Genomic DNA, 57,671 nt, shown 5'->3' with positions numbered 1-57,671 from the left:
GGCCAGGGGTTGGCCTTCCGGGCGATCCCCTGGAGCGGGGTGCAGAAGATCAGCCGGGCCTTCTTCTCGGCCAGCGACGTACGCGTCGGACCGAGGATCCGCTCGAAGAGGTGCAGCGTCGAGGTGTGGATCTCCTTGACCATCCCGGCGCCGATGACGACCGTTTCCTCGTGCACGCCGGGCGCCAGCCGGTACAGCTGGTCCTCCAGCAGCGCGAGGCTCTTCGGCACCCGCACCAGCAGCACGTCGATCCGCTCGGGCGGCGGATCCTGGGTCGTGAGGAGCCGGACCGCCGACTCCTCGGCACCGGCCCGCGCCAGATTGGAGCGGGTCGCCTCCCGCGCCAGGTGGGAGTCGGTGATCTGCGTCGGCCGCCGCTCGGACAACGCCGTCGTGAGGGCGCCCCACCGGTCGCCGACGATCACGACCGAACCCGTCAGCGGGGTGCCGCTCTCCGCGAGGTGCCGCAGGAGATACGTGTCAGCGGCGTCCCAGGCGCGCAGCCGGTCGCGGGGGTCCTCTGGAAAGCGGGCGAGTTCGTACTCGCCCCACGGTGTCGTCATCCGGTCGTTCATGGTGGGTCAAGGCTAAGCGACTCCGGCCGCCCGGGTGCGCGAGGATGGGGGCATGTCGAAGGACGCGGAGTTGTTCCGGCGCGGCAGGACGGAGATCGCACCCGGCGCCGTGCACCTTCCGGACTGGCTGGACGCAGCACGCCAGCGGCAGCTCCTCGAGGCATGCCGCGGCTGGGCCCGCCCGCCCGCGGGCCTGCGCACAGTCCGTACCCCCGGCGGCGGCACGATGACCGCGCGGCAGGTCTGTCTCGGCTGGCACTGGTACCCGTACGGCTACGCGCGGACGGTGACCGACGGTGACGGGTCGCCGGTGAAGGCCTTCCCCGACCGGCTCGGCCGGCTGGCCCGTGAAGCGGTCACGGACGCACTCGGCGCCGACGCACTGGACCCGGATCCGGCCGCCGCGTACGACATCGCGCTGATCAACTTCTACGACGCCGAAGCCCGCATGGGCATGCACCGCGACAGCGACGAATCGTGCGGCGCCCCGGTCGTGTCGCTGAGCCTGGGCGACACCTGTGTCTTCCGGTTCGGCAACACGGAGTCCCGTACACGGCCGTACACGGACGTCGAGCTGCGCAGCGGTGACCTGTTCGTGTTCGGAGGACCGTCGCGGCTGGCGTACCACGGGGTCCCGAAGGTGTACGCGGGCACGGCGCCGCCCGAGCTGGGGCTGACCGGACGGCTGAACCTCACGCTCCGGGCGGGCGGCTTCCCACCGGAGCCCGCCCGGTAGCCGCCGACCCCGTCCCGGTCGTGCGCGGGCCGCGTGACCGGACGGTTCCCGCGCGAGCGGATCATGGGAGACTCGCCCTCATGAACGGCAAGGCGGGCCCCCGGACGGCGGGGGATGGCAGCACGCGGACACGGCTCGACCGGGGGCGCGGAGCGCTCGGACCGGCGCTGGAACTTGTGCACACCGGACGCGCGCCGACGCGTGCCGTGCTGACCGCCGAGCTGGGTGTCACCCGGGCGACCGCGGGCGCCGTGGCCGCGGAGCTTGAGGCGCTGGGGCTGATCCGGGTCGACGCGCGGCCCGGGGCCGCCGCCGGTTCCCAGGGGCGGCCCTCGCACCGGCTGGAGGTCGCCGAGGACGGGCCCGTCGCACTGGCCGCGCAGGTGCACGCCGACGGGTTCCGCGCCGCGCTGGTCGGGCTCGGCGGCCGGATCGTCGCGACCGCGCCCGGCTGCGAGACCGTCGACGCCGATCCCGCGAAGGTGCTCGGCTCGGTCGTCGACGCGGGCGCACAACTCCTCCGCGAGACCGGGCGCCGCTGTGTGGGCGCCGGGCTCGCCGTACCCTCGGCCGTCGCCGAACCCGAAGGGCTCGCGCTCAACCCGCTGCACCTGGCCTGGCCCGCCGGCTCGCCCGTCCGCGAGATCTTCGCGGAGCGGGTGCGTGCGGCCGGCATCGAGGGGCCGGCGTTCGCCGCCAACGACGTCAACCTCGCCGCCCTTGCCGAGCACCGGCACGGCGCGGGCCGAGGCGCCCGCGACCTGCTGTGCGTGGCCACCGGACACCGTGGCGTCGGCGGTGCCCTGGTGCTCGACGGCCGTCTGCACACCGGCAGTTCGGGGCTGGCCCTCGAAGTCGGCCATCTCACCGTCAATCCCGAGGGCCGCCCCTGCCACTGCGGAAGCCGCGGCTGTCTCGACGTCGAGGCCGACCCGCTCGCCTTCCTCACCGCGGCGGGCCGGGCCCCGGGACCCGAGGTGTCGCTGCTCCAGCAGTCCAACGAGCTGATCCGCCACGAGAGCGCCGATCCGTCCGTCCGCACGGCCATCGAGGCGCTGATCGACCGTCTGGGCCTCGGCCTGGCGGGGCTCGTCAACATCCTCAACCCGGACCGCATCATCCTCGGCGGACTGCACCGCTCCCTGCTGGACGCCGATCCGGACCGGCTGCGCGCCGTCGTCGCCGACCGCAGCCTGTGGGGACGAAGCGGCGGCGTACCGATCCTCCCCTGCACCCTGGACCACAACAGCCTTGTCGGGGCGGCCGAGTTGGCCTGGCAGCCGGTACTTGACGACCCACTGAAGGCGCTGCCCGTCTGACCCGACACCCCCACCACCCTCACGAGTGCCGGGACCTGTGACCCTCGCGAAGGGCCGAGGGGCCTGTCACGCGCGAAGCGCCGAGGGGCCTTGCGCGCCCACGACGAGCCGACGGGCCCCTCACACCTGCGAAATGCCGTGAGCCATGACGCCCACGAGCGCCAGGCGACGCTGGCGTTCTCGGTGAGGATCCGGTCCACCAGCTCCTTACCCAGGGCGAGTTCGAGCCTCGGCCGGACGCGGCGCAGCAGATACGGCATCCCCGGGCCGCCGTCGACCGAACGGGCCGCCGCGGTGGTCGTGTCGCCGCCGAGCAGCAGCCGGTCGCCGAAATCGGCGTCGGCGAGGGCACGCAGGGCGTCGGGCATGCGCCAGTCGGTACCGTGGTTGGCGCGAGAGGGGCCGTCGAAGGCGAGATAGGCACCCGACGCGGCGGCCTCGCCGTGCACCACGAGGTCCGGGGAACGGTTGAGGTGGCCGAGGATCACCCGGTGCGGCGGCACACCCAACTCCCCGCACGGCAGGTCGAGCACGTCCAGTGCGCCGGTGCCCAGCTCCAGATGCACGGCGATCGGCGCACCGGTGGCGTGGTGGGCCTCGGCCGCCGCGGCCATCGTCCAGTGGGCGTGCGCGTCCAGGGCGTGGAAGCCGCCCGCGACCTTGATCAGCCCGGCCCGGACCCCGGTCGTCCCGATTCCCGTCGTGAGCTCGGCGACGAAGACCCCGGCAAGCCTCCCGCGCAGCTCGCTCAGCGACTGCTCCGTGTAGTGCGCCGCTTGGTGCAGTCCGGTCGCCGCGACGACATGGACCCCGGTGTCGCGGGAGACCAACGGCAGATCCGCCGCCCGCCGGCCGAGGCCGTACGGAGTCCACTGGACCACGCTGCCGCCGCCCTGCGCGCGGAACGCGGCCAGTTCGGCCCGCGCGGCGGACGCGTCGCACAGTTCCTGTCCAGGCAGCCGAGGACTGCCGAAGAAGAGATGGTCGTGCGCGTCGCACACCCCGAGGTCTTCGGGGAGCACATCGCCCAGCACCGTACGGACCAAGGCCACCGCGGTCACGACTCCCGTCCCGGGGCAGGCCGGTCACCCGGCGCCAGCAGCGCGAGCAGTCCCCGGACCCCGGCGTCGAAGGGGGCCGGTGAACCGGAGGCCCGCGCCAGGACGTATCCGCCCTGGACGGTCGCGAGGATCGTCGAGGCGATCTCCTCGCCGTCGAGCGTGGGCGCGAACTGCCCCTGCTCCCGGCCCTCTTCGACCAGGGAGGCCAGCCGCCCGCGCAGCCAGGACAGGGCCTCGTCGACCGGCGCGCGCAGTTCGGCGCTCGCGATCACGTCCGGGCCCGACCGCCGGCGATCGTCCGGGCTCGACCGTTCGCAATCGTTCGGGCAGAACCGTCGCTCGAAGCAGCCCGGGAGCCCACGCGAAGCAGCCCCGGGAGCCCACGCGAAGCAGCCCAGGGAGCCCACGCGAAGCAGCCCGAGGACCCCGCCGTACTCCCCGGGAGGTACGCGCACGGCCGCTGGCCGTACGACGACTCGGACCCCCTGCCGGGGCGAGTCTCGAAGCATCACCAAGAGCTCCCGCGCAGAAGCGTGGTTCCACCGAGGAGATGACTCGAGATGCAGACCCTGGCGAACTGGGACGGCGGCCCCGGCCCGTGGATCCTGTTCTTTCCGCTGATCTGGGCGGCCGTCGTGATCGGCGTCGTGACCGTGCTGCGGCGCACCGCCTGGCGCGGACGCCGTGGCCCCTGGCGGGCGACGGGCGGTTTCGGCCCCGGCGGCTCCCTGCCGGCCGGTGACTCGCCGATCGCCGTGCTCGGTCGCCGCTTCGCCTCCGGAGAGATCGACGAGGACGAGTACTGGCGCCGGCTCTCCGTCCTCGACGAGCAGTTCGGACGTACGGGCAAGGGCGGTGCCGCGTGACCGCCGCGCTCTCCCGCCCGGACGCGGCCCGTGTCGTCGAGGCCGTGAAGGTCTACGGCAGCGGCGACACGGCCGTGCGGGCCCTGGACGGGGTGAGCGTCGGCTTTCCGGCCGGCCGCTTCACCGCGATCATGGGGCCCTCGGGCTCCGGCAAGTCCACCCTCATGCACTGCGCGGCCGGGCTCGACACCCTCAGCTCGGGGGCCGCCTACATCGGCGACACCGAGCTCGGCACCCTCGACGACCGCAGGCTGACCCTGCTGCGCCGCGACCGCGTCGGCTTCGTCTTCCAGGCCTTCAACCTGATTCCGACGCTCACCGTCGCCGAGAACATCGCCCTGCCCATGGACCTCGCCGGGACCAAGGGTTCGCGCGAGTGGACGGACGCCCTCGTCGACGTCGTCGGACTGCGCGACCGGCTCCACCACCGGCCGAGCGAGCTGTCCGGCGGACAGCAGCAACGCGTCGCCGTGGCACGGGCGTTCGCCTCGCAGCCCGACGTCGTCTTCGCCGACGAACCCACCGGCAACCTCGACTCCCGCTCCGGCCAGGAAGTCCTCGGTCTCCTCGGCCGGGCGGTGCGCCGGATGGACCGCACGGTGGTCATGGTCACGCACGACCCGGTCGCCGCCGCGCACGCCGACGAGGTGGTGTTCCTCGCCGACGGACGCCTCGTGGACCGGATGGAGAATCCCACGGCCGACAAGGTCCTCGACCGTATGAAGGCCTTCGACAGCAAGGGCGCGCCCGTATGAACACCGCACTGCGCCTCAGCCTCTCGTCGCTGCGCGGCCACGGACGCCGCTTCGCCGGGACGTTCTTCGCCGTGTTCCTCGGCGTCGCCTTCCTGGCCGGCACCCTCGTCATGGGCGACACCCTGCGCGCCGCGTTCGACACGATGTTCGGCGACGCGGCCAGGGGCACCGACGCCGTCGTCCGCAGCGCCGGGGTCATCACCACGCCGGGGCAGAGCCAGGGCGTCCGCGCGCCTGTCGGCACGGATCTGGTCGCGGCGATCGAGCGGGTTCCCGGTGTCGCGGCCGCGGCGCCCGACATCCAGGGCGCCGGCCAGCTCATCGGCTCCGACGGCAAGCCCGTCGGCGGACAGGGCCCTCCCACCCTCGCCGGCAACTGGATCGCCGACCCCGAGCTCAACGCGTACCGGCTCGCCGAAGGCCGCGCACCGGCCAGGTCCGGCCAGGTCCGGCGAGGTCGTCGTCAACAGGGGAGCCGCCGAGAAGGGCCATCTGAGGATCGGCGACACGACCGTCCTGCGCACGCCCGACCCGGTCCGGGTGACGATCGTGGGCCTCGCGACCTTCGGCGGCGAGGACGGCATGGCCCAGGTGACGTTCACCGGGATGACGCAGGCCGACGCGGAGAGCCATCTGACCGCGAAGCCCGGCGAGGCCGCGAGCATCCGGGTGCGCGCCGGCCCCGGAGTCGGTCAGCACGAGCTCGTCATCGCCCTGACTCCCGTACTCCCCAAGGGAGTCGAGGCGATCACGGGGCAGGAGTCGGCGCAGGAGAACACCGACATGGTCTCCAGCCGGTTCCTGACCCTCTTCACCACGCTCCTGCTCGTCTTCTCCGGCATCGCACTCCTGGTGGCGACCTTCTCGATCCACAACACCTTCGCGATCGTCGTCGCCCAACGCACGCGTGAGAACGCGCTGTTGCGCGCTCTCGGTGCCTCGCGCCGCCAGGTCACCGCCTCGACCCTGGCCGAGGCGATCGTCGTCGCCGTGACCGCCTCGGCCGCGGGGATCGCCGGCGGCATCGGTGTCGCGGCCGGACTTCAGGCACTCTTTCCGGCCATCGGTTTCCCCTTCCCCGACGGCGGCCTGGTGATCAGCGGCTTGTCCATGCTGCTGCCCCCGGCCGTGGGCATCGTCGTCTGTCTCGGTTCAGCCCTGCTGCCCGCCGCCCGCGCGGGACGCACCGCCCCGCTCGCCGCACTGCGGGAGACGGCGGTCGACGAGTCCGGTGCCTCGCGCGCACGGGCGACGGCGGGCGGGGGACTGGCCGCCCTGGCACTAACTGTCACCCTGACCGGTGTCCTGCTGACCCGGTCGCTGTGGCTGGCCGGGCTCGGCGGCGCGCTGGCCCTCGCCGCCTTCGTCGTCCTCGGCCCGGTCGCGTCCTCGGCGGCCGTACGCGTCATCGGCGCGCCTCTCGGCCGGCTGCGCGGTGTCACGGGTTCACTCGCCCGGCGCAACGCGCTGCGCAGCCCCAGGCGGACCGCCGCCACCGCCGGCGCCCTGATGATCGGCGTCGCCGTCGTCTCGCTGTTCACGGTCTTCGGCGCCTCCCTCAAGGCCACGATGGACCGGACGGTCTCGCGTTCCTTCGCCGGTGATGTCGCGGTCAGCACACCGTCGTTCGGCGCGGGCGGCAGCGGACTCAGCCCGGAACTGGCCCCGGCCATCGCGCGCACACCCGAGGTCGAGTACGCCGTCGGACTGGGGAAGGGCGTCGCCGAGGTCGACGGCGAGGGCCGGGCGCTGACGGTCACCGATCCGGTCACGCTCGGCAAGGTCTTCGACCTCGGCCGCGTCCAGGGCTCACTCGGCGGCCTCGGCACCGACGGCATCGCGATCACCCGCGACGAGGCCGCCCGGCAGCACTTGGCGCCCGGCGGCACGGTCCGCCTCGTCTTCACCGACGGGCAGCGGGTGAACTTCACCGTCCGGGCCGTCTACAGCCGTTCGGAACTCGCGGGCGACTACGTCATCACCCGCGCGTCCTGGGCCCCGCACCGCACCCAGGACGCCGACACGCTCGTCGCCGTCTCCTTCAAGGACGGTGTGAGCACGGCCCAGGGCAAGTCCGCGGTGCGGAAGGTCGCAGAGCGGTACGGCAGTCCCGAGGTGCAGACCCGGGAGGAGTACGCGCGGTCCTCGGCGGCCGGCATCGACATGATGCTGACCCTGGTCTACGCGCTGCTCGCCCTCGCGGTGTTCATCGCCCTGCTCGGCATCGCCAACACCCTCACGCTCGCGATCCACGAACGCACACGCGAACTCGGCCTGCTGCGGGCCGTCGGACAGAGCCGGGCGCAGCTGCGCGCCATGGTCCGCTGGGAGTCGGTGCTCGTCGCCGCGTTCGGCACGGCGGGCGGACTCGCCCTCGGTGCCTTCCTCGGCTGGGTGCTGGTAGAGGCCTCCGACGGGGCGTCGGACAGCGCCTTCGCCTTCGCGGTCCCGCCGTTGCGTCTCGCGGTGGTGGCGCTGGTGGGACTCGCCGCCGGGGCGCTCGCGGGACTGCGTCCGGCCCGGCGGGCGGCACGCCTCGACGTGCTGCGGGCCATCGCCACGGAGTGAGCAACCCGGAGCCGTACGACGCCCGTGCGTGAGCGGCGTACGAGAGTGGGGTCACCGCCCGGTTCCGTACGACGCCCATGAGTCAGCGGCGTACGGGAGGGAGGTCACCGCCCGGTCAGCCGGCAACGGCCGACCGGGCGGGAGCGTGTTCCGGCCTGAGGACGTCGACGGTCTGCCGGAGCGTGACCTCGCCTGCGGTCTCGTACGGCGGACGCAGCGAAGCCGCCACCACGGGGGTGGACGCCGGAAGCGTGAACCACACCGACTTGCCCGACTCGCCGTCGGGCCGCACACCCCAGCTCTCGCTCACCGCCGCGACCATGGCGAGGCCGCGTCCGCAGGTGGAACCGGGTCCGGCTTCGCGCACCACGGGAAGCCGGGGGTCGTGGTCGTGCACCGAGACCGTGAGCCGGTCGAGCAGCAGCTCGATCTCCACGGTGCAGACTTTGTCCGGCTGGGCATGCCGGTGCACATTGGACAGCAGCTCGGTCACGCCGAGCGCGGCCCGGTCTATCAAGGGGTCCAGATGCCAGTAGCGCAACTGCGCAGAGACGATTCTGCGGACCTGGCCGATCCGCGACGGCAGAGCTTGGAGCTCCACCGCGCAATGTCTGCTTGGCTGGCTGATCACGGCTGCGACTCCCCGAATTGAGGTCCGGAAGAAGGCGGAGATCGGATCCAGCAGAGTGGCTGAGTGGAACGGCCGCCTGCTGCGATGGCCGGCGGCTGGTTCGCAGCGTTATCGCCGGTAAACCCAGAGTGATGTGACATCAGAGTGACTCAGGGGGCACGGTCCCGCAACTCGCGGTGTTTCAGGATGTGCGGCGGGGCGCGGCCGGCACTTCTCAGCCGCTGCGTCCCGCCGCCTTGCGGACCGCCTCGATGAAGCGGCGCGCCGACGGGGGCCCCGGCCGGCCGGGCGCCGGATCGCGCTCGCCGAGCGTGAGCGAGTACCGCGTGCCGTTGACATCCGCCAACGCCCGGTCCTCGTGGGCGAACCAGGGTTTCGAGGCGCGCACCGCCTGAACCGGCGCGCTGTCGATCTCGCTGCCGTAGCTGGTGAGCAGTTCCAGCCTGCCGTCGCTGATCCGGACCTGTCCGGCCCGGGTGAGCGAACGCAGCCTCTTCCCGATCCGCACGCCCGTGGCCGTGAACTCCGGCTCCGCCATGACGCTCCGCCCCCTTGTGCGCTCCGGCTGTGTTCTGTCGTGACCCAGTGTGCATCCGCGTCGGGGGCGACCGCCCCGCGCGGTGCAGTCTGCCCGCAGGTGGCGCCGAGCACCAGTGCGTATGGCGAGGTGGTCGCGGTGACGGGAGCAAAGGCCGGGATGCGCCCCCCTGGACCTGCATCCGCCGCTTGCCGCATTCGGATTCCGCGCGTCCCCCCAGGGGTGCCTTTGGGTCGCTCAAAGGTGTGTTTATGCAGGTGAGAAGCGTGCGGATGGTGCTTATGATCGAGGCGTCCGACCAGTCGAAGCGGTGTCGGCGCCGCGCGTTAGGAGCCTTCCCGTGAGCACTCCCCAGCCGATCCGGACCGGTGAGACCCTCGATGTCGACCGCAGCGACGCGCAGTACCGGAGCTGGCTCAAAGAGGCCGTCCGCAAGGTCCAGGCCGATGCCAACCGCTCGGCCGACACGCATCTGCTCCGCTTCCCGCTCCCCGAGGAGTGGGGAGTCGATCTGTATCTGAAGGACGAGTCGACCCATCCCACGGGCAGCCTCAAACATCGCCTGGCCCGCTCGCTCTTCCTGTACGGCCTGTGCAACGGCTGGATCCGGCCCGGTCGCCCGGTGATCGAGGCCTCCAGCGGTTCGACGGCCGTGTCCGAGGCCTATTTCGCGGGGCTCGTCGGTGTGCCTTTCATCGCGGTCATGCCCCGCACCACGAGTGCCGAGAAATGCCGGCTGATCGAATTCCACGGCGGGCAGTGCCACTTCGTGGACGACTCACGAAAGATCTACGAGGAGTCCGTCGCACTCGCCGCCGAAACCGGCGGCCACTACATGGATCAGTTCACGTACGCGGAAAGGGCGACGGACTGGCGCGGGAACAACAACATCGCCGAGTCCATTTTCCGTCAACTGGCCCTGGAGCGATTCCCGGAACCCGCGTGGATCGTCGCCACGGCCGGTACCGGCGGCACCTCGGCGACCCTCGCCCGCTACGTCCACTACATGCAGGCGGACACCCGTATCTGCGTCGCCGACCCGGACAACTCCTGTTTCTTCGAGGGGTGGATCACGGCCGATCCCGACGTCACCTGCGACCGCGGCTCGCGCATCGAGGGCATCGGCAGGCCGCGCGTCGAGCCGAGCTTCGTGCCCGGGGCCATCGACCGCATGATGAAGGTGCCGGACGCGGCGAGCGTCGCCGCCGTACGCACCCTGGAGCGGGTCATCGGCCGCAAGGCGGGCGGCTCGACCGGCACCGGCCTGTGGAGCGCGCTGAAGATCGTCGCCGAGATGGTGGCCGAGGGGCGCAGGGGGAGCGTGGTGACGCTGCTGTGCGACCCCGGGGACCGCTATCTCGACAAGTACTACTCGGACGAGTGGCTGGCCGAACAGGGCCTGGACATCGCGCCGTACATGACGGCGCTCAACTCCCTGCTGGAGACGGGCGTCTGGCCGGCCTGACCCGGGTCGGGCGCGGTGAACACCCCTATGTCCGGCCGCCGTTCGGCCAGGGAGGGTCCGACGCGGGCGGCGCCGCGGACGACGCCAGGTGTTCCTGGAGCCGGGCATGCCGGAACTCGTAGGCCGCGCCCGCCTGACGCAGCACTCCGCGCTGGTGCGCCTCCTCCAGGAACGCCATCAGACGCCACGGCAGCCGCCCGTTGCCGCACAGCCACAGACGGGTCACGAGGAGCCAGCCCCAAGCGCTGATGAACACGGAGAAGGGGCCGACGAGCAGCCAGGTCAGGAGGACAAGGCCGAATGAATCGGATTGCCCGGACGTCCGGGCCAGGGTCACCGACGCGAGTACCGCGGCGACGACGCCGAACGTCACCAGAGTGACGCCCCGCGTGATGGCGGTGACCCGGTCGAACCGCAACGTGGCCCGGGGTCCGGCGGCTCGTGCGGTGTCGATCGGCGCGACCATCCACGCGTGAAAGCCGGCCGCCAGTCCGCTGACCAGACCGAGGCCCAGGCCGGCGGTCAGACCCAGACTCAGATAGCTGCCGAAGAGCACGCTCGGTGGCGCCGCGAACAGCCAGTCGTACGAACGGCTGGGTACCTCGGTCTGGAACGCGGAGTCCTCCACGTACGCCCCGCTCGGCAGTTTGACCTGCGGGTTGGTCCGGGAAGCGCGCAGCTCCAGCTCGATGCGACCGTGGAAGGGGGTGCAGCGCACGGAACCCGAGCAGCCTTGGCGCGCTGTCTCGGCGGGGGACGCGTACGTCGTGCCGTCGGCGTGCACCTCGACGATGCCGTCGACCGGCTCGGGTGTTCGCAGATAGCGGTCGTCGTTGGGGCGTACGCCGTGGACCCAGCCGTCCGCCGTGACGACATAGCGAGTGCCGTCCGTGAGGTGGTGCACCACGCCGGCGGGGAAGTCCGCCGACACGGCGGCCCGGGCGCCGGCCACGGTGGCGGTCGTGACACCGAACGCCGCGCCCAGGGCCAGACCGGTCAGGAGACCGGTTCTGAGCCCGCGAACCAGGGCTGTCCGGAAGTGTCCGCGAGCACGCTGTGGACGGGGGGACGACGCCCCGCGGGCGGTGCCGCCCTGCCAGTTGCGCAGTCCCATGGCCACCAGGGCGCCGGCCGCTATCGCGGTCGTGGGCGGCACCCACTGCGGAACGAGGAACAGTTGCGGGAGGGAGAAGCCGATCACCGCGGACATGAACACGACCACAACGGCTCTGACCGACCCCCGCCCACCGAAAGCCGCATAGGAGGGAAGCGGCTCCCCGATGATCCCCAGTACCCCCAGCGCGTTGGCCGTGGTGAGTCCGAACACCATGGCGAACGCGGCCGCCCCGAGCCACGTCGGGCCGACGTTCGCGTTGGGCAGGGAGGTGGTGCAGTCCAGGCTGGTGCTGGCGACCGACCCGACCAGAACCCCCGCCAGCACGGCTGTGACGACCACCCGCGCCGCCCATTCCGCCGTCCGTCGACGGGTCGAGATCCGTGCCCCGAGCACGGTGTAGCCCAGCCCCACTCCGAGAATGAACCCGCACATCATCGCGGGTGCCTTGAGTCCCGCGGCGGGGATCCAGGCCACGCCGAGCACGAGCGCCACGCATCCCAGGAGCAGGATCGGGCCCAGCGTGCGCAGCGGCCACGGCAGCGCGCGGCGCAGCCGCCACCATGCGAGCTGCCGGGTGGTCTGCCGCTGTAGCTGAGCGGCGAGTTCACCCAGCCAGGCGCGGGCCTCCTCGGCGCGTGGGCTGTCCGCGAACGCGGCCGGGACGAAGCTGTCCAGCAGATGCCGTTCCAGGACGTCCGGATCGGCGAACCGGCCGTCGAGCAGTTCGGCGGGGTCCCGGCCGGTGTCGCCGTAGGCGGCCCGCGCCATGGCCACCATCAGCGGTGTGCTGAGGGCGGAGCGAACCGTACGGGCGACGGGATCGTCCGGATGCCGGCGAAACTCCGCGAGAACCGGATCCCAGCGCGTGGCGCGCTCTCCGCCCTCTCCGCGTACGGGTCGGCCGGTGCGCGCCAGATAGGAGCCCACGGTCTCGAACGTCAGAGGCCGCAGTTCGATGACCGCCGCGGCGGTGAACACATCGCTCGTCTCCACCGCCTTCGCGTACGCCTCTGTACGGCACGTCACCAAAACCGGCTCACCCGAGTCGAGTTCCGTGTTGAGCCGCCGCAGAGCCGTTGCCCACGATGCCTGCGGCATCTCGTCCAACCCGTCGAAAACAGGCAGCACCAGCCCGGCTCGCAGCAGCTTGTCGGCCCAGGAGGCCCCCGGATGGGTTGCGGACAGATGGGCGGCCATCCAGTCCCGCAGGCTCTTCTGCTCGGGCTGCCAGCTCGACAGGGGAAAAAGCACCGGGACGCGATCGCCGGGCTGCCATCGGGCGAGCCGGTCCAGGATGAACCCCACGGCCAGCATGGTCTTGCCGCTTCCCGGTTCACCGAGCACCACCAGCCGCCGGGACGGGACGGCTTCCAGGACGCTGGAGATGTCCTCGAGCCGGTCACCTCCCGTCACGACGGGACCGACCTCGCTCGGAGCGTCGACCAGCCACGCTTCGGCGGGCGACCAGCGTACCTCCAGGGGGTAGGGGTCCTGGAGCCGGCGCAGCCGCCACTCCGCCCGCCACTGTTCTTCCACCGCCCCTGACAGCCGCTCGGCCCACTGCTCCAATCGCTCCCGGGAGGGAGCCGAGCCTTCGTTCGCTTCCTCGCCCTGCGGAGCGCTCTTCCACATATTGACCGAGAGTCCGAAGAGGGAGAACCCGAATCCGAGAACGGCGGTCAGGACCGAGGTCTTGCCGAGATCTCCGTTGGAGAACGCCACGCAGAGCACGGTCCCTGTGAGCGCGACCGCACCCAGCCAAATGCCATGCCGCCACCACCGCATCACACGTCCCCGTCACGCCTCGCCGTCCGCGCGAGGAGTCCTGCTATTGGGCTTTCCAGTTCGCGTTGTCCGGGATCGTCTTCTCAGGCACGCGTACCTGAATGATGGACGGACCGCTCGAGTACTCCAGCGCACCCGTCACGGCATCCTCCAGTTCGCCGTACGTGCCGACTTCCCATCCCCGGCAGCCGAAGACCTCCGCCAGCGTGCTGTAGTTCCACCGGTGCAGCTCGCAGGGCTTGTAGAACGGTTCGTCGGAGTGGAACACCGCCGCGTCGGCGAGCCACTGCTCCACGGCGTAGACGCCGTTGTCGATGACGAAGACGATCGGATCGAGCCCCAACCGGGTCTGGGTCGAGAGGCATTGGGCCGTCATCTGGAAGCCGCCGTCACCCGAGAAGACCAGGACCCTCTGGTCGGGACGCTTCGCCAGGCAGATACCCGTCGCGGCCGGCGCACTGTAGCCGATCGACGAGTAGGACGACTGGACGACGAACCCGCCGGGACTGGGCACATCGAGCAGCAGGCTTCCGAAGTAGTTCATGCTCGCGTCGGCACCGACGATGGTGTTCCTGTCGACGTACTGCTGGATGCAGTCGTAGAAACCCTGGTACGTGATGACATCGGCCTTCTCCATGGTCGGCGTGCTGCGCGCCGGGATTTCCGGCAGTTTCCGCTCCTTGGGCGCGATCTTCTCCGTCAGGATGCCGTCGATCAGGTGCTCCAACGCGACCTGTCCGCCGAAATAGGTTCCGAACTTGACCGCGTCGAACGACGCGAACGCGGTCTTGTCGTAGTCCGGGTCCCAGCCCAACGAGTTGATGTCCGTCAGCCATACGCCGAGCGCCAGTACGAAGTCGGACGTGGCGGCCAGATCCGTCACGACCTTCGACGACGCCTGGCCGTCCAGGACGCCGGCGAACAGGGCGTCGTCCTCGGACAGGACGGCCTTGCTGAGGAGTTCCGTGACGAACGGGACGTTCAGTTGCTGGATCAGACGCATGGCCTTGTCCTGAAGGCCGAGACGGTCGATCTCCACACCGAGCCAGATGAGAGGACTCTCGGCGCTTTCGAGCTTCGCGCAGATCTGAGCGACCGACTGTTCCAGGCTGGTCTCGTCCGAGAGGACCCTGACCGGCTTCAGAACGCCCTCCGGCGGCCGGCACTCCAAGTCGACCATGTCCTGGAGCAGTTCGATGTAGATCGGCCGCCGTTCGCTGATGCACCGGGTCAGTGCGTAGTCGATCAGCGTCGGCGCGAGGTCCGGATTGTCGATCCGGATGGCCGCCACCGTCAGGTGCTCGAACGACTGGAGATCCGTTTCCCGTCCGCTGATGAAGTGATGCGCGCTGAAGCCGGTCTGCTCGAAGGTGATGGTCTTCTTGACGCTCGGTGTGCCGTTGATCAGCACGAGTGGCACCCTCTCGACATAGGCGCCGGCGACCGCGTTCACGGCGCACAGCGCGCCCGCGGAGTAGGTGACACAGAGTGCGCCGATTCCCCTCAGTCTCGCGTATCCGTCCGCCGCGTAACCGGCGTTCACCTCGTTGACTTCCTCGATGATCTTCGTGCCGCTCGGCGCGACGTACCGGTTCAGCCATTCGATCGAGTAGTCCCCCGCGATGGCGAACAGGTGCTCCAGCCCCAGTTGGCGGAGCCGGTCCACCAGGTACCGCCCTACAGTGCAACTCTCGTTCATGGTTGAGGCACCTCCGTGGTCAGTAGTCGCTCGCGTCGCCGAACAGTCGGGGCATGTAGATGTCGAAGATCCCCGGGCACTTGCGCTCCGGATACCGCTTCAGCATGAAGCTCTTGAAGGCGTCGGCTGTCAGCCCGTCACCGATCGCCTGCCGAGCGGCGGAAAGGTACTCGATGTTGCGCGCGACTTCGTTCTTGTCGGCCGGCAGACCGTGGCCCGGCAGGAACAGCTCGTAGTCCGACACCAGCATGTCGCGCAGCACCCGGACCCAGTGGTCCATGTGTTTCGTCAGGTACAGATGGGTGCCGCTGTAGAGCAGATCCTGAGTGAAGTACACGCCCAGATCAGGGAGCCTGATGGTGAGGTGGTAGTCGATCTCGGTGTCCGTCACCCGGTCGAAGACGTACCTGACCCCGTCGATCTTGTCCTCGCCGGCGCTGGCGACCCGTTCCGGAACGACGACGCGCTCCGGGGCGAGGTCACCGAGTTTCCAGTGGTCGCTTCTCGAGTCCTCACCATGATCGTGGATGAACGTCATGGTCTCGGACAGTGCGTGGACCGTGATGTCGCTGAACGCGGTCCCGAGACCGAACCAGTGGTCGGGGTGACGGTGGGAGAGGTACAGCCTTTCGATCGGCTTGCCCAGGCTGTCCGCGTAGTCCCTGAAGGCTCTCGCGTAGGGGGCGAGAAACTGCGAGTCGACGAGAACGAGCTGGTTCCTGGTTTCGATGACATGCGTGGCGTTCGCGATGTTGCTGCCCGCGAAGGACGCGACGAACGTGTGAATACGGACGTCGCCCGTCTGCTTCACAACCATGGTGATGGGATCCGACACTTGAGCCAGCACGGGAGTCCCCTTTCCGGGATCAGGCGGTCTTCTCTCGCAGCTCCTCCAACGCGGCCTCGGCCACGTCGTAGGCGCTGTCGCTGCCGGGCACCGGCTCGTCCTCGCCCGGTCGCCAGAAACGCCGGCGCGCCATGCGCATGGAACCGTCGAACGGCGGGATCGCGTTGAACACTTCGATCAGGTACGGCCCGCGGTACACCGGCTCGATCTCGCGCGAGAGGACGTCCCACGGAATCCAGCTGTCCTTCACCGCCCCCCGGTCGGGTGCGGAGATGTGGACGTAGTAGAGCCGGTCCTGCCGTGTCGCCCGCCCGACGTTCTCCCTGAGGACCGACGGACCCTGGCTTTCCATCACGACCTGCGCCGTGTCGATCGTCACGCCGCCCTGCGGGTGCTCCAGACGCTCGAGGAAGTCCAGTACCTCCGAGACCATGTTGGGCGGCGGCGTCTCCCAGCTCTTGACGGGCTCGACGGCGAGCTTCACCTCGCGCGCCGCGGCGTACTCCAGCAGTTCTTCGAAGACGGAACGCGCCGCGTCGTAGCGCGGCTTCATCCAGTCCTGCAGGGCGTCGCTCCAGATCGGCTCATCGGTGTCCGTGACGGGAAAGACCCCGTAGGGATAGATGAACGGCCCGGACATGATGGAATCGCCGCCCAGGACGCGTGTGATGTCGACGCGTGACTTGAGGTAGGACAGGGCCTGCGCGCGCTGCTCCTCGTAGGGCGATGTCGGGTCGAAGGTGCGTGTGGTCCCGACGTTGGTGGTGAACTTCACGTCCCCCAGCCCCGCCCGTTCGAATGTCTTCTTGAGGCCGGCGTAACGGTCGACCTCGAGCTTGTGATCGACGCTCTCGGGCTGAGCGGCGATGTGCACATCGAAGCCGTCATAGCCCATTTCGGTCAGGACCTTCAGGTGATCGATCAGTACGCGGCTGTACCGCGCGTCCTGTGGTCGCAGATCAGCCGTGAACATGAAGAAGCTGAAGAAGACGTCTCGTCCGATGTTCGCGTTCATGGTCACCAGCCCAGGATGTCGGCGAGGTAGGCACGGGCCTTCTTGGCGTACTCGAGCGGTACGGCCTTGTTCGGATCCTGTTCCGCTTCCACGACCAGCCACCCCTGGTAGTGGGCGGCGGCCAGCGCTTCGAGGATGGGCCGGAAGTCGATCCCGCCGTCGCCGGGCACGGTGAAGACGCCGAGCTGGATGGCCTCCTGGAAGGACAAGCCCTCTTCCCGCACCCGGCTCACGACCTCGGGCCGGATGCTCTTGAGGTGGACGTGACCGATGCGGTCGGCGTGGTCCCGGGCCAGATCCAGCGGATCGTCACCGGCGAAGGCCATGTGGCCGGTGTCGAGAAGCAGGTGGACCAGCTCGGGATCGGTCGAGGCCATCAGCCGGTCGATGTCGGCCCGCGTCATGACGCCCGTGCCCATGTGGTGGTGATAGCTGAGCTTCAGTCCGGCCGAGGCGGCGATCCCGCCGAGCTCGTTCAGGCCCGAACTCAAGGCGTCCCACTGGGAGTCGGTGAAGACCGGGCGGTTGGCGAACACGTCCACGGGCAGCAGATGCGACGAGGCGCCGAACTCGGCCACGACCAGTTCGGTCCCGCCCAGGGTCTTGATATGGGTCAGCGTCTCCTCGAAAGCGGCGACCGTCTTCTCCCGCATCCTGCCGATCGTGAAGTAGGTGCTCGTCCAGGGCTCGGACACACTCAGGCCGCGGAGATCGAGTGCGGCCTTGAGCTCGGCGGCGTCCGAGGGGTACTTGTGCCCGATGCTGCAGCCCTGGAAGCCGGCGAGCGCCATGTCGCTCACGGCCTGGCCGAACGAGATGCCGGCGTCGATGGCGGGGAAGTCGTCGTTCCACCACAGGGTGCAGCAGACGCCGAGCTTCACTTTGTCCGGGCTGAGACGTTCGAGTGTGTCCGTCATCTCGTCGCCCCTTTCAGATAGCGGTCCGCGATGCGGGGCGGCTGAGCCCAGGAGCCGTATCCGGGGGCTTTGGCACCTGGGGGATTGGCCCCGATGGCCCGCCACAGGAGGCCCTCCTGGTAGGCGGCGGCGGTGACCGTGGAGGTTTCGGCCGCTGTGCGGGCCCCGTAGCGGTCGGTCCACTCGGCAGGCAGCGCGTACCACATTCCGGCGTACCAGAGCTTGATCACGTTGCGGGCCACGGGGCCGAGCCGGTCGTCGCCGAAGATCCGGTGGCGCAGGGCCCGGTCGAACAGATCCCGGTCGAGCGGGGCTCGGGTGTGGCTTCCGGCCTCGCCGGCCGCGTCGGCCCGGGCCGCCCTGTGGGCCTCCAGGAGGGCGGTGACGATCTCGTCGCCGCAGGCGGCCCGGACTTTCGCCAGATACTGGTGGGCCATGCCGGTGCCGAGCAGATCGGTCTCCTCGAAGGCGGTGAGGTCGACCGACAGGAAGAGGAACTTCTCGAACGACGGGGCGGTCATCGCGTAACCGTCCGGGTGCTCTCGTCGGCACCGGGTGAGGCCTGCGGATCGGACCCGACCGCTGCCGGAATCTCGAAGGTGGGACCGGCGTGCAGGCCGCCACCGCCCGGCAGGGGGGTGCACACCAGCCGGTTGAAGCCGTCGCGCAGGCGAAACATCTCGCAGACGCTCTCCTGCAGGACTTCCGGCTGTCCGTTGAACGCCTTCGTGAGCAGGGCGAGGAACGCCCCGTAGTCGGCGTTGAAGTCCCGGGCGACACGGGCGAGTTCCGATCCCGCCGGATAGTCGGCCAGCCGGACACTCGTCTTCACCTTGTACACGTCCTCCCAGGTGATGCTCAGCGGGGGCCCCGAAGGCGCGCCGGGATGGTCGCCCACCTGGTAGTAGCGCCCGAGCTGGAGCTGCCGGAACCGGTAGTAGTGGGCAAGCTCCCCTTCCGAGTCGTAGATGCCGGAGTCGAGGCCCTCGCCCTGGCCGGCGATGAAGCGGAGCGCCCGCTGCGCCGATTCCAGGTCGGAGACGACGACCACCTCACCGCCGCCGGAGTAGAAGTACTCGGGCCCCACCTGACGGGCCGGATCCCCGCGGAAGAGCGAGGGATCGTTGGCCGCCACCTTTTCGAGCCCTTCGATGATCTCCTCGTAGAACTCGCCGATGCTGTAGAAGCGCATCTGCTCCGCCGTGGGGCTGGAGACCAGGAAGTGGGTCTTGCGGTCCGGTGACTTCACCAGCCGCGAGTCGGCACTGGGGGCCTTGCCCGGCCGCTCGATCTTGCAGAACGTCTCCACCGCCTCGGGGGAGAAGGGCCGCAGGTCGACGGTGAAGTCGTCCTCCCCGTCCGGCAGGCGGGCCGGATAGGACGGCACGAAGCCGGGGCGGGTCAGGTCGGGCGTCCCGCCGATGGCGTTCAGCACGTTGGCGGCGAGGGTCAGATGCAGCATCTCCTCCACCGCGGTCACCCGGATGATGTGGGCGGCGTCGGAGTTGGTGCTGGAGTGAATGGAGTAGTACGCGGTCAGGTACGGCGGGATGGTGGCGTGCTCGAGCGCCATCGCCGCGTTCAGGTAGGCGAGCAGGTCGTCACGGTTCTCGATGGTCGACGCGATCATGAGGCCGCCTCCCCTGAGGTCGGCGCCGCTCGGCGCTGGTCGGAGGTGACGGTGATCGGTGCGGTCTCGGAGTCGAGCTGGGCCAGCATGGCCCGGACGCTGCGCAGGCACAGGGCGGCCAGGGTGAGCGTCACGTTCGAGGTGCCCACGGTGGGCATGCTTCCTCCGCCGACCATGTACAGGTTCTCGTGATCCCAGCACCGCTGATCCGCGTCGACCACCGAGGTCGCCGGCTCGCGGCCCATCACGTGGGTGCCGGCGAGATGGTTGCCCCCGCGGATCTCGTATCCCTCGCCGTCGTGGACGGCGTAGCCCCAGAAGTTCGGGTTGTAGGCGGTATGGTCCTCGGCCCCCAGACGGGCGAAGATCCGTCTCGACAACTGCCGGGCGTACGCCACGCCCCGCATCGTGTACTCGGGGATGTTGTACGTGAGAACGGGCCGCATGTTGCCCAGCTTGTCCGTGAAGTCCGGGCTCACGGTGACCCGGTTGCCGGGGTCGGCGGGGACCTCGACCATGAACGCGAGCTGTAGCTGACGGGACACCCGGTCCACCAAGCCCTGGCGGAGGGACTCGCCGTAGCGGCCGCCGGAGTCCACCAGGCCGATCAGGTCGGTCATCGGCGCACCCCGGGCCCAGCCCCAGCCGTCGTTGTGGATGTCGACGGTGAACGCCGCCTGACGGCTGCGGAAGCGGCCCCCGCGCAGGTCGGCGATGCCGCCCGTGCAGATCGTGCCGCGGAAGGTGCCGGCCACCTGCGGCAGCAGCGCCCACGCGAGCAGGTAGGCGTGGTCCATGAAGTTCCGCCCCATCAGGCCGCTCGAACCGCGCAGGCCGGAGGCCAGCATCAGCCGGGGGTTCTCCACCGCGTTGGCGGCCAGGACGAACAACCGGCCGCGGGCTCTCATCGTGGTGTAGCCGGGGCTGTCGGGCCGGTCGTAGCGGCGGTACTCGATCTCGGTCACCCGGTTCGTGCGCTCGTCGACGTGCACCCTGTGGGCCACCGCCTGCGCCACCAGGTCGACCCGGCCGCTCTGGAGGGCCAGAGCCAGGGTCTTGCCGGCGTTGTACTTGGCCTGCACCGGGCAGATGGGCACGCAGTTGTTGTTGCCCTGACACCGCTCGCCGACCTCGACCTGGTACGCGCTCACCGCGCCTCGCGGCACATAGCCCTTCCCGCCGTCGTAGGCCGGGTTCGGTATCCCGTTCCGGCCCTGCGGGAACGGCCGGACGCGCAGCTCCCGCCGCTCCCCGTCGAGTTCGACCGGCATCCCGTCGACATCTTTTGCGACCGTCCGGTCCAGGTAGGACAGGGGCAGTCCTTTCATGGGGAAGACGTAGTCCTCGTCGAAGTTGATCCCGAGGTAGGCCTGGTCCTCCACGTCGGCGGAGACGCCGATCTCGCGTTCGGCCTCGCTGTAGTACGGGGCAAGGTCCTCGTAGGTGAGCGGCCAGTCGGCCCCTTCGCCGTAGAGCGTCCGCATCCGGAAGTCCTCGGGCAGCATCCGCAACGCCTTGCCTTCCCAGTGCATGGTGGTGCCGCCGAGGACCCGCGTGTAGGTGGTGTCGGTGGCGAAGGGCCCGCTCTGGACGAGGTAGGACGAGGCGTCGGCGGCACCCGGGGTGATGCGCCGTGCGTCGGTGCTGCGGGGCATCGGGGCATTCGCGACGGCCGGGTAGGGAGCCTGGTTGTCCTTGCTGACGGCTGAGTAGAACCGGTCGAGATAGCGCTCGTAGCCCCTGAGGGTGAGGTCTTCGGCCGGGCCCGCTTCGAGCAGCAGCACCTTCCTGCCGGCTTGGCTCAGCCGCAGGGCGACGAGAGCGCCGGAGATCCCGCCGCCGACGATGACGGCGTCGTAGAGAACCTCGGCCGCCGCCCCGGGGTCGGTGCGGTGCGCCGCCCCCTTGGGAAACTTCGCGTACATGGGACAGTCACTCCTCCACTGCCAGGCACAGCCGGGACCGGCGTGGCGGCCTGGGTTCGAGTCGGTCGGCCGCGGTCACACGGCCTCGGCCCAAACGTGCGTGGCGGACACATGGGAATCGTCGCCCGGCGACCGAGGACCGCTGCGGACGCCGAGTGCGGCCACAAGCTGCCGCCACGGGTAGGTGTGGGGACTCTGCGCGAGCGAGCCGATGAACGGCGCAAGAGAGCGCAGATTGTTCATGGCAACTTCTATGGTCAAGCTGCGCGTTGGTGTCGCTACTGCTGCTGACGCGGCGCACAAGCCACTGTCGCGTCAGCAACGATACGCGCGAACCCTCAAGATCGCTGAATGTGCCGCAGGCGCCTGCGGCACGCCGCGCTCCGGGTGAGAGAACCTGAAGGAGCCTCAGGAAACCTTTTCTGCGCACAATTTCCTGAATGCCGCGGTGGGTCAACGTGGGCGGCCTGTGCGTCCGGTACGACCAACACGCCTGCCCTGCCCGTCTGGTGGCAGTCCGCCCCGCCCGCCACCCGGCAAACGATCAAAGTTGTGCAGCGGGCTCTCGCCGCCCAACTGCGTGTCCTGCCCTGGGGAAAGACCTCCTCGCGCTGGAGCACGGCACGAGCCGGGCGCTGCCGGCTCGTATGCCGGTCGCGCCCCTGTCCGGAGACGGTCCCCGCCTGTTCCCCGGCTGCGCGGGCCGTATCCCGCGGCCTACCGGCGGTCGTGTTGCGATCTTCCCCACCAGTGCTTTCATGGAAATGAAGGCATGCGTGCCAGCGGAATATGCGCCAGGCAGAAGACCTCGGCGTGGGGCGGCGATGTTGCGTTGCGGCGGTGTGGGGCGGAGGACGCGCAGGTGATGCGCGGTGCCACGCGTAGAGCTGACCTGTTTCCGTATGTGTCCACACCCGGCGCTCGTATGACGTCCCGTCAATGATGTGCAGCGCGGAGGGAACGTCCTCATGCCCACGAAGGTGATCCGTCGTCCGGACGGCAAGGAAAGGCCGCACAACGCCCCCTGGTTCACGCTGTACCCGAGGCGGTGGTGGTCCCGGCTCTCAGGGGCGACCCGCAAGGAATGGCGTACGTTCAGGACGAAGCGGGAGGCTCACAAGAGCATCGCCGCGGCACGTAGTTGGCGGCCGGGGTGGTTCTCTCTGGGCCCGCTTCTGCGTGTATACGCTTTCGTCGGTACGGCTGTGCTGCTGATTTGGGTGGGGCTGCTCATTTACGATTTCCGCGTGAATGACCAGGTGGTGGAAAGCAAGGACAAGGAATCGCAGCTCCATAAAGTCCTCGATTCCCTGTGGCTCGACGCTGTCTCCCATATCGTGGGTCCGGTTCTGACAGGGTCCTTGATACTGACATTCTTCCTTCTCTACTGGTATCACAAGACCAAGAAACCGCTCATCGAAAAGGCGCGTACGCGTCCGCACGAGCTGGTCTCCACGGCCGGAACCTTCGGCAACCGCATCGTCGGGCGCCGTGAACTGTCCCAGGTGATTGCCCAGACACTCCGTAACCGTAAGACCCGAAAGCCCTATCTGCTCGTCGGCGGTGTGGGCGTCGGCAAAACGGCCGTTCTGGTGGAACTCACTCGGATGCTCGCGCAGCAGTCCGCCGTTCCCGTACCCATCAGTCTGCGCGACATGAAAGGCGACGGAGAGCTCGACTTCGAGGAAATGGCACGGCGCCGCTTCGCGGAGGAGGCGGACCAGGGAGTGCTCGCCGGCAGCAACATCGACAAGACCTGGCGGCAGCTCCGGCTCGACGGCAGAGTGGTCGTGATCGCCGACGGCCTGGAAGAGGCCCTTCTCGACGAGAAGTACCAGGAGGACCGCGACAACATCATCCGGCGGGCGATCGAGCGAGCGGACCGCCAGAAGCTGCCCCTGGTCATCGCCTCGCGTCCGCACACACCGCTGGAGGGCACTCGCGCGGCGATCGCCGACATGGAACCGCTGAGCGAGGAAGCGGCCCTGGAGTATCTGGTGCGGGAACCGGGCGAGCTGGACGAGCGCCGCCTCGACTGGGTGGTGGAGACCGCGAAGGTCGTGGAATCGCCGATCTATCTGCGGATCGCCCGCCTGTTGCAGCAGTGCGGGCTGCTCGACCACCTCACCCTCCGCGGCGAAAAGGACCGCCTGGACACCCGGAGCAACGACTGCTCCACTCTCAGGCTCGGATTCCTCAACACCTATCGTCAGGCCATTGAAGACGGTCGCATATTCGATGATCTGGTGATGGGGCGCGAGGAACGCCGGGAGACCATGTGGGTCGTGTCGGCCATGGCCTGTTTGGGACTTCTGCAGGACAGTATCGAGGTGACGTTCGACGATTTCGTCAGCGCACACGCGAACGACCTTCGGCGCCGCGCGCGATCTCAGGAAAATCACCAGGAATCGCCGGAGGCTGCCCAGCAGTACGGAACCCGCCTTTCCATTTCCGCGGCGCAGCGCGACGCGATCTGGGGTGTGATGTGCCGAAAGATCGGCGGCTCGGCACACTGGCTCAACACGTTGGACTACCCCAACGAATGCCGGACCGAGCTGGCGAGGCACACCGCCAACGGACAACTCCTGGGTCTGGTGTACGGCCGCAAGAACAAGGTTCGTTTCCCGCACAGCATCCTCCAGGCGTACATGGGTTATCGCCTGCTGAAGGAAATGCCGGACGACAGGATCGCAGCTGTCGTCGAACCGGCGCTGCACAGCCCGGGCCCGTCGCGAGAACTGCTCATCGCTCTGGTACTGCTCTCACGTCACCGGGCAGCTCCTCTCACCTCCCGGTCGGCCGCCGCACAGCGCGTCCCCCGCGCCAAGAGCCGTCACGCGACATCGCCGAAACTGGCCGAGCTGCTCAGCAACGCCGCCGCGGCCCGGCATGACGCGAAGTACTTCGACCTGTACGCCGCGGCCCTGGACATAGACTGCGTGGATCCGGTGCCGATGCAGGACAAGCTGGCCCACGAGCTCGATGAACAATGGGCCGGCCTCGACATCAGAGGCGATCAGCGGACCATCGAGAGCGCGAAGCTCCGGCTGGTACGGAACTTCGGAGCCGCTCTGCGTGAACGGGACCGTCGCAACAAGGCGAGTGGTCCCCTCCCGGGATGTTCGGGACAGGATCCCGCGCGCCCGACGCTTCCCTACAAGCACCTCTTCCAGATCGGCACGCACGAGCCCTCTCACGCTGTCCGGATCGCGATCGCACACCAGATCGCCGCCGGTGGCGATGCGGCCTTCCAGGAACTGCGCACGGAATTCCCTATCGGTTCCGATCCCATAACCCAGTACCTGGGAAAGATCCGAGACGCCAAGCAGAAGCTCGACCGGGACTACACATCGTGGCTCAATCAGGAAGATCCGGACCCTGCCGCCGGTCCGGAGGCGGCGGAGAAGAGGCAGCGGGAGCACGACTGGATGGTGAGGGAGTACGAGCAGTGCCGGACCACATGGTGGCGCCACTTCAGCCTCCGGGCCTGGCTCGTTCCCATGGTCGTCGGGTCCGTCTCCGAGAAGTACCGTGACGAGGCCAAGGAACGGCTGAGCATCTGGTTGCGCAACCTGACCGACCAGACCGGGGAACAGAGTCCGCTCATGCCGCTCTCTTTGGAGAACGCCCTGGCCCAGGGCTTCAAGAACGCGGCGAACCGCAGGAGACGGCATCCGGAGGCCTACGAGGAGACCCGGGCCTACCTGGTGAAGCAGGCGGAGAGGATGCTCACCTGCAGTCGCTACTGGTACGCGCAACTGAGTCTGCTTCAGGCGCTGTGCCTGTGGGAGCTTCCCGACACCTTCGGACGCACCTCCGGGTCCGGCGCGGCGAACCGGCGGAGCGGTTCCGCGTCACCGTCCACCAGTCTCACGAAGGACGACGACGCGGCATCCAGTGGCCCCATGGAGCCCATAAAGTCGGTGACCCGATGGCTGGCGATGGCCGGAAGCGCACACGAGAAGACCCCGGCCCACATCGGCGCCGCGTACCAACGGCACGGCGAAAAGGTCCTCCACCCGTTCATCGCGGAAGCCGGTGATCTGGTGACCCTGGCCCTGGAGACGGGCCACCCCGAGCGGTTCCTCTGGATCGACGAGAACGAGATCAGCGACAGCGTCGGTTCCACGCCTGCCGATCCGGACCGCTACCGCAAGCACAACCTGTGGATCTCCCCGTCCGTCGGCTGGAGCAGCCTGCATCCTCGAGCGCAACGCCTTCTCGCGGACATCATGGTCCTGCTCAACCTCACCCAGGGCGACGGCAGCCCGGACGACATCGAGGAACGTCTGAAGCTCTCGAACAAACCCGGCCTCCCGCACTGCCTCACCCACGACCGCAGCCTGCTCCACCCCGAACGCAGTATCGGCCGGGCCGACAAGGGCGAATCCCGCACCACCTGCACGTCCCCGTGCGAGTTCCGCCTGTGCCCCTATCCCCCCAAGGCCGGAAACGCGCAGGCGGAAATGGCGGAGCTGTTCTGCCGGCAGCAACAGGCGCTCCTGCACAGCCGCTTCCGCTGGCACCTGCCGGCCGTCAGCCGGCACACCGCGCCATGGGTCAGCGTCCCCGTCAGGGAGTTGCACGCCTTCTGGGAGGAAATGGCCAACCGGAACCGCAAGAGCACCGACGACGAACACCTCATGTGACACAGCCTCCTTGGCACACCTGCTTTGACAACCGAAAGGCGCGCTCCGATGAACGGCTACCCACTCATCGAGAATCACGGTCTCATCGGCGATCTGCAGACCGCGGCGCTGGTGACCACCGAGGGCATGGTCGACTGGTTCTGCTCCCCACGGTTCGACTCGCCCAGTGTCTTCGGGGCGCTGCTGGACAAGGAGAAGGGCGGTCACTGCACGGTCCGGCCGGCGCATCCGACCCACGCGACGAAGCAGTTGTACCTGCCCGGTACAGCGATCCTGGTGACACGGTTCATGACCGAGGCGGGCGCCGGTGAGGTGGTCGACTTCATGCCGGTGACCGGTACGACAGTCACCTCCCGGCACCGACTGGTGCGTCTGATCCGCTGTGTGCGCGGCACCATGACGTTCGAGGTCGAGATCGCCCCGCGGTTCGACTACGGACGTGCGAAGCACGAGGCGCACATCACCGAGCACGGAGCGGTCTTCGCCGCGGAGGACGGCACCGAACTCACCATGCACCCCATCCGCGAACCGGAGGACGATCCACTCCTCGACGTTCTCACGGGCCAGGACGGCGACCTGCGCCTGTCGGTGACCCTGCGGGCCGGTCAACAGCGCGGGCTGGTTCTGGAGATGGACGCCGACGGACCACCGGCCGAGATCCGCCTGGACGCGTACGAGCGGCTCTTCGACCAGACCGTGGCGTTCTGGCGCTCCTGGCTGGCGCAGTCCCGCTACACCGGGCGCTGGCGCGAGATGGTGGAGCGTTCCGCGATCACGCTCAAGCTCATGACCTTCGCACCCAGCGGCGCCCTGGTGGCCGCCCCGACGACGGCTCTCCCGGAGCAATTGGGCGGCGAACGCAACTGGGACTACCGCTTCACCTGGATCCGTGACGCCTCGTTCTCCGTGTACGCCCTGCTGGGACTGGGCTTCACCGAAGAGGCCCGGGCGTTCATCGCATGGCTGAGCGACCGGGTCAAGGAGCGGGCCGGCGAGAGCGGGACCACGGGCCCGCTCAACGTCATGTACAAGGTCGACGGCTCGGCCGACCTGGACGAGCAGATCCTCGACCACTGGGAGGGGTACGCGGGCTCCGCGCCGGTACGGATCGGCAACGGCGCCGCGACTCAGCTCCAACTGGACATCTACGGCGAGGCGCTGGACAGCATGCACTTCGCGCACCAGCACGGATTCCAGATCGGGCACGCGGGATGGACCTCCATGCGGGAGAACCTGGACTGGCTGGCCGACCACTGGGACCAGCCCGAGGAAGGGATCTGGGAGACCCGCGGAGGGCGCCAGGACTTCACCTACGGCCGGGTCATGTCATGGGTGGCGTTCGACCGCGCCCTGCGCCTCGCCGAGTCGAAGGGCTGGCCGTCGGCGTACGGGCGGTGGCAGACGGAGCGGGACGCCGTCTACGACCAGGTCATGGCCAAGGGATGGAGCGAGGAACAGCAGGCCTTCGTCCAGCACTACGGCAGTGGCGTACTGGACTCCTCGCTGCTGCGCATGTCCACGGTCGGTTTCCTCAGCCCCGAGGACCCGATATGGGCCTCGACCCTGGACGCCATCGACCGGAAACTGGTCAGCGACAGCCTCGTCTACCGCTACGACCCCGAGGCGTCGCCCGACGGCCTGCGCGGCTCGGAGGGCACCTTCTCGCTGTGCACGTTCATGTACGTCGACGCCCTCGTCCGGGCGGGGCGGACGGACCAGGCCCGACTGGTGTACGAAAAGATGATGGGGTACGCCAACCATCTGGGCCTGTACTCGGAGGAGGTCGACCCGACGGGCCGTCAACTCGGCAATTTCCCGCAGGCGTTCACCCATCTCGCCCTCATCGATGCGACCCTCACTCTCGACAAGGCACTCGACGGGGGCTGACCGGGGTTCGGTCGAGCTCCGTTGTTTCGGTCGAGTTCCGTCATGCCGGGCCCGGCCCGACAAGGCACTAGACGGGAGCCGGCCCGAGCCCGGTCGACGCCCTATTGAAGTCGGGCCCCGGCGATTTCACGCCGGTGTCGACGCGAGCCGCCGGTCCAGCGCCTTCACCGCGTCCCGGAAGGCGCGGCCCAGGCCGCTCCGCCCCACGGTCAGTGCCGCCCGGAACAAGGCGGTTCCGTCGGCGGCGAAGGTCCACTGCACGCGTGTCCCCTCGCCCGCGGGCGTCAGCCGCCACTCCTCGACCAGGGCGCGGAGCCCCGGCGCGTTCGTGGTGTCCGCCCGGTACGTGTAGACCTCGGGAGCCTTGCTGACCAGTATGGTCTCCTCGAACCGCGTTCCGCCGCGGAGCCGCACCTCGCGCCCGGTGCCGTCGGCGGCGGGCCGCGCGGACGTCACCGCCGAGAACCACTCGCTCCAGCCGGCTACGTCCTCCGCGAGCGCCGAGTGGACGGCCTCCACGGGAGCGGCGACCTCGCGCGCGAACACCAGACGCAGCGGAGCGGTCTCGACGAAGTCGGGCCCCACCGGACGCAGTCGACGTGCCATGAGCGAACCCCCTCGTTGGAGCCGAACCCGGTCGGCCGGGAGCGAATCCCGGCCGCGCCCGCACCACGGGCGACGCCGACGGCGTGACCGGCGGCGCGGGCAGCGTCACCTTAGCTGGCGGACCGTCAGATGTCTGTATCGTCCTCGGGCTCACCGGCCACGACCAGGCGCCGAAGGTGCTCCGAGATCTCCGCGCGGGCCTCGGCGGGCATCCCGCCGTCGGTCACCAGCGTGTCGACCTGGTCCAGCGCGGCGAACGAACTGAGGCCCACCGTCCCCCACTTGGTGTGGTCCGCGATCACGATCACACGCCGCGCGGACTGCACGAGCCGCCGGTTGGTCTCCGCCTCGGCGAGGTTCGGCGTCGACAGCCCCGCCTCGGCCGATATGCCGTGCACACCGAGGAAGAGGACGTCGAAGTGCAGGGCCGCGATGGCCTGGTCGGCCACCGGTCCGACGAGCGAGTCGGACGGCGTGCGCACCCCGCCGGTCAGGACGACGGTCGCGGCGCCCTGACGCTGACCGGAGGTGCGCTGCGCCGAGTGGAACACGTCAGCCACACGTACCGAGTTGGTGACCACGGTCAGGTCGGGCACGTCCACCAGATGATGAGCCAGCGCGTACGTCGTCGTACCACCGGAGAGGGCGATCGCCGAACCCGGCGCGACCAACTCCGCCGCGGTCCGCGCGATGTCCTCCTTGGCCGTCAGCTCCAGACCCGACTTGGCCTCGAAACCCGGTTCGTGCGTGCTCGCCTCGACCACCGGCACCGCGCCGCCGTGCACCTTCTCGACGACACCCTGACGGGCCAGCGCGTCGAGATCGCGGCGGACCGTCATGTCGGAGACACCGAGCCTTCGCGTCAGCTCGTTCACACGGACGCCACCGCGGCGGCGCACCTCGTCGAGGATCAGGGCGCGGCGCTGCTCCGCGAGGAGGTTCTGATTCTCACTCACGACCGCTCAGGTCCTTTCGCCGCTGCCTGCCCGACACTCCGCCCGAACCCGCTCCCACGTGGACATTCTCCTTGCCCGAGGTCTGGAGGACGACCCATCCTCGCACGGGACACCCTCGGTCGCGCCACTGCCCGTACGCCCGCTGCGCCCCTCCTGTGCCGCCGCATTCACACGTATCGGGGAGATTCCGTGCCTTCGGGTGCGTACAGGGGACGCGTTGCGAGAGCCTTGTGCCTGCACATGACACCTGAGACACGCGTGACACGGGGAAGTGCGGAACAGTGGAACGTGCACGGGAACATGCCGTCGACGGGGAGCCCGGCAGCCCCTTACCAAGGCCCGAAGCTGCCGGAACCGCCCTGGAACTCCTGGTCCACGGTGTCGGCGGCACCACGCCGGAGGAAATGCTGAACGATCCGCGGACGGTCCGGATCACCGGCGACGCGACGGCGGCCGTCTTCCGGCGGGCCGACGACGCCGACGCCGAGGAACGCCCCGGCGACCGCGGCGGCGGACCGGTGCGTGAGGCGTACGTGTGGTGCAACCTCACGTCCGGCAACGGCGCCCGCGCCCTGTGGCTCCTCCTCCTGCCCTTCATGGTGGTCAACCTCGCGCACTGGATGCGCCCGGCCTCGCTCGGTCACGGGCGGACGGTGCGCCTGTACGGGCTGCTCGTCCGCCTCGCCGGGCTCACGCTCACGGTCCTGCTGGTCGCCGCCTCCTGCGAGGTCGCCCTCGACCTGGCCGCCTGGCAGTGCGCCGGCGCCCGGCTGTGTGTGCGCAACCACTCCTGGCTCGGCTTCCTCTCCCCGGACCGGCCCGACGCCGGCTGGTGGAGCCGCCCGGGCCGCCGCCTCGCCCTGGCCGCGCTGGTGCCCGCCGCGCTCACCACGCTCCTGTGGTACCTGTCGCACCGCACCTGGAGCGCGTACGAGTCGCAGCAGCCGATCGCCCGCGCGGCCGAGCACGACGAGGAGACCGAGGGCACCGGACTCGGCCGCCCCGGCTTCTGGTACGGGCGCCGTCTGGTGGCCCGGCTGCGCGCCGCGCACACCGCCGCGGGATTCCTCACCGTCGCCGCGGCCGTGGGCTCCCCGGCCGCCCGCTACGACCGCGGCCCGGGCGGACCCCCCGTACTGGAGATCCTCGGCGACCTGCTCGGCGCAACCCTGCTGGCGGGCGGGGCCGTTGTGCTGTGGGTGGTCTGCCGTCGCGGCCGCAGCGAGAACAGGATCGACCACGGACGCGACCGGTCCCTCGTGCGCCGGCTGCCGCTCGGCTCGGTCGTCCTGCTCGCCCTCACCCTGCTGTACGCCGGCTGGTCGAGGCCCCACTGGCACTCGGCGGGGCGCCTGCCGGGCGACGCCGTGTTCGGCGGCCTCACCCTCGTCCAGGGCCTGCTCGTGATCGCCCTGTGCCTGGTCGCCGGTGCCCTGTACCGCACGACCGCCGAGGCCGTGGACGCGCGCCGGTCAGCGGACGGCGCCCCCGGCCGGCGCACCGCGATACGCGGCTTCGCGGGGCCCGCCGTCGCCATGCTCGGCTGCGCACTCGGCGGCGTGATGTCCGGCGGAGTGTCCCAGCGGGTCGCCGACTGGCTCGACGGCACCCGGCACTCGATCCCAGGACCGCCCGTCCTGCTGACCTGGCAGGCCTCCGTGATCCCGCCGCTGCTCGTCGTCCTGCTCGCCCTCGTCGCCCGGCTCGCCAGGTCCACCTGGCGGCTGCGCCGCAGCGAGATGAGTGCCGTCGAACGCGAGTACCCGGGCGAGGCCAGGGACTCCGCCCGTACCCGCCGCATCGCGGGCACCCGCGCGATGGCCGCTCTCACCGACCGGGCTCCGCTCATGGTCGGCGTCCTGTCGTCCGCGACCCTGCTGCTCGGGGCCTGCGCCCTGGCCGGGGCCCTGGCCACCGGTGACGCCCCGAGCGAGGCGGCACGAGGGACGAACGGGTTCGTCCACGGCACCGCCGAGACCGCCCAGGCACTGGGCTCCTGGCTGATCGGCCTCGGCTTCATCCTCTTCGTCACCTGGGGCAGGCGCGCCTACAAGGACCCGGCCGCCCGCCGCACCATCGGCATCCTCTGGGACGTCGGCACCTTCTGGCCGCGCGCCGCCCACCCCTTCGCGCCGCCCTGCTACGCCGAGCGCGCGGTGCCCGACCTCACCTGGCGCATGGCCACCTGGACCCGGGCGACCGGCGGACGGCTCGTGCTCTCCGGACACTCCCAGGGCAGCGTGCTGGCCGCCGCCGCTGCCTGGCAGCTCGAGCCCTCGGTCCGCGGGAGGGTCGCACTGCTCACCTACGGCTCACCGCTGGAGCGCCTGTACGGACGCTGGTTCCCGGCCCACTTCGGGCCCGCGGCCCTGGCCTCACTGCACCGCGACGTGGCCAGCTGGCGCAATCTGTACCGTCGCACCGACCCGATCGGCGGCCCCGTCCGGCTGCCGGGCGACTGTGGTCCCGCAGTCGACCACGAGCCCTTGCAGGACCCGCTCGCCTACGGGCGCACCGAGCGGCAGCCACTGCCCGCGCCCGTTCTCGGCCACTCCGACTACCAGGCGGACCCGGTCTTCGCCGAAGAGCGCCGGCTCCTGCTGGAGCGGCTGATGCCTGATGTGCCCGGCCAACGGCCCGGCGAGGTCGCTCAGGGCAGGTCCGGCAGGTCCTCCGCGTAGAGCAGGGTCAGGTCGTCCGTGTTCGGCTCCTCCAGCTTGGCGACCCGGCCCGCGTGCCGCTCCACCATCGCCTCGAACGTCTGCCGTGCCGTGCGGCCGTTGCCGAAGGCGGGCCCCCTCGGGACGGAGGTGAAGTGCTTCAGGACCGCCTCGGGCGCACCCGGACCCAGCCGGTACTCGTGCTCCTCGGCCTGTTGCTCCACGATCCGCAGCAACTCGGTGGGGAGGTAGTCGTTGAAGGTGATCGTGCGGGAGAACCGGGAGGCCACCCCGGGGTTGACCGACAGGAAGCGCTCCATCTCGGCGGTGTACCCGGCGACGATCACCACCACCGCCTCCCGGTGGTCCTCCATCAGTTTCACCAGCGTGTCGATGGCCTCGCGCCCGAAGTCGCGGCCCGAGTCCTCCGGCGACAGCGCGTACGCCTCGTCGATGAACAGCACGCCGCCGCGCGCCCGGTCGAAGGCCTCCTGGGTGCGGATCGCGGTCGATCCGATGTGCTCACCGACCAGGTCCACCCGGGACACCTCGACGAGATGCCCCTTCTCCAGCACGCCCAGCGAGGCCAGGATCTCGCCGTACAGCCGGGCCACGGTCGTCTTGCCGGTGCCGGGGGAGCCGGTGAAGACGAGATGGCGCCGGGCCGACGCGGCCTTCAGGCCCGCCTCCTGGCGGCGGCGGCCCACCTCGATCATGTCGGTGAGGGCACGCACCTCGCGTTTGACGTTGTCCAGGCCCACCAGTGTGTCGAGTTCACCGAGGACGATCCGCGGTACCCGCGCCGGCTGCGCGGGCTCCGCGCCGGTGACGAGCGGCTCCCGGTCGGTGCTGCGCTGGCCGGGGATCGTCCCCAGCAGACTCATGGAGGAGGCCGAGGTCTCGACGGCCGTCTCGTGCGGCGGGGTGCGCGGCGACGCGCTCTCGTCGCTCGCGCAGTCCTCGACGACGGGACCCGACCCGGGGGCCGAGCCCGCGTCCGCGAACTCGTAGCCCCCGCGCGCGCATCGCTCCGTGCGGCACTTGCGCAGGGTCGCCCGGCAGCCGTCGATCACATGGAAGCCGTAGCCCCCGCTGTCCGCGACCCGGCAGTTCAGAAAGCTGCCCCGGCCGTCCGCCGACACATAGAACCCGGCCTCGGCGGGCGAGGCGACCGTGCAGCGCTCGAAGGTCGGATCGGCGCCCTTGGTGACGATCACGCCGGTCTGGGTGCCGCCGATGATGCAGCCGGACAGATGGCCGCCACTGCCGTGGTCGCGGAACCAGGCTCCGGTGGCGGCGTCCCGGATGCGGCAGTCGTCGAGCTGCGCGGTCGCGCCGTCGCTCACCGACACCGCGGTGTTGCGCACCTGGGAGATGTCGCAGTCGACGACGTCCGCGCGTGAACCCCGGTCGAGGACGAACAGCGCGTCGGGGACGTCGTGCACCCGGCACGAGTCCAGCACGGCGGTCGCGCCGTCGCTCACCCACACCGCGGGGTAGTCGCCCGTGCTGTCGAAGATCTCGCACTGGTTGGCGTCGACGCGGGTGCCCGGGTCCCAGACCGACAGGCCGTTGCGCCCGAACTGGCGCACGCTCGTGCGGGTCAGCGTGAGCACCGAGCGCGAGCGCAGGTCGACCGCGTTCTCCGGGATGTCGTGGATACGGCAGTCGGCGAGCGTGAGCACGGCGTCGGTGTCGAGGGTGACGCCGTCCGCGGTCGTCCGGTGCACATCGCAGTCGGTGAGGTGAGCGGTGGCCCGGGCGGTGATCTGCACCCCGGAGCCCTTGACCTCGTACACCTCGCAACCCACTGCCTCCAGCATGGAGTTGTCGCCGGTCGCCGACAGCCCCGGACCGGATGTGTGGTGCACCCGGCAGCGCTCGAGGCGCGGCCGTGCGCCCCCGCGGACCACGACCCCCGACTGGCCGGCCGCCAGGACCTCGCACTCCTCGAACACCCCGCCGCCGCCGTCCAGTACGGCGATGCCGACGCCCGCCGGATTGTCGACGGTGCAACGGCGCGCGGTCGGCCGGGCGCCCCCGCGGACCTCGATCCCGGCCGCGGAGCGCGTGACGATCCGCACGTCCAGTAGTTCCGGCGTGCCCTCTTCGACGAGCAGCGCGGGCGAGGCCGAGTCCTGGCCCTCCAGGTGCAGGTCCTGGATCACGGCCGAGGCACGTATCGTCAGGGCCACGCCGTCGATCGGCGCGATGCGCACGGAGCCCGGCGAGCCCTCGGGGCCGCGCAGTGTCACCGCGCGCTCCACCACCAGGTTCTCCCGGTAGGTGCCGGGCGCGACGGTCAGCACATCACCTTCGGCCGCAGCCTCCAGGGCGGCGGCCAGCGATGCGTACTCACCCGTGCGGCGCCGCCACCGCGAGGTTCCGGTGTGCGTCACCTGGACCGTGCCCTGTGCCATGGCGCTGTCGTGCCCCCACCTCGTCGTACGCGGGTCCTGCGAGGCCGTGCTGATGCCCCGTCGGTCGGGATCCCGGCCCCTGCCGGACAGCCTCTCACGACGGTGCCGAACAGTTCGGCCGGTCCACCGTAGCGTGCGCGGGGGCGCCCGGTTGACCGGAGCGGGAAGGCCGTCAGCTGCCGGTGTCTGCCTTGCCCCAGTCGGGGCCGGCCTTGGCCCAGGCCCGGTCCCATCGGGCGTGACGTCGGCGGATCATGTGCCACAGGATCAACTGCCTGCCGCCTTCGAGGAGTCCGGCCGTCAGCACCGCCGCGCCGCAACCGGCCAGGGCGGAGTGCGTGGTCGCGGTGGCACTGTCCAGCGGGCGGCCCGTTATTCGGCCGCGCCGGTCGGTCCAGATCGAGAACCGATCTCCCGGGAGCGGCGACTTGAGGTCGGCGATCGCCGTGCCGCGCCGCGGGGTGCCGTCAGGTGCGGTCCAGTCGGCCGTGACACGGCTGTGCGCGTCCCGTCCCGACGGGGTCTCGGGGTCGGGCGCGAGCGGGCCCCGGGACAGCTTTCTGACGACGACGGCCGTCACTTGGTGCCGGTCCTTGCGCTGGTCGCGCACGGCCTTCTGAAGCGTTCCCTGGACGGAGGCCCCCACGGCCGCTCCGGCGAGGGGCGCCGCGAACAGGACGAGCAGGACCGCGGCCAGGGCCAGCCAGGCCTCGACGAGATCTGTCGTACGGCGCAGCGGATTGTGCCGCCAGCGCCAGATACCGATGATCGCGCGCACTGTCCCGCACCCCCTTCCGCCTCCGTCATTTCCAGCAGCGGAGCCGTTCACGCGTGGAGCCGGGAAGAGGGGCCGACGTCACCCTCCCCCAGGGCCCTTCATGAACATCCCACCCACACACTCAACGCTCCCGCCCGGCCCCAGGGTTCCCGGCGGCCGGGGCTCCGGCGGAATGGCTTCGGGTCGGCTGAGCGAGGACCGTGACCGGGTCGCCGACCCGCAGCGAACCGCGGTTCTCGGGCACCAGGTTCTGGCCGAACATCAGTTTTCCGCCGAGGCGCCGGTGCCGGGCGAGGGTGCGCAGGGGTTCCTTGCCGCGCAGCGCGGTGTCCTGGTCGGTCGTGGTGACGACGCAGCGGCCGCACATCTTGGTGACCCGGAAGGTGACCTCGCCGATGGAGATCCGCGACCAGTGGTCCTCGGCCCAGGCCTCGGTGCCGGAGACGACGACGTTCGGCCGGAAACGGCTCATCGGCAACGGGCCCTCGTCGGCCAGGTCGCCCTGCGCGATCAAGGAGTTGAGCGCGTCCAGTGATCCGAGTGTGGTGACGAGCAGCGGATAGCCGTCGGCGAAGCTGACGGTCTCGCCCGGCAGCGCGAAGTCCGGGTCGATGGGCCGGCGGGCGGCCGGATCGTCCATGTGGACGAGGCGGACCTCGGCACCCACGTACGCACTGCACCAGTCGTGCGCGGCCGTGTCGGCGAGGACGGCTTCCACCTTGTCGCCGAAGATCTCCACCGTTGTCGTGCTGACGGGTTCGGGCACGGGAACCGTCAAGGGCTCGCGGCCGTCCGCGGTAAGACGGAGGCCGCCGCCGGAGAGTGTCTCGGCGGCGGCCAGCGCCAGACGCGGCTGCTCGCGTTGCGTGACGACCTTTCCCCCGTCGTCGATCAGGACCCAGCGTCGGTCTCCGGCCAGCCCCCAGGGCTCCACCTCGGCCTCCTGGAGCGACTTGCTCCGGAAGGCTTTGACCGGATGGACGTGAATCGATTGCAGTACCGCGTTCCCCATGACCGCAATGGTGCCAGGAAGCACCGACAATCCGGGTCGGGGGTGTCAGTACCCGCGGTACTGCTGACCGTTGTACGGGTCCTGGTACGGAGCGGGGGCGGGCCGGGGAGCCGCGGGGCGCATGGCCTCGAAGCCCGTGCCTGCCGCCATCGGGCGGGGCTGCTGGGGCTGCGGGCTGGGATAGCCCCGCGGTGCGCCCATCTGCTGGGGGATGTACGGCGCGGGGGCCTGCTGCAACGGTGAGGGCTGCTGGGCCTGCTGGTAGCCGTACGAAGAGGGGCCGGCCGGCAGCGCGGGAAACGCGGACGGCAGGGCCGGGAGGTTGTTGCTGCCCGAGTCGTAGGCGGAAGGGACCCGGATCGGGGCGATCTGAGGGGTACCCCGCTCGGCGACGAGGGAGTCGTAGATCGGGGTGTCCTGGAAGGCGGAGTAGTAACCGCCGCCATAGGTGGAGCGGGGGGAGGTCATGGCACATAAGTTAAGCCCACGATGTGCTGGTTGGGGAGACCGATAAGAGGGTTGTTTTCCGTGTCCGCGGTGACGCGGGATCCCCAATGCGAGCGAACTTGGCAAAAAAGGACGTCAAAGATGGTTGAGATCGTGTAAAGGCCGAGCCTCGGACGGGTTACCGGCGGTTGACCAGGATCTTCCTGCGTGAGCCATGGGTGTCGGCGGACCTGGGGATTAGGTTTGGCGAGAACGGAGCCGGCGGTCCGTTCGGGACTCGCACCGGCGCGGAGACACGTGATGGGGGCGTACATGTCAATGTCTAAGGGATCTAATGTTCCTGTCCCGACGGGCGCGCTCAGGGTGGAATTGGGGTGGCGTTCAGGACAGGGGGTGCCCGATGTCGACGCGTCGGCCCTTCTGCTGGTGGCCGGAAAGGTCCGCTCGGACGGCGACTTCGTCTTCTACAACCAGCCGGCGCACTCCTCGGGCGCCGTGCGCCACGAAGGCAAGCGGAACGACGGGGGTCAGGTGACCGACACGCTGTTCGTCGATCTCGCGCGCGCGGAACCCCTCGTCGAGACCGTGGTCCTGGCCGCCTCCGCGGACGGCGGCCCCTTCGGGCGCGTTCCCGGTCTGTACATCAGGGTGCTCGACACACGTGGCGGCACCGAGATCGCCCGCTTCGACAGCACCGACGCGACCGTGGAGACCGCCTTCGTCCTGGGCGAGTTCTACCGCCGCCAGGGCGCCTGGAAGTTCCGCGCCGTCGGACAGGGCTACAGCAGCGGCCTGGAAGGGCTGGCCACCGACTACGGGATCACGGTGGACGAGCCGCAGCACGCGGCGCCCCCCGCCGCCGCGCCACAGGGACCCGCCACCCTCGTCCAGGGGCCGCTCCCCATGGCACCCCCGCCCCCCACGGCGCCCCCGATCACCATGCCGCCGCCGGTCGCCCCGCCCGTCACCATGCCGCCGCCCACGGCCCCACAGCCGCCCACGGCCCCACAGCCGCCCGCGGCACCTCCCGCGCCCGTCCGGCTCTCCAAGGTCACGCTGACCAAGGAGGCGCCCTCCGTCTCGCTGTCCAAACAGGGCGGTACGGGCGGTGCCATGCGCGTGAACCTCAACTGGGAGGTGCGCAAGCAGTTCTCGGGGTGGGGCAGCAAACGCGGCCGGGCCGTCGCCATGCACGCGGACCTCGACCTCGACCTGTGCGCCCTGTACGAACTGTCCGACGGCCGCAAGGGGGTCGTACAGGCGCTCGGCAACGCCTTCGGGGCACTGCACCAGCCGCCGTACATACATCTCGACGGGGACGACCGCACCGGGGCCGCAGCCGGCGGCGAGAACCTCACCGTCAACCTCGACCGCAAGCAGAGCTTCCGGCGCATCCTCATCTTCGTGACCATCTACGAAGGCGCGCGTTCCTTCGCCGATCTGCATGCCACGGTCACCCTCCAGCCGCAGAACGGCGCGCCCATCGACTTCTCGCTCGACGAGTGCACGGTGCCCTCCACGGTCTGCGCGCTCGCCCTCATCACCGGCACCGGCGCCGACCTCGTCGTCCAGCGCGAGGCCCGCTACCTCATCCCCGCGCGCGGGGTGAGCCCGCAGCGCACCGTCGACCAGGCCTACGGCTGGGGCATGAACTGGACGCCCGGCAGGAAGTGACCCTCGCCCTTCAGCTCTCGTCGAGGGCGGTACCGGGGCGCGCGTAGGTGCGGCCCTTCCAGGCCGCGCCGCGCCCCCTGTAGTGCTGCACCGCGGAGTCGACCGTCATCAGGAGATAGAGGAACGCGGTGACCGGCAGCAGGGGAGCGAGCGCCACGGACTGCCCGTAGTAGCGGAGCATCGGCGTGTAGGTCGCCGTCATCACCAGCCACGCGAGCCCCCCGGCGGCGGCCGCCCACGGGTTCCCCGCGACGAGGCCCGCCACGAGCGCGACCGGCGGCACCAGGTACACCACGGCGAGCCCCGCGACCGTCCCGGAGAGCAGCAGGGGGCTGTGCCGCAGCTGGGCGTAGGCGCTGCGCGAGACCATGCGCCACAGATCGCGCAGCCGTGGATAGGGCCGCACGCTGTCCACCCGCTCGGCCAGGCCCAGCCAGATGTGGCCGCCACCGCGTTTCACGGCACGGGCGAGCGCCACGTCGTCGATGACGGCCTGCCGGATCGCGTCCGGGATCCGCGCCCGCTCGGCGGTGTCCGCGCGCAGCAGGACGCACCCACCCGCCGCGGCCGCGGTCCGCGAGCCCTTCACGGCGATCCGGCGGAAGGGATAGAGCTGTGCGAAGAAGTAGACGAAGGCAGGCACCACGAGCCGTTCCCACAGGCTCTCCACCCGCAGCCGTGCCATCTGCGAGACCAGGTCGAAGCCACCCGTGCGGGCCGCGGCCACCAGGAGCCGCAGACTGTCCGGGGCGTGCGCGATGTCCGCGTCGGTCAGCAGCAGATATTCGGGTCCCCGCGCGCGGGCCAGGCCGATGCCATGGCGTACGGCCCAGAGCTTGCCCGTCCAGCCCGCCGGCGGTTCTCCCGGTGAGCCGACGGTGAGCGGCAGCCCGCCGTTGCGGCGTGCCAGTTCGCGGGCCAGCTCTGCCGTTCCGTCCGAACTGCCGTCGTCGACGAGGAAGATCTCGGCCCGCCCCGGATAGTCCTGGGCCAGAAGCGAGGGAAGGCTCTCGGGCAGGACGGCGGCCTCGTCGCGGGCCGGCACCACGACGCAGACGAAGGGCCAGTCCGACGGCTCACGCGTGGGGGGCAGCCGTACGTCCGTACGCCAGAAGAAGCCCTGGCAGAGCAGCAGCCACAACCACGCGCCCAGTGATCCGACGGCGATCCACACGAGGGCGCTCACCTGCCGCAGTCTGCCCCACCACGGTCGCCCGTAGAAACGGATCGTCTATGGTGACCGGGTGAAGATCGCGCTCATGGACTCCGGAATCGGACTGCTCGCTGCTGCCGCCGCGGTGCGTCGACTGCGGCCCGACGCCGATCTCGTCCTCTCCTCCGACCCCGGCAGCATGCCCTGGGGACCCCGTACACCCGAGGACGTCACCGCGCTCGCCCTCGCGGTCGCCGAGGCCGCCGCGCTGCACCGGCCCGACGCCCTGATCGTCGCCTGCAACACCGCCTCCGTACGCGCCCTGCCCGCCCTGCGCGCCCGCCTCGAGCCGGAGGTGCCCGTCATCGGCACCGTCCCGGCCATCAAGCCCGCCGCCGCGGGCGGCGGACCCGTCGCGATCTGGGCCACGCCCGCCACCACGGGCAGTCCGTACCAGCGGGGACTGATCGAGGAGTTCGCCGGCGGAGTGGCGGTCACCGAGGTCGCCTGCCCCGGGCTCGCGGACGCCGTCGAGTACGCCGACCAGGCGGCCATCGACGCCGCGATCGCGGCGGCAGCCGCGCACACCCCCGAGGACGTGACAGCCGTCGTCCTCGGCTGCACCCACTACGAACTCGTCGCCGAACGCATCCGCGCGGCGGTGCAGCGGCCCGGCCGCCCGCCGCTCGTGCTGCACGGTTCCGCCGGAGCGGTCGCCTCCCAGGCACTGCGCCGGATCGGCGAGCGCCCGGACCCCGCCGCCCCCGCCACCTCCACGGTCACGGTGCTCCAGAGCGGTCGCGAGGGCGCGCTGCCCGCCAAGGCGCTCACCTACGAGGAAGGCCGCATCCTGTCGGCGGTCAGCCCCGCACACTGACCGCCGTCGTTCCCGTCCTCATCACTCGGCGCAGAGACCGGTGCCCCCGCAGCGGAACCTGAGTAGTCTCAAGACATGAGGGACCACCCCCACGGCGAAACCTCCCCGCACCCGGAGCTCTGGACCGGGCGTGCGAGGAACCGTGTCCAGTGGCTGCCCGCCATAGGCGGTCTTGCCTGTCTGGCTCTCGGCATCGAGCTGGCCGTCAGCTCCGGCTGGACCTCCGGAACGGCACCCCTGGTCATGTCCGTCGTCGGATGCATCGCCGCCGGACTGCTCATCCTCTTCGGCACGCTCGCCTTCGTCCATGTCGCCGTGAAGGTGGACGAGGACTGTCTCGAGGTGCGCTGCGGTCACATAGGTGTGCCGCGTCGCCGCATCCCCCTCTCCACGGTCGTCGGCGCCGACTTCGCGCCCCAGGTCACCCCGCGGCAGTGGGGCGGCTGGGGATACCGCTGGCGGCCCGAGCAGGGAACCGCCGTCATCGTCCGGCGGGGCGAGGCCATGGTGCTGCGCCTGGGCGACGGTCATACGTTCACGATCACCGTTGACAACGCCGAGGCGGCGGTCCGGATCATCCGCGGCCGGCTGCGCCAGGACAAGACCGGCTTGGCGCGCTGACGGCCCACCCGGGCGTCCCTCACACCTCCAGGTGATCGCCCGAGTGCCGGGCCGGGCCCGGGATGTCGTCCGGATCCCCGGAGGCCAGCGGCCGTGCCGTCGCGAAACCGGCCAGCAGTCCCGCACCCGCGGTCACCGTCATGAAGCTCAGCGCGTTGCCGATCGACGCGATCGCGGCCACCGCCGTCAGGGCCGCGCCCGCCGTGAGAGCGACCGGCGTCGTGCGGGACGAGCGCAGCAGCGCGTACAGGACCCAGCAGAACGCCGCCGCGAGCAGGACCAATCCGGTCAGCCCCTGCTCGGCGGCCTGCTGGAGGGGTGCGGAGTGCGGTTTGCCGTCGGGCAGCAGGGAATGCGCGACCGTGGGACTGAGCTCTCCGTAGCGGCCGGGCCCGACGCCCAGCCCGGGATCGGTACGTGCCATGCGCAGGGCGTCGTGCCAGAGCAGGATGCGGTGATCGGTCAGCTGATCGTTCAGGGACGCGGCCGGTCCGCCCGGCAGCGCGTCCTCCGCGATGGCCCAGGTCGCCCCGGTCACCAGGGCCGCGGCCGCCGCGAACCCCGTCAGACCGAGGGCCCGGCGGTGCACCCGCGCGGTGGCGAGCGAACACAGCAGGACCCCGGCGCAGCTGACGACTCCGGCGGTGGACCCGAGAAAGGCCGCCGTCACCGCGGTCCCGGCGGCCGAGAGCCACAGCGCGAGCCGCACAGCGGACCGGCGCGCGGCCCATGCCGCGCAGCAGGCGGCGCCGCAGGAGAGGGCCAGCAGGGCGGCCGTGGCACCGGTGTGGCCGAGTTGCAGGCTGATCTGCGGGCCGGGCGTGGCGATCGCGAGGCCGAGCCCGGCCGCCGCCGCGGCACAGGGGGCGGCCACCGGCAGGAGCGCTCCGCAGACCCGTCCCGCGGCATAGCCCGCCGCCACGGCGAGCACCGCCAGCAGCATGCCCTCGGGCCGGCCGTCGTGCGCCGCCGCGGTGATCAGTGACCAGCCGGCACAGGCCGCGAGCACGACCACGCCGACGACATCCGAAGCGATACGTCTCTCGCCCGTGGCTGCCGCGTCGGCCGTGGAAGTCATCCCCGCGGAACCCACCCCGTCGCCCCCCGACTCTGCCGGACCCCGGACCCCGGACGCCGTCATCGCATCAGGCCGCACGTCAGCGGGTCGGCCACACCGTAACGGCTGGTGCGCCGGTTTGGGGACCGGTTGTGCAGGAACGTTGCGGCAGATTCGTGCGGGCGGCCTGCCGAACGGCGTTCCGCCCATCGGGACCGAGCAGGCCGAGCTGTCCGGGCCCAGGTCAGGCGCCGTACACTCCCCGAGTGACCGCCACCGCAACCACCGTAGACGAGCCGGAACAGCTCGAACCCCAGGTCGTGCCCGCCTCGCGCGGATCCCGCCTGGTGCGCCGCCTCGTTCCGGCCGCCGCCGCGGCGCTCTCCGGAGTGCTGCTGTACGTCAGCTTCCCGCCACGGACCATGTGGTGGCTCGCGCTGCCGGCCTTCGCCGCCTTCGCCTGGACGCTGCGCGGTCGCTCCTGGAAGGCCGGTCTCGGCCTCGGCTATCTGTTCGGCCTCGGATTCCTGCTGCCGCTGCTGGTCTGGACCGGCGTCGAGGTCGGTCCCGGTCCCTGGCTCGCGCTCGTCGCGGTGGAGGCCATCTACGTGGCGCTCGTCGGCGCGGGGATCACGCTGCTCTCCAGGCTGCCCGGGTGGCCGCTGTGGGCGGCGGCCCTCTGGATCGCCGGCGAGGCGGCACGCGCGCGTGCTCCCTTCGGCGGCTTCCCCTGGGGGAAGATCGCCTTCGGACAGGCCGACGGTGTCTTCCTCCCGCTCGCCGCGGCCGGTGGCACTCCGGTCCTCGGCTTGGCCGTCGTGCTGTGCGGCTTCGGCCTGTACGAGATCGTCCGTCTCGTCGTCGAACGCCGCGGCACCGGCGTCCTGCGCCGCGGCGCGGCCGTGGTGGCGCTGCTCAGTGTCACCGTCCCGGTCCTCGGAGCGCTCGCCGCGCGGACGCTGGTCAGCGACAAGGCGGAGAACGGCACGGCGACGGTCGCGCTCATCCAGGGCAACGTCCCGCGCGCGGGACTCGACTTCAACGCCCAGCGGCGCGCCGTCCTCGACCACCACGTGGCCGAGACCGAGCGACTGGCCGCCGAGGTCAAGGCGGGCAAGAAGCCCAAGCCCGACCTGGTGCTGTGGCCGGAGAACTCCTCCGACATCGACCCCTTCGCCAACGACGACGCCCGCTACGTGATCGACGGGGCGGCCAAGGCGATCGGCGCGCCCATCTCCGTCGGCGCGGTCGTGGAGCGCGGCGGCAAGCTCTACAACGAGCAGATCCTGTGGGACCCGGTGAAGGGCCCGGTGGACACCTACGACAAGCGGCAGGTCCAGCCGTTCGGCGAGTATCTTCCCCTGCGCCCGCTGCTCGGAGCCATCAACAAGAACTGGACGAGCATGGTCCGCCAGGACTTCAGCCGCGGCACCGAACCGGGTGTGTTCAAGATGAACGGCACCGGCGTCGGGCTCGTCACCTGCTACGAGGCGGCCTTCGACTGGGCCGTGCGCAGCACCGTCACCGACGGCGCGCAGATCATCTCGGTGCCCAGCAACAACGCGACCTTCGACCGCAGCGAGATGACCTACCAGCAGCTCGCCATGTCCCGCATCCGCGCCGTCGAGCACAGCCGCACCGTCACGGTGCCCGTGACGAGCGGTGTCAGCGCCGTGATCATGCCCGACGGAACGATCACCCAGAAGACCGGGATGTTCGTCGCCGACTCACTGGTCCAGAAGGTGCCGCTGCGCTCCTCCGAGACCCCGGCCACGAAGCTCGGCATTCTCCCGGAGATGATCCTGGTGCTGGTCGCGGCGGGCGGCCTCGGCTGGGCGACGGCGACGGCGGTCCGATCACGGCGGAACACCGGCGCATAGGACGGGGCGGCGGCTCTTGGGTCGCGGCGGAGGATGGGTGCGCGGGAGCGGGCCGTTGTTCTTGCGCCGCGGCTGCCACGGGTGTGCGGCGTGGGCGACTGCTCTTGCGTCGCGATCGGCACGGGTGCGCGGGGGCGGCCGACCGCTCTTGCGTCGGGGCGAGCACGCGTGCCCGGGGCCGGGCCGCTGCCTTCGCCCCGCGGCGCACCACCGGTGCCCGAGGTCTCGCCGTAGCCGGTGCACGGGGCGACGGCGTCGCGTGGATAGGGTCTGGGCCATGGCTACTCCCGACTTCATCCGCACGATCCGGGCCTTCGCGGGCCACCAGCTCCTCTGGCTCCCCGGGGTCAGCGCCGTGGTCTTCGACGACGAGGGCAGGGTTCTGCTCGGCCAGCGTTCGGACAGCCACAAGTGGGCGCTGATCTCCGGCATTCCCGAGCCGGGCGAGCAGCCCGCGGCCTGCGCGGTGCGCGAGGTGTACGAGGAGACGGCCGTGCACATCGAGGTCGAGCGCGTCGTCATGATCCAGGCCGGCGGGCAGGTGACCTTCGCCAACGGCGATGTCTGCCAGTTCATGGACACCACCCTCCGATGCCGAGCCGTGGGCGGTGAAGCCCGCGTCAACGACGACGAGTCGCTCCAGGTCGGCTGGTTCGCCGTGGACGCCCTGCCGAAGCTGGACGACTACGCGCTCCTCCGGATCAAGCAGGCGCTGCTCGACGAACCCACATGGTTCGCGCCCACGACCTGAGGCTGAAGAGTGTGTGCTGACCACATCGGTCGGGGCCTGGGTGCTGCCTAGGGTCGAGGCATGACCGCGCCCAGCGCCCTCCCGGGCCCCCACACCTCCCCACTCGACCTCGGCGGCCGCACCGCCCTCGTCACCGGCGCCGCGAACGGCATCGGCCGCGCCTGCGCGCTGCGGCTGGCCGCCGCCGGAGCCAAGGTGAGAGCGGTCGACCGGGACGCCGGCGGTCTGGAAACCCTGGCCGGACAGACACACGGCCTGGCCGGCACGGTCGAGCCGCACGTCCTCGACCTCACCGATCTCGACGCGGCGGAACAGGCCGCAGCCGGCACCGATGTCCTCGTGAACAACGCCGGACTGCAGATGGTCCGCCCCATCGAGGAATTCCCGCCCGACGTCTTCCATACGGTGCTGACCGTGATGCTGGAGGCGCCGTTCCGCCTCATCCGCGGCGCCCTGCCGCACATGTACGGACAGGGCTGGGGCCGCATCGTCAACGTTTCCTCCGTGCACGGGCTGCGCGCCTCGGCGTTCAAATCGGCGTACGTCGCCGCGAAGCACGGACTCGAAGGACTCTCGAAGACCGCCGCCCTCGAGGGCGCGCCCCACGGAGTCACCTCGAACTGTGTGAACCCCGCCTATGTGCGCACCGCGCTCGTCGAGAAGCAACTGGCCGATCAGGCGCACACGCACGGGATTCCGCGAGAGCGCGTTCTGACCGAGGTCCTGCTGCGCGACAGCGCGGTCAAGCGGCTCATCGAGCCGGAGGAGGTCGCGGAGGCGGTGGCCTATCTCTGCGGTCCGCATGCGGCCTTCATGACCGGAACCTCGCTGGCCCTGGACGGGGGCTGGACCGCGCACTGAGCCGTGGCCCCGCCCTCGCACCGTGCCCTGAGTAGGGACTCGCCCCTCACACCCTGCGCTGAGCCGGAGTCCGGTCTCTCGGACCGTGCCCTGAGCCGGAGTCCTGCCGCTGGCACCGTGCCGGCGCCCTCCCCTCGCACCGTGCCCTGAGTCGGAGTCCGGCATCTCGCACGGCTCGCGGGGCCGGTGTCCGCAGGTGCTCGCACCGCGCCCACCTGCACCGATGATGAGTTGTCCACAGGGCAGGGGGCTTCGCCCACGAATGCGCGATCCTGTTGCCATGTCACGCGATCACCTGCCATCAGCCGAGCGCTCCGCCGACAGCGTGGAAGCGCCGTTCCTGGGACTCCTGGCCCGAGGAGCGACCGCCGACGCCTACGAGCAGCCGGTGCTGCTCGCCCGCGCCGAGGGCCTGTCCGACCGGCGAGTTGCCGCGCTGGAACAGGCCAAGCTGCTCGCTCTGCGCGTGCGCACGGAGATAGAAGGACGGCGCCGGCGCGAGGCCGAACTCTCCGCCTTGTTCGAGACGGCGCACGACCTCGCGGGTCTGCGCGATCTCGACGCCGTGCTGCGGGCGATCGTGCAGCGGGCCCGGTCACTGCTGGGCACGGACATCGCGTACCTCAGCCTGAACGACGCGGCCCGGGGCGACACCTACATGCGTGTCACCGAGGGCTCGGTCGCCGCGCGCTTTCAGCAGCTGCGCCTCGGCATGGGCGAGGGTCTCGGCGGACTCGTCGCACAGACCGCCCGCCCGTACGTCACCGACGACTACTTCAAGGACGAGCGCTTCCAGCACACCAGGACCATCGACGCGGGCGTACAGGACGAGGGGCTCGTCGCGATTCTCGGGGTGCCGCTGATGACCGGGCCGCAGGTCATCGGTGTCCTCTTCGCGGCGGACCGCAGAGCGCGGGTCTTCGAGCGGGAACAGATCGCGCTGCTCGGCTCGTTCGCGGCCCTGGCCGCGGCAGCGATCGACACGGCGAACGCACTGACGGAGACCCGCTCAGCCCTGGACCGCCTGGGCCGGGCCAACGAGATCATCCGCGACCGCAGCGCCGCGATCGAGCGCGCCTCCGACGTCCACGACCGGCTGGCCGAACTGGTGCTGCGCGGCGGGGGAGTGCACGACGTCGCCGCCGCGGTCTCCGAAATCCTGGACGGCACCGTCGAGTTCACGGAGCCGGGCGGCACCCCGCCCACAGCCGTGGAAGCGGCCCGTGCCGGCGGCCACGCCGTTCGGCACGGCGACGACTGGGTCGCCGCGGTGGCGGCGGGTGGCGAACTGCTCGGCGCCTTGGTGCTGCGCGGGCATCCGGGTCTCGATCCCGTCGACCAGCGCACCCTGGAACGCGCAGCCATGGTCACCTCACTGCTCCTCCTCGCCAGACGCTCGGCGTCCGAGGCCGAACAACGAGTGCGCGGTGAGCTGCTGGACGACCTGCTCGATGCCCGGGACCGCGATCCGGGGCTGCTGCGGGTGCGGGCGGCCCGGCTGCACGCCGATCTCGACGGACCTCATGTGGTGCTCGCGGCCCGGCTCGACGCCGTGACCGCCGACGCCGGCCAGGAGGCGGGCGCGCGCAGACGTCTGTGGTCGGCCGCGTCCCACCTCGCCGCCACCCGCCAGGGACTGGCCGCCACCCGCGACGGCGGAACCGTCCTGCTGCTCCCGCTCGGACCCGGCGACACGGCCACGACACTGGCCCGCCGCACCGCCAAGGAGCTGGGCACCGCCGTCCAGGAGGCGGTGACCGTGGGCGCCTCGGCACCCGTCGACCGGCTCGCGGCCCACCCGGAAGCCGTGGCGGCGGCATACACGGAGGGGCAGCGCTGCCTGGAAGCGCTGCGCCTGCTCGGCCGGGCCGGCGACGGCGCGGCGGCCGAGGACTTCGGCTTCCTCGGACTGCTGCTCGCCGGAGACCGGGACATCTCCGGATTCGTCGGCCGGACGATCGGCGGGGTCGTGGCCTACGACGAACGGCGTGGCACCGACCTGCTGCGCACCCTCGACGCGTACTTCGCCTGCGGCATGAGCCCGGCCCGCACGAAGGACGCCCTGCATGTGCATGTGAACACCGTGGCGCAGCGGCTGGAACGGGTGGGGCGCCTGCTAGGGGACGACTGGCAGAGTCCGGCCCGCATATTGGAGATCCAACTCGCCCTGAGATTGCACCGGTTGTCGTCGGACGGACAGCCCTGATCCCCGCACACGACATCGCGTACGGGGATCGGGGAGCGCGAGCCTGCGGTCAGACCGTACGGGCGTCCGCCGACGCGACCGGAGCAGGCTGATCGTCGGTCACGGCGTCGACGGCGGAGAGATCGCGGTCGCGGGTCTCCTTCGCGAGGCCCACGGCGATCAGTGTCAGCAGAACCGACCCGATCACGTAGAGGGACACGGGCGTGGAGCTGTCGTACGAGGAGAGCAGGGCCGTCGCGATGAGCGGTGCCGGCGCGCCCGCCGCGACGGAGGCGAACTGGGCCCCGATGGAGGCACCCGAGTAGCGCATCCGGGTCGCGAACATCTCGGAGAAGAAGGCGGCCTGGGGCGCGTACATGGCGCCGTGCAGGATCAGGCCGACGGTGACGGCGAGGACGAGGTTCGCGAAGCCGCCGGTGTCGATGAGGGAGAAGAACGGGAACATCCACAGGCCCACACCCGCGGCACCGAGCAGATAGACGGGGCGGCGGCCGATGCGGTCGGACAGAGCGCCCCAGGCGGGGATGACGGCGAAGTGCACGGCCGAGGCGATGAGAACGGCGTTGAGCGCGGTCTGCCGGGAGACACCGGCGGAGGTGGTCGCGTACACGAGGATGAAGGCGGTTATCACGTAGTAGCTGATGTTCTCGGCCATGCGGGCGCCCATCGCGACGAGCACGTCACGCCAGTGATGGCGCAGGACGGAGACCAGCGGAAGCTTCTCCGGCTCGTCCGCTCCCGAGGCCTTGCGGGCTTCGGCCCGTACCAACGCCTCCTTGAAAACAGGCGATTCATCGACAGACAGACGAATCCACAGACCGACGACGACCAGAACGCCGGAGAGGAGGAACGGGATGCGCCAGCCCCAGGAGACGAAGGTGCTGTCCGACTGCGTGGCGGTGAGCAGTGACAGAACGCCGGTCGCGAGAAGCTGCCCCGCGGGCGCTCCGGTCTGCGGCCACGACGCCCAGAACCCCCGCCGCTTCGGGTCGCCGTGCTCGGACACCAGCAGGACGGCACCGCCCCATTCGCCGCCCAGCGCGAAGCCCTGCACCAGACGCAGCGCGGTGAGCAGGACGGGGGCCGCAGCGCCGACGGTCGCGTGCGTGGGCAGCAGACCGATCGCGAACGTCGCGCCGCCCATCAGCAGCAGACTCAGCACCAGCAGTCGCTTGCGGCCGAGCCGGTCGCCGTAGTGCCCGAAGACGAGCGCGCCCAGTGGCCGGGCCGCGAACCCGACGGCGTACGTCAGGAAGGACAGCAGCGTGCCGACGAGCGGGTCGGAGTCGGGGAAGAACACCTTGTTGAAGACCAGGGCGGCGGCCGAGCCGTAGAGGAAGAAGTCGTACCACTCGATGGTGGTCCCGATGAGGGACGCGGCGACGATGCGCTTGAGGTTGCCGGGTGTTGGGGGGGCGGATGCTGCGGAGGCCATGTGCGCCACTTCCTCGTGTGCGGTGGGGACGGGTACGTGTCGGCACACCGTAGAAACACGCAAGTCAGGAACACATGTGGTGGGACGACATAGTTCGAGGGCCTGCTATGCGTGTGACCACCATGCGGGCTCATGGAATGGCGGTTCAGGGGCTGAAAGCGCCTTGTCCAGAACGTCGTCAGAGGCGGAGCCCGTGGCGCACCTGCCCGCATGTCCAGCGCTGAGCGGTCACGCCGGCTTCTTCGCTCAGCTCGCGGCGGGCGTGGTCCAGCGGGGTTTCGCCGTTTTCGCGGCGGCCGCCGGACAGGAAGAGGTATTGGCCTCCGTGGGCGGGAAAGTGGGCGCTCAGCAGTGCGATGAGTTTGTTTGCGTCGCGTGCGACGAGCACGGAGGCGTCGCGCATGGATCCATCGCTCATGCGGTTGCCGGGCCTGCCGGCCACGGGCACCTCCTGACGGCCTCAGGCGTCGGGCGGCACGCTGTCGAAATCTCGCTCCAGGTGACCTGTGTCCAGGCGCAGCCGCAGGGTGTTGCGGCGGTGCGCGGCTGTCAGCGCGGCCTGTAGCGGGGAGGGCGGGACCGCGAGAACGGGGCAAGTGGCGTGGGCGAGACAGTAGCGGCTGACCGACGGCCACAGGGCACGATGCAGTCGGCCCCGCACACCGGCGCCGATGACGAGCGTGTCGCCGTCCTGGGCGGCGAGCCGCACCAGCGCGGGCCCAGGGGCGCCCCGGACGATCAGCGCCCGTCCGGGCAGCCCGGTGTCGGCGCTGCCGAACACGTCACGCAGGGCTCCCACGAGCCTTTCCCGCGCGAGCCGCTCCCACTCCGGGACCATCGCGGCCGTGGCGGAGAACCTGCGGGCGGAGAGATCCCCCTCGGGAGGCTCCCACGCGACCACCGGCCAGAGCTCCGCACCTCGCAGCCGGGCTTCGTCGGCGGCCCGGCCCAGGACAGTGAGGCACCCCGGCGAGTCGCCGACTCCGACCACGACGCGAGGGGTTGGGGGTAGCGGGGACTGGGACATCGTCTTCACCTTCTGCGCATGCCGGCGGAGGCTTCTCGGTCGGCGATCCTTCGTGAACCGCCGCCCATCTCACCTCTGTTCCCTCGCCGTCGACAGTGCGTGCACCCGTTCTTGGCATCCCTCTGACGGGCCTCTCGGCGCCTTCTCACCAGCACTGTCAGCGTCCCGTCAATGTCGCCCGGGTCCTCGTCAGGGTCCCGTCAGGACCAGTCCGGAGGCGGGGAGCTCCAGGCATAACGTCGGCAGCGAGCCCCGGTCCGCCTCCCCGCGTCCGGGGTCCCACAGATCAGAACCCACGCTCCCTGCCCCTCCGGAGGCATCCCATGGCAGAACTTCGCTACGGCGAAGACCCCGAACCCGCCGAACGGTTCCCGGCCGGACCCCTGTACGTACCGGTCCGGCCGGGACCCTCCGGGTGTGCGGCCCGGCTCTTCCGTACACCGCTCGGCGAGCGCACGGCCGTCGGCTTCACCTCCGAGCGCCGGCTGACCGCCACCCTCGGCTCCGGCCAGGCATGGATCAGGCTCGCCGAGTCCGCGCTGCGCACGCTCACCGCTCCGCTCGGCGTCACCGCCGTCACGGTCGACCCGCAGTTCACCGCGCCGGCGCCCGCCCGGGTCACGGCGCCCGCCCGGGTCACACCGGTGCCCGCCGCCCCACCGGCCGGGCCGGTCACGTACGACATGTCCACGCTGCGGATCGCCTGAGAGGGACAGCCACGATGACCACGGTTCACGCACCCGCCACCGCGCCCGCCGCCATAACCGCGGTCGGCCTGCGGGTGTGGCCCGCCTCCACCACCGAGGCCCCGCACGGCGACCTCGCCGTGGGCGGTGTACCGCTCGCCGAGGTCGCCGACCGCTTCGGCGCGCCCGTCTACGTCCTGGACGAGGCCGAGGTCCGCGACCGCTGCCGTACCTACCGGGACGCCTTCCCCGACGCGGAAGTCCTTTACGCGGCCAAGGCGTTTTTGTGCCGCGCGATGGCCCACTGGGTGGACGAGGAAGGCTTCGGCCTCGATGTCTGCTCGGCCGGCGAGCTCGAACTCGCCGTCACCACCGGCTTTCCGCCCGAGCGGATCGTGCTGCACGGCAACGCCAAGTCCCCTCGCGACCTCGACACCGCCCTGCGGTTGGGCGTCGGCCGCATCGTCATCGACAGCCCCGGTGAGATCGCCCGGCTGGCCGCCGCTGTCGGCCCGGACGGCCACCAGAAGGTGATGGTCCGGGTGGTGCCTGGCATCAGCGCCGGCGGTCACGAGAAGATCCGCACCGGCACCGACGACCAGAAGTTCGGCCTGTCCATCACCGACGGTTACGCGGCGCATGCCATCACGCGCATACTCGACCAGCCGCAGCTCGAACTCACCGGCCTGCACTGCCACCTGGGCTCGCAGATCACCAGTGTCACCCCGTACCTGGTTGCCGTGCGCCGCATGGTGGGCCTCATGAGCCGGCTGCACGAGCAGCACGGCCTGGTCCTGCCCGAACTCGACCTCGGCGGCGGCCACGGCATCGCCTACCGCCCCGGCGAACCGGCTATGGACCTCACCACGCTGGCACGAAAGGTGCGCGCCGAACTCTCCGCCGCCTGCGCCGCGGCCAGACTCCCCGTCCCGCGCCTGGTCATCGAACCGGGACGGGCCATCGTCGGACCGGCGGGCATCGCCGTCTACCGTGTCCTGTCCGTCAAACACACCGGCGGGCACGTGTTCGTGGCCGTCGACGGCGGGATGAGCGACAATCCGCGCCCGGCCCTCTACGGCGTCCGCTACGCCCCGCGCCTGATCGGTCGGCGCACCACCGCCCCCATGGCCCGGGTGACCGTGGTGGGCAGGCACTGCGAAGCCGGCGACATCCTCGCCGCCGACGCGGACCTACCCGGCGACGTACGTCCGGGCGACCTGGTCGCCGTCCCCGTGGCCGGGGCCTACCACCTGTCCATGGCCTCCGGCTACAACCTGGTCGGCCGTCCGCCCGTGGTCGCCGTGCGCGACGGACACGCCCGCCTGCTCGTCCGCCGGGAATCCCTGGAGGACATCCGCCGCCGTGACGTGGGCCTGTAGACGGCCCCTTGATCTCCCGGGCGGGTCGGTCATCCCTCCCTCGCCGACCGACCCGCCCGGGATCAGCCCACGCGGCTGCACGATTGCCGTACGTGGTACGTGAACTCCCGCCGGCCATGGCGAAGCAGGGGCGCGTCGGCAACGCTGACCAGCGGGTCTACAGATCGATCTGCGAGCCCATGATGACCGTGCGGTCCCGGGGGAGGCCGAAGTACTCGGCGGCGTCGGCGGTGATGTAGGAGGTGGCGATGAACAGTCGCTTGCGCCAGGGTGCCATCGTCGGTGCCTTGCCCCGCCGGAGCTCGATCTTCGACAGGAAGTAGGACGCCCGGTCGAGGTGCAGCGCTCCTTCGGTCCGAGCCGGGTCGAGCATGTCCAGGGTGCTCGGCACGTCCGGCGTCTCCATGTAGCCGAACCGGGCGGTGACGTGAATGATCCCGTCGTCGGCGTAGCCGAGATCATCGACGACGAGGCGCTGGTCGGCCGGGACACGGGGCACCGGCTCGGTCTCGATGGTCAGGAGCACGACCTGGTCGTGCCGTACGTGGTTGTGCTCGACGTTGGCCCGCATGGCCAGCGGCGTGGTCTCCCTGCCCCGGTTGAGAAAGACGGCCGTCCCCGGGACGCGCAGCGTTGAGGCCTCACCACTGCGGAGGCTGTCGACGAACTCGGGCAGCGGCCCCTCTTCTCGTACCCGTGCCGCGGTGACGATCTCTCGCCCGCGCTGCCAGGTCGTCATGACGGTGAACGCGGTGAGGCCGATCAGCAGTGGCAACCAGGCGCCGTGAACGAGCTTCGTCAAGTTGGCCGCCACGAAGAGCAGGTCCACGAGAAGCAGCAGACCCCCGCCGACCGTGATCAGCCAAAGGGGCGTACCCCACTTGGCACGTGCGACATACAAGAACAGGAGGGTGGTGATCGTGATGGTGCCGGTGACCGCCATGCCGAACGCGAACGCCAGAGCCGTCGAGCTGCGGAAGGCGAAGACCAGGGTCAGGACCGAGACCATGAGCAGCCAGTTGATCCACGGCACGTAGATCTGGCCGATCGTTGATTCGGAGGTGTGCGCGATGCGCAGCCTCGGCAGATACCCGAGCTTGGCGGCCTGGGAGGTGACGGAGAACGCGCCGGTGATCACAGCCTGGGAGGCGATCACCGTGGCCGCCGTGGCGAGCAGGACCATCGGCCACCTGCCCCAGTCGGGCACGAGCAGGAAGAAGGGGCTGCTGATGTTGCGAGGGTCCGCCAGGATCAGCGCGCCCTGGCCGAAGTAGCTCAGAATGCACGCCGGGAAGACGAGGAACAGCCACCCGCGCGTGATGGCCCGGCGGCCGAAGTGCCCCATGTCCGCGTAGAGCGCTTCCGCTCCGGTGACCGAGAGCACGACCGCGGCGAGGGCGAAGAAGGCGGTGCCGAAATGACCGAACAGGAAACCCAGGGCGTACGTGGGCGACAGCGCCCTGAGGATCGCCGGATGGTCGACGATCCCGACCACACCGCAGGCGCCGATGACCACGAACCAGGCGATCATGACCGGCCCGAAGACCCGGCCCACCGCCGCGGTGCCTCTGCGCTGCACGAGGAAGAGCAAGATGATGATCACCACGGTGATCGGTACGACCGCGCTTTCCAGCGAGGGCTGGACGACCTTGAGTCCCTCGACCGCGGAGAGCACCGAGATGGCCGGAGTGATCATGCTGTCGCCGAAGAACAGGGAAGCGCCGAAGACACCGAGTGCGGCCAGTACGGCCGTGACCCGCCGGCCACCCTGCGAGCCCCATCGCCGTACGAGCGTGATCAGCGCCATGATGCCGCCCTCGCCGTCGTTGTCGGCGCGCATCGCCAGCAGCACGTAGGTGACCGTCACAATGGTCATCACCGACCAGAAGACGAGTGACACGACGCCGTACACGTTGTCCGTGGTGACGGGAACCGGATGCGGGTCGCTCGGGTTGAACACGGTCTGGAGGGTGTAGATCGGGCTGGTCCCGATGTCGCCGAAGACCACGCCGAGAGCACCGACGACCACTGCGAGGCGCACTGTGTCGTGTGCGCTCGGACCATGCCCCTCCGGTCCCCGCGGTGCCGGTCCGCCGCCTGGCGCGGCTCCGTGCCGGGGATCGGTCATGGCGTGCTCCTCCGCTGGGGTCGCTGTGCTTCGGGCGAGGTGTGCCGAAGGGCGCCTCCGGCGCGACGATACCGATCACGTGCACAATCGCTCGTAGCGCACGCCGGTTCGTCCCGGGCGGGTCGTGTCGTCCCGCCTCCGTCGAGAGGCCGGCTTCTCTTGGCGTCGCCGTTCTGCCCTGTCCTAGCGGCGCCGAACGCGGCGAAGCTGTAGAAGCCGCGATCGGCCCGCAGCGTCCAGCCGGGACAGCGGGCAGGATGGCCTCATGACAAAACTGTCCGCACGGTCGGTCCGTCGTGGCTCCTCTGGTTCAGTGCTGTCGTTGTGGTCGCAGGACTCCGTGCTGTCGATCGGCTCAGTGGGATCGGTGCTGTCCGTGGGGTCCGTCGGTTCGGCCTTGTCGGTCGGCTCGATCGGAAGTGCCCTGTCGGTCGGCTCGATCGGTTCCGCCCTGTCGCTGATTTCGACGGGGTCGTGGCTGAGTACGGGATCGTTGTTCTCCGCGCAGTCTCGGTGGTCGGTGCTGTCCTGGCGTTCCTCTCACGGTCTCCTGGCAGCGGGAGCGGTGGGGGCAGCGGCCGGAGGCGCCCTGTTGTTGGCCCGGACGCTTGGCAGGGCCGAAACCGGCACCGAATAGCCTCGAACGGATTGCCCCCGCAGACAGCCGCGTCCGCCGCTCCAAGGGTGCCTGCGAGGGGCCCGCCGAGGCCGCTTCAGGCAGTGGCTGCGGGGGTGTGGTCCAGCATGTCGATCGTGGTGTCGGCCGCCTCGACGACGACCGGGTCGTGGGTGGCGACGAGGGTGACGCAGCCGTGTTCGTGTGTGGTGCGGGCGATGAGCCGGGTGAGGTCGTCGGCACGGGTGCGGTCGACGGCTGCTGTCGGTTCGTCGACCAGGAGGAGTTCGGGCCGGGACAGCAGGGCGCGTGCCAGGGCGACGCGTTGGCGTTCACCGCCGGAGAGCTGGTCGGGCCGGTGGCGCAGCCGGTGGCCGAGTCCGACCTCGGCGAGCAGTTCGCGGGCCTGGGTGCGCAGGGTGCGGGGTTTGTGCCCGGCGAGGGAGGCGGCGGCGAGGAGTTGTTCCTCGGCGGTGAGGCCGGTCAGCAGGTTGCCGCTCTGGAACATGTAGCCGATGCGGGTCCGGCGGGCGTGGGCGCGTTGGCGGTCGGTGAGGGCGGCCAGGTCGGTGTCGTTGAGGAGGACCTGTCCCCGCTCCGGGCGGAGCAGGGCTCCTGCGACGGCGAGGAGGGTGGACTTGCCGGATCCGGAGGGGCCGACGACGGCGGTGAGGGCGCCCTGCTGGAAGGAGGCGGTCAGCCTGTCGAGGGCGGTGGTGCGGGATTCGCCGCGGCCGAGGGTGACGGTGATGTCGTCGAGGCGGAGGGTGAGGGCGGAGCCCCCGAGGCCGACCAGGACCACGGCGGCCATGGTCGTGGTGAGGGTGGCGGCGGGCAGGCTGAACGGCACCTGCTCGCCGACTAGGAGGCCCACGGCGGCGGCAAGTGCGGCTCCGACGGCGGTGCCGGCGGCGACGACCACGGCGGCCTGGGCGAGGGTGTGGCCGAGGAGGCGGCGCCGGGATGCCCCCATGGCGCGGAGCAGGGCGAGTTCCGGGGTGCGCTGGACGGTCCATACGGCGAAGAAGGCGCCGACGACCAGCGGGGCGATGAGGAAGAGGAACGTCTGGATGGAGGTCATGGTCAGGCGTTCTCCTTCGTAGCCGGGGGCGGCGGCGAAGGCGCCCTGGAGCGGGACGGTGGCGGTGTCGTGGCGGTGGTCGGCGTCGGCGAGGGCCTGTCCGGCAAGGCCGGCGGGGGCTTTGAGGGCCATAGCGGTGTACTGGTCGGGGAGGCCGGCGGGTGAGGTGTGCGCGCCGGGGGTGGTGAAGCGGATCTGGCGCCAGGCGTCGGTGGTCACGTGGGCGACCGGGACGTGGCCGTAGGAGGATCGGCCGGTGGTGCCGGTGACCTTCAGGCGGATGCCGAGCCGGTCGACGGTCAGGGTGTCGCCGATATGGACGCCGTCGTTCACATCGACGGTCAGGGTGTCGCCGATATGGACGCCGTCGTTCACCAGCTGGCGGGAGACGACGATGCCCTGGGGCATGGCCGCGTCCAGGCGGTGGCCCTTCTCGGCGCCGGGGTCGGTGAAGGCTCCGGGCCGGACGCCGAAGGCGGCGAGGTCGACCGCCACATCGCGGTCGGTCGTGCCGCGGGTGATGGCGACGCCCAGCGGTGTGGCCTCGACGCCCTTCTCCCGCGTCCAGCCGGTGGCGGCGCGCTCGGATAGAAGATGGCGACGCGGTGTCCCTAAGTGGGGTGGGTCCTAGACTGGCCGGGTGCCCAGGATCCAGGCCGCTTCGGTCGCCGATCACCGTGCCCAGCAGCGTGCCGCCCTGCTCGACGCGGCATACGAGCTGCTCGCCGAGGGCGATGCCGCCGAGGTGACGTTCGCGGCGATCGCCCATCGCACCGGGCTGGCCCGCAACAGCGTCTACAAGTACTTCTCCAACCGAGATGAGCTGCTGACCGAGGTGGTGCGGCAGGCCGCACCGCGCTGGACCGAGCGCATTCGCGCCGCTCTCGCCGCCGCAGGCGACGCCCCCGAAGAGCGGGTCGCCGCCTATGTCACGGTGCAGTTGGAGATGGTGCGTGACGGCGAGCACCGCATCGCCCGTGCAAGCGCCGACGCACAGGACGCCGCGGCCCTGCGCGCAGGTGCCGATTCGGCGCACCGCGCCCTGCTCGACCCACTCGTGGACGCGCTGAGCGACCTCGGCGACGACGCTCCGCTGCGTACCGCCCGGCTGCTGCAAGGGCTGGTGAACGCCGCGACCACGGCGCTGGAGGCAGGTGACGACTACGCCGCGGTGACGGACCGCACGGTACGACTGGCCGTCGCCGCCCTCGCAGGCCTCACGGCCGATCCGCTACCCCGGTGAGCCGACAGGCGTGTTCCGCCTGTCCGACAAGGAACTCTGTGGCCGCGACGGAGCCGTCGCGCCGGTCGAGGCCCTGGGCCGATTTGGGTTCAGTTCCCCAGTGACGACAGGGCCGCCGCCACCCGGTCGGAA

General features: G+C 70.6%; 44 protein-coding genes and 4 pseudogenes (2 of these 48 only partly in view). 20 read left to right on the top strand and 28 right to left on the bottom strand.

Annotation, left to right across the window (positions count from 1 at the left end; translation table 11 throughout):
- Window positions 1-575 carry the 5' portion of a methyltransferase gene (locus ABZV42_RS08855; protein WP_356051316.1) on the bottom strand. It extends 592 nt beyond the left edge of the window, so the window shows 575 of its 1,167 coding nt (coding positions 1-575); it begins with the start codon at window positions 573-575; its stop codon lies beyond the left edge, outside the window.
- A gap of 52 nt (window positions 576-627) precedes the next feature.
- Between ABZV42_RS08855 and ABZV42_RS08850 the strand changes: the two genes are divergently transcribed.
- Together ABZV42_RS08850 and ABZV42_RS08845 are read left to right on the top strand one after the other, a co-directional pair.
- Complete coding sequence (locus ABZV42_RS08850) at window positions 628-1,311, top strand: alpha-ketoglutarate-dependent dioxygenase AlkB (protein ID WP_355987775.1); 684 nt, start codon at window positions 628-630, stop codon at window positions 1,309-1,311.
- A gap of 80 nt (window positions 1,312-1,391) precedes the next feature.
- Complete coding sequence (locus ABZV42_RS08845) at window positions 1,392-2,630, top strand: ROK family protein (RefSeq protein ID WP_355987777.1); 1,239 nt, start codon at window positions 1,392-1,394, stop codon at window positions 2,628-2,630.
- A gap of 176 nt (window positions 2,631-2,806) precedes the next feature.
- Here ABZV42_RS08845 and ABZV42_RS08840 read toward each other — a convergent pair.
- Both ABZV42_RS08840 and ABZV42_RS08835 read right to left on the bottom strand, forming a co-directional pair.
- Window positions 2,807-3,682 (bottom strand): annotated as a pseudogene (locus tag ABZV42_RS08840) (phosphotriesterase); the annotation flags it as partial.
- Between the two features lie 5 nt (window positions 3,683-3,687).
- A pseudogene (locus ABZV42_RS08835) lies at window positions 3,688-3,969 on the bottom strand (TetR/AcrR family transcriptional regulator); the annotation flags it as partial.
- Between the two features lie 282 nt (window positions 3,970-4,251).
- Here ABZV42_RS08835 and ABZV42_RS08830 point away from each other — a divergent pair.
- From ABZV42_RS08830 to ABZV42_RS08820, 3 genes and pseudogenes are all read left to right on the top strand, one after another.
- Window positions 4,252-4,557 carry an SHOCT domain-containing protein gene (locus ABZV42_RS08830; protein ID WP_355987779.1) on the top strand — a complete coding sequence of 102 codons (306 nt, stop codon included), beginning with the start codon at window positions 4,252-4,254 and terminating at the stop codon, window positions 4,555-4,557.
- On the top strand, window positions 4,554-5,312 hold the full coding sequence (locus tag ABZV42_RS08825; RefSeq protein ID WP_356051314.1) for an ABC transporter ATP-binding protein: 759 nt from the start codon (window positions 4,554-4,556) through the stop codon (window positions 5,310-5,312). The genes ABZV42_RS08830 and ABZV42_RS08825 overlap by 4 nt, the downstream gene beginning before the upstream one ends.
- Window positions 5,309-7,880, top strand: a pseudogene (locus ABZV42_RS08820) (ABC transporter permease). Before ABZV42_RS08825 ends, ABZV42_RS08820 begins: the two are co-directional and overlap by 4 nt.
- Window positions 7,881-7,995: 115 nt before the next feature.
- Here the strand turns inward: ABZV42_RS08820 and ABZV42_RS08815 are convergent.
- Both ABZV42_RS08815 and ABZV42_RS08810 read right to left on the bottom strand, forming a co-directional pair.
- Window positions 7,996-8,511 carry an ATP-binding protein gene (locus ABZV42_RS08815; protein ID WP_355987785.1) on the bottom strand — a complete coding sequence of 172 codons (516 nt, stop codon included), beginning with the start codon at window positions 8,509-8,511 and terminating at the stop codon, window positions 7,996-7,998.
- A gap of 214 nt (window positions 8,512-8,725) precedes the next feature.
- Window positions 8,726-9,049, bottom strand: a complete 324-nt coding sequence (locus ABZV42_RS08810) for a hypothetical protein (protein WP_355987787.1) — start codon at window positions 9,047-9,049, stop codon at window positions 8,726-8,728.
- Between the two features lie 340 nt (window positions 9,050-9,389).
- Here ABZV42_RS08810 and ABZV42_RS08805 point away from each other — a divergent pair, with 340 nt between their 5' ends.
- The gene (locus ABZV42_RS08805) at window positions 9,390-10,514 is read left to right on the top strand and encodes a PLP-dependent cysteine synthase family protein (protein ID WP_355987789.1); all 1,125 of its coding nucleotides are present in this window, start codon (window positions 9,390-9,392) and stop codon (window positions 10,512-10,514) included.
- Window positions 10,515-10,539: 25 nt separating this feature from the next.
- On the opposite strand, the gene ABZV42_RS08800 is transcribed toward ABZV42_RS08805, so the two are convergent.
- The 8 genes from ABZV42_RS08800 to ABZV42_RS08765 form a co-directional block, all read right to left on the bottom strand.
- Window positions 10,540-13,353 carry an NACHT domain-containing protein gene (locus ABZV42_RS08800; protein WP_355987791.1) on the bottom strand — a complete coding sequence of 938 codons (2,814 nt, stop codon included), beginning with the start codon at window positions 13,351-13,353 and terminating at the stop codon, window positions 10,540-10,542.
- Window positions 13,354-13,459: 106 nt separating this feature from the next.
- A complete protein-coding gene (locus tag ABZV42_RS08795) occupies window positions 13,460-15,115 on the bottom strand; it encodes a thiamine pyrophosphate-dependent enzyme (protein ID WP_355987794.1) in 1,656 nt (551 codons plus the stop codon).
- A 19-nt stretch (window positions 15,116-15,134) separates the two neighbouring features.
- Window positions 15,135-15,962 carry an MBL fold metallo-hydrolase gene (locus ABZV42_RS08790; RefSeq protein ID WP_355987796.1) on the bottom strand — a complete coding sequence of 276 codons (828 nt, stop codon included), beginning with the start codon at window positions 15,960-15,962 and terminating at the stop codon, window positions 15,135-15,137.
- A gap of 19 nt (window positions 15,963-15,981) precedes the next feature.
- A complete protein-coding gene (locus ABZV42_RS08785; protein ID WP_355987843.1) occupies window positions 15,982-16,977 on the bottom strand; it encodes a sugar phosphate isomerase/epimerase family protein in 996 nt (331 codons plus the stop codon).
- Window positions 16,978-16,979: 2 nt separating this feature from the next.
- Window positions 16,980-17,894 (bottom strand): myo-inosose-2 dehydratase, encoded by a 915-nt coding sequence (gene iolE, locus ABZV42_RS08780; RefSeq protein ID WP_355987798.1) that lies wholly within the window; start codon window positions 17,892-17,894, stop codon window positions 16,980-16,982.
- Window positions 17,891-18,415 carry a hypothetical protein gene (locus tag ABZV42_RS08775; protein ID WP_355987800.1) on the bottom strand — a complete coding sequence of 175 codons (525 nt, stop codon included), beginning with the start codon at window positions 18,413-18,415 and terminating at the stop codon, window positions 17,891-17,893. The genes iolE and ABZV42_RS08775 overlap by 4 nt, the downstream gene beginning before the upstream one ends.
- A complete protein-coding gene (locus ABZV42_RS08770) occupies window positions 18,412-19,524 on the bottom strand; it encodes a ferritin-like protein (protein ID WP_356051312.1) in 1,113 nt (370 codons plus the stop codon). The genes ABZV42_RS08775 and ABZV42_RS08770 overlap by 4 nt, the downstream gene beginning before the upstream one ends.
- Window positions 19,521-21,449, bottom strand: a complete 1,929-nt coding sequence (locus ABZV42_RS08765) for a GMC family oxidoreductase (protein ID WP_356051311.1) — start codon at window positions 21,447-21,449, stop codon at window positions 19,521-19,523. Before ABZV42_RS08765 ends, ABZV42_RS08770 begins: the two co-directional genes overlap by 4 nt.
- Window positions 21,450-22,696: 1,247 nt before the next feature.
- Here ABZV42_RS08765 and ABZV42_RS08760 point away from each other — a divergent pair.
- Both ABZV42_RS08760 and ABZV42_RS08755 read left to right on the top strand, forming a co-directional pair.
- On the top strand, window positions 22,697-26,098 hold the full coding sequence (locus ABZV42_RS08760) for an ATP-binding protein (RefSeq protein ID WP_356051309.1): 3,402 nt from the start codon (window positions 22,697-22,699) through the stop codon (window positions 26,096-26,098).
- Between the two features lie 48 nt (window positions 26,099-26,146).
- Entirely contained in the window at window positions 26,147-27,985 is a 1,839-nt protein-coding gene (locus ABZV42_RS08755) for a glycoside hydrolase family 15 protein (RefSeq protein WP_355987810.1), read from the top strand.
- Between the two features lie 126 nt (window positions 27,986-28,111).
- Here ABZV42_RS08755 and ABZV42_RS08750 read toward each other — a convergent pair whose 3' ends face one another.
- Window positions 28,112-28,591, bottom strand: coding sequence for an SRPBCC family protein (locus tag ABZV42_RS08750; RefSeq protein WP_356051307.1), 480 nt, complete (start codon window positions 28,589-28,591; stop codon window positions 28,112-28,114).
- A 125-nt stretch (window positions 28,592-28,716) separates the two neighbouring features.
- Entirely contained in the window at window positions 28,717-29,547 is an 831-nt protein-coding gene (locus ABZV42_RS08745) for a DeoR/GlpR family DNA-binding transcription regulator (RefSeq protein ID WP_355987814.1), read from the bottom strand.
- Window positions 29,548-29,828: 281 nt separating this feature from the next.
- On the opposite strand from ABZV42_RS08745, the gene ABZV42_RS08740 reads away from it, so the two are divergent.
- A complete protein-coding gene (locus ABZV42_RS08740; protein ID WP_356051305.1) occupies window positions 29,829-32,228 on the top strand; it encodes a hypothetical protein in 2,400 nt (799 codons plus the stop codon).
- Here the strand turns inward: ABZV42_RS08740 and ABZV42_RS08735 are convergent.
- From ABZV42_RS08735 to ABZV42_RS08720, 4 genes are all read right to left on the bottom strand, one after another.
- Window positions 32,198-34,627, bottom strand: a complete 2,430-nt coding sequence (locus ABZV42_RS08735; protein ID WP_355987818.1) for a right-handed parallel beta-helix repeat-containing protein — start codon at window positions 34,625-34,627, stop codon at window positions 32,198-32,200. The two genes, ABZV42_RS08740 and ABZV42_RS08735, sit on opposite strands and share 31 nt — an antisense overlap.
- Window positions 34,628-34,799: 172 nt before the next feature.
- Window positions 34,800-35,405, bottom strand: coding sequence for a hypothetical protein (locus tag ABZV42_RS08730; RefSeq protein ID WP_355987820.1), 606 nt, complete (start codon window positions 35,403-35,405; stop codon window positions 34,800-34,802).
- A gap of 121 nt (window positions 35,406-35,526) precedes the next feature.
- Entirely contained in the window at window positions 35,527-36,417 is an 891-nt protein-coding gene (locus tag ABZV42_RS08725) for an MOSC N-terminal beta barrel domain-containing protein (RefSeq protein WP_356051303.1), read from the bottom strand.
- A gap of 45 nt (window positions 36,418-36,462) precedes the next feature.
- Window positions 36,463-36,885, bottom strand: coding sequence for a DUF6643 family protein (locus tag ABZV42_RS08720; RefSeq protein ID WP_355984042.1), 423 nt, complete (start codon window positions 36,883-36,885; stop codon window positions 36,463-36,465).
- 291 nt (window positions 36,886-37,176) lie between these two features.
- On the opposite strand from ABZV42_RS08720, the gene ABZV42_RS08715 reads away from it, so the two are divergent.
- Window positions 37,177-38,538: a TerD family protein gene (locus tag ABZV42_RS08715; RefSeq protein WP_356051301.1), complete on the top strand. Its 1,362-nt coding sequence runs from the start codon at window positions 37,177-37,179 to the stop codon at window positions 38,536-38,538.
- A gap of 10 nt (window positions 38,539-38,548) precedes the next feature.
- On the opposite strand, the gene ABZV42_RS08710 is transcribed toward ABZV42_RS08715, so the two are convergent.
- Window positions 38,549-39,724: a glycosyltransferase gene (locus tag ABZV42_RS08710; RefSeq protein ID WP_356051299.1), complete on the bottom strand. Its 1,176-nt coding sequence runs from the start codon at window positions 39,722-39,724 to the stop codon at window positions 38,549-38,551.
- Between the two features lie 58 nt (window positions 39,725-39,782).
- Between ABZV42_RS08710 and ABZV42_RS08705 the strand changes: the two genes are divergently transcribed.
- Window positions 39,783-40,568 (top strand): aspartate/glutamate racemase family protein, encoded by a 786-nt coding sequence (locus tag ABZV42_RS08705; RefSeq protein WP_355984039.1) that lies wholly within the window; start codon window positions 39,783-39,785, stop codon window positions 40,566-40,568.
- 75 nt (window positions 40,569-40,643) lie between these two features.
- A complete protein-coding gene (locus tag ABZV42_RS08700) occupies window positions 40,644-41,189 on the top strand; it encodes a hypothetical protein (protein ID WP_355984038.1) in 546 nt (181 codons plus the stop codon).
- Between the two features lie 19 nt (window positions 41,190-41,208).
- On the opposite strand, the gene ABZV42_RS08695 is transcribed toward ABZV42_RS08700, so the two are convergent.
- The gene (locus ABZV42_RS08695; protein WP_355984037.1) at window positions 41,209-42,267 is read right to left on the bottom strand and encodes an O-antigen ligase family protein; all 1,059 of its coding nucleotides are present in this window, start codon (window positions 42,265-42,267) and stop codon (window positions 41,209-41,211) included.
- A 245-nt stretch (window positions 42,268-42,512) separates the two neighbouring features.
- Here ABZV42_RS08695 and lnt point away from each other — a divergent pair, with 245 nt between their 5' ends.
- From lnt to ABZV42_RS08675, 4 genes are all read left to right on the top strand, one after another.
- On the top strand, window positions 42,513-44,126 hold the full coding sequence (gene lnt / locus ABZV42_RS08690; RefSeq protein ID WP_355984036.1) for an apolipoprotein N-acyltransferase: 1,614 nt from the start codon (window positions 42,513-42,515) through the stop codon (window positions 44,124-44,126).
- A gap of 277 nt (window positions 44,127-44,403) precedes the next feature.
- The gene (locus tag ABZV42_RS08685; protein ID WP_355984035.1) at window positions 44,404-44,877 is read left to right on the top strand and encodes an NUDIX domain-containing protein; all 474 of its coding nucleotides are present in this window, start codon (window positions 44,404-44,406) and stop codon (window positions 44,875-44,877) included.
- Between the two features lie 60 nt (window positions 44,878-44,937).
- A complete protein-coding gene (locus ABZV42_RS08680; protein WP_355984034.1) occupies window positions 44,938-45,738 on the top strand; it encodes a 3-hydroxybutyrate dehydrogenase in 801 nt (266 codons plus the stop codon).
- 280 nt (window positions 45,739-46,018) lie between these two features.
- Window positions 46,019-47,944, top strand: a complete 1,926-nt coding sequence (locus ABZV42_RS08675; RefSeq protein ID WP_356051297.1) for a GAF domain-containing protein — start codon at window positions 46,019-46,021, stop codon at window positions 47,942-47,944.
- 49 nt (window positions 47,945-47,993) lie between these two features.
- On the opposite strand, the gene ABZV42_RS08670 is transcribed toward ABZV42_RS08675, so the two are convergent.
- The 3 genes from ABZV42_RS08670 to ABZV42_RS08660 all read right to left on the bottom strand — a co-directional run bounded on the left by ABZV42_RS08670 (window position 47,994) and on the right by ABZV42_RS08660 (window position 50,406).
- Window positions 47,994-49,379 carry an MFS transporter gene (locus tag ABZV42_RS08670; protein WP_355984032.1) on the bottom strand — a complete coding sequence of 462 codons (1,386 nt, stop codon included), beginning with the start codon at window positions 49,377-49,379 and terminating at the stop codon, window positions 47,994-47,996.
- Between the two features lie 178 nt (window positions 49,380-49,557).
- Complete coding sequence (locus tag ABZV42_RS08665) at window positions 49,558-49,821, bottom strand: NUDIX hydrolase (protein ID WP_356051295.1); 264 nt, start codon at window positions 49,819-49,821, stop codon at window positions 49,558-49,560.
- Between the two features lie 18 nt (window positions 49,822-49,839).
- On the bottom strand, window positions 49,840-50,406 hold the full coding sequence (locus ABZV42_RS08660; RefSeq protein ID WP_356051293.1) for a universal stress protein: 567 nt from the start codon (window positions 50,404-50,406) through the stop codon (window positions 49,840-49,842).
- 323 nt (window positions 50,407-50,729) lie between these two features.
- Between ABZV42_RS08660 and ABZV42_RS08655 the strand changes: the two genes are divergently transcribed.
- Entirely contained in the window at window positions 50,730-51,113 is a 384-nt protein-coding gene (locus ABZV42_RS08655; RefSeq protein ID WP_356051291.1) for an SAV_915 family protein, read from the top strand.
- Between the two features lie 14 nt (window positions 51,114-51,127).
- On the top strand, window positions 51,128-52,471 hold the full coding sequence (gene lysA, locus ABZV42_RS08650; RefSeq protein WP_356051289.1) for a diaminopimelate decarboxylase: 1,344 nt from the start codon (window positions 51,128-51,130) through the stop codon (window positions 52,469-52,471).
- Between the two features lie 157 nt (window positions 52,472-52,628).
- Here lysA and ABZV42_RS08645 read toward each other — a convergent pair whose 3' ends face one another.
- Complete coding sequence (locus ABZV42_RS08645) at window positions 52,629-54,500, bottom strand: KUP/HAK/KT family potassium transporter (protein ID WP_356051287.1); 1,872 nt, start codon at window positions 54,498-54,500, stop codon at window positions 52,629-52,631.
- 364 nt (window positions 54,501-54,864) lie between these two features.
- Here ABZV42_RS08645 and ABZV42_RS08640 point away from each other — a divergent pair, with 364 nt between their 5' ends.
- On the top strand, window positions 54,865-55,236 hold the full coding sequence (locus ABZV42_RS08640; RefSeq protein ID WP_355984026.1) for a hypothetical protein: 372 nt from the start codon (window positions 54,865-54,867) through the stop codon (window positions 55,234-55,236).
- Window positions 55,237-55,312: 76 nt separating this feature from the next.
- Here the strand turns inward: ABZV42_RS08640 and ABZV42_RS08635 are convergent, their stop codons facing one another.
- Together ABZV42_RS08635 and ABZV42_RS08630 are read right to left on the bottom strand one after the other, a co-directional pair.
- Window positions 55,313-55,966, bottom strand: coding sequence for an ABC transporter ATP-binding protein (locus ABZV42_RS08635; RefSeq protein WP_356051354.1), 654 nt, complete (start codon window positions 55,964-55,966; stop codon window positions 55,313-55,315).
- Between the two features lie 21 nt (window positions 55,967-55,987).
- Window positions 55,988-56,296, bottom strand: a pseudogene (locus ABZV42_RS08630) (FtsX-like permease family protein); the annotation flags it as partial.
- 640 nt (window positions 56,297-56,936) lie between these two features.
- Here ABZV42_RS08630 and ABZV42_RS08625 point away from each other — a divergent pair.
- Window positions 56,937-57,539, top strand: coding sequence for a helix-turn-helix domain-containing protein (locus tag ABZV42_RS08625; RefSeq protein ID WP_356051285.1), 603 nt, complete (start codon window positions 56,937-56,939; stop codon window positions 57,537-57,539).
- Window positions 57,540-57,628: 89 nt separating this feature from the next.
- On the opposite strand, the gene ABZV42_RS08620 is transcribed toward ABZV42_RS08625, so the two are convergent.
- Window positions 57,629-57,671, bottom strand: the end of a protein-coding gene (locus tag ABZV42_RS08620; protein WP_355984022.1) for an aminotransferase class V-fold PLP-dependent enzyme. 1,070 nt of this gene lie beyond the right edge of the window; 43 of the gene's 1,113 nt are visible here — the last part of the coding sequence; its start codon lies off the right edge, out of view — the gene reads right to left on this strand; its stop codon occupies window positions 57,629-57,631.

The sequence above is a fragment of the Streptomyces sp. NPDC005281 genome, assembly GCF_040607495.1.
Lineage (GTDB): Bacteria > Actinomycetota > Actinomycetes > Streptomycetales > Streptomycetaceae > Streptomyces.
The sequence above is the reverse complement of the archived record's forward strand: the minus strand, read 5'-3'. Positions and strand labels throughout refer to the sequence as shown.

Bases quoted from the DNA above. Each gene is read 5' to 3' on its own strand.
- ABZV42_RS08850 (WP_355987775.1), top strand. From the start codon at position 628: ATGTCGAAGGACGCGGAGTTGTTCCGGCGCGGCAGGACGGAGATCGCA.
- ABZV42_RS08845 (WP_355987777.1), top strand. From the start codon at position 1,392: ATGAACGGCAAGGCGGGCCCCCGGACGGCGGGGGATGGCAGCACGCGG.
- ABZV42_RS08830 (WP_355987779.1), top strand. From the start codon at position 4,252: ATGCAGACCCTGGCGAACTGGGACGGCGGCCCCGGCCCGTGGATCCTG.
- ABZV42_RS08810 (WP_355987787.1), bottom strand. From the start codon at position 9,049: ATGGCGGAGCCGGAGTTCACGGCCACGGGCGTGCGGATCGGGAAGAGG.
- ABZV42_RS08795 (WP_355987794.1), bottom strand. From the start codon at position 15,115: ATGAACGAGAGTTGCACTGTAGGGCGGTACCTGGTGGACCGGCTCCGC.
- ABZV42_RS08785 (WP_355987843.1), bottom strand. From the start codon at position 16,977: ATGAACGCGAACATCGGACGAGACGTCTTCTTCAGCTTCTTCATGTTC.
- iolE (WP_355987798.1), bottom strand. From the start codon at position 17,894: ATGACGGACACACTCGAACGTCTCAGCCCGGACAAAGTGAAGCTCGGC.
- ABZV42_RS08775 (WP_355987800.1), bottom strand. From the start codon at position 18,415: ATGACCGCCCCGTCGTTCGAGAAGTTCCTCTTCCTGTCGGTCGACCTC.
- ABZV42_RS08770 (WP_356051312.1), bottom strand. From the start codon at position 19,524: ATGATCGCGTCGACCATCGAGAACCGTGACGACCTGCTCGCCTACCTG.
- ABZV42_RS08765 (WP_356051311.1), bottom strand. From the start codon at position 21,449: ATGTACGCGAAGTTTCCCAAGGGGGCGGCGCACCGCACCGACCCCGGG.
- ABZV42_RS08755 (WP_355987810.1), top strand. From the start codon at position 26,147: ATGAACGGCTACCCACTCATCGAGAATCACGGTCTCATCGGCGATCTG.
- ABZV42_RS08750 (WP_356051307.1), bottom strand. From the start codon at position 28,591: ATGGCACGTCGACTGCGTCCGGTGGGGCCCGACTTCGTCGAGACCGCT.
- ABZV42_RS08735 (WP_355987818.1), bottom strand. From the start codon at position 34,627: ATGGCACAGGGCACGGTCCAGGTGACGCACACCGGAACCTCGCGGTGG.
- ABZV42_RS08725 (WP_356051303.1), bottom strand. From the start codon at position 36,417: ATGGGGAACGCGGTACTGCAATCGATTCACGTCCATCCGGTCAAAGCC.
- ABZV42_RS08720 (WP_355984042.1), bottom strand. From the start codon at position 36,885: ATGACCTCCCCCCGCTCCACCTATGGCGGCGGTTACTACTCCGCCTTC.
- ABZV42_RS08715 (WP_356051301.1), top strand. From the start codon at position 37,177: ATGTCAATGTCTAAGGGATCTAATGTTCCTGTCCCGACGGGCGCGCTC.
- ABZV42_RS08700 (WP_355984038.1), top strand. From the start codon at position 40,644: ATGAGGGACCACCCCCACGGCGAAACCTCCCCGCACCCGGAGCTCTGG.
- ABZV42_RS08695 (WP_355984037.1), bottom strand. From the start codon at position 42,267: ATGACTTCCACGGCCGACGCGGCAGCCACGGGCGAGAGACGTATCGCT.
- ABZV42_RS08685 (WP_355984035.1), top strand. From the start codon at position 44,404: ATGGCTACTCCCGACTTCATCCGCACGATCCGGGCCTTCGCGGGCCAC.
- ABZV42_RS08680 (WP_355984034.1), top strand. From the start codon at position 44,938: ATGACCGCGCCCAGCGCCCTCCCGGGCCCCCACACCTCCCCACTCGAC.
- ABZV42_RS08675 (WP_356051297.1), top strand. From the start codon at position 46,019: ATGTCACGCGATCACCTGCCATCAGCCGAGCGCTCCGCCGACAGCGTG.
- ABZV42_RS08670 (WP_355984032.1), bottom strand. From the start codon at position 49,379: ATGGCCTCCGCAGCATCCGCCCCCCCAACACCCGGCAACCTCAAGCGC.
- ABZV42_RS08660 (WP_356051293.1), bottom strand. From the start codon at position 50,406: ATGTCCCAGTCCCCGCTACCCCCAACCCCTCGCGTCGTGGTCGGAGTC.
- ABZV42_RS08655 (WP_356051291.1), top strand. From the start codon at position 50,730: ATGGCAGAACTTCGCTACGGCGAAGACCCCGAACCCGCCGAACGGTTC.
- lysA (WP_356051289.1), top strand. From the start codon at position 51,128: ATGACCACGGTTCACGCACCCGCCACCGCGCCCGCCGCCATAACCGCG.
- ABZV42_RS08640 (WP_355984026.1), top strand. From the start codon at position 54,865: ATGACAAAACTGTCCGCACGGTCGGTCCGTCGTGGCTCCTCTGGTTCA.